This window comes from Chitinophaga varians (assembly GCF_014529945.1).
Taxonomy (GTDB): Bacteria; Bacteroidota; Bacteroidia; order Chitinophagales; family Chitinophagaceae; genus Chitinophaga; species Chitinophaga varians.
The window spans coordinates 519042-572771 of record NZ_JACVFB010000006.1; the positions used below are offsets into that span (position 1 = coordinate 519042).

Here is a 53730-nt window from a genome sequence, read left to right on the forward strand (position 1 = left end):
GCAAAAAGGATACATTTGGCGATAGTAATCATCGGCCGGAGATTGACCGGGGACCGCTCAGACAGTTGCTGTTGAATTCGTTGGAACCTGGTACCGTTGTCTGGGACAGCCACATCCTGTCGATTGAGAAAACACAGGGTGTCTGGAAACTGGTTTTTCAAAATGGAAATACCGCTACGGCAGATTTGATCATCGGCGCAGATGGCGCCAATTCTAAGATCAGGCCTTTTGTGACAACTATCAAACCTTACTGGACGGGTATTACCATGCTGGAAGGAGCATTGAAAGACGGCGCTAAAACGGCTCCTGTTATCCATGAATTGCTAAAGGGCGGGAAGTTGTTTGGTTATGGGAAAGAAAAAACACTGATCGTTAGCTCGAAAGAGGACGGTAGTTTAGGATTTGCCGCCAGTTTCAAATCCGGTGAGCACTGGGCAAAAGAAAGCGGTATTGATTTTAAAGATCATCAGCAGGTGCTGGCGTGGTTCAAAAAAGAATTCTCCGGATGGAGTCCTGTTTGGTGGGAACTCTTCGAAAGTCCGGACACTATTTTCATTCCACGGCCACAATATTGCATGCCGCTGGACCAGCAATGGGAGGCAAACGCTGATATCACCTTACTGGGAGATGCGGCCCACTGGATGCCACCTTTTGCAGGAGAGGGCGTGAATATGGCCATGCTGGATGCGCTGCAACTCAGCGAGGCGCTTACCAATCCCGTATTGAACGACACCCGGCAGGCAATTGCCAGCTATGAAAAGCAGCTGTTTGCCCGGTTTGCTAAGATAGGTCAGGCCACTTTGTTCAATACGGAATGGATGCATCAGCCCAATGCTTTGCAGGATATGTTGGCCATGTTCAGCAAAAACAAATTTAAGCAGGGTTTATTTATCATCCGGTATGTCATCAAAACCAGCATTATCCCGGCTGTTAGGAGAGTCTTCAGGCTACCACCTTCTCAGGAAGCCTTTAGTTAAAAACAGTCCTTCCGCTTGGCGCCCCGGCCTCTTTTAAGTATGCTAGCGCGGTTTTCTTTGTCAACGTAGTGCTGAAAATATTTTTTTTCGGTTCCATATTTTTATATACCTTAAGTTGTCGTTCAGATAAATAGAAAGGAATGCTATCTATATTAAAGACACAATAGTTGGGCCCTCATTGTTACTGTACATTCATCTCCTCAAAATAACCGATAACCGCTTACCCATCAGATATCTTCTGACGCAATCATTTTATGTAATGTGAAATAATCCATTTGTTGCCGTTGTAATGCTCCGGTGAGCAGAGCGGAGAACGCTTGTGCTGTCTATCCGTATGCAGCAGCTATGGCAACGAATCGGATCAACCCTTCTCACCCTCAATGAATGACCATGAAAAAATATGTTTTCCTAATGGCGGTATTGTTTGCAGGTGCTGCGAGCATATTGTTGATGCGAAGAAAGCCGGCCGCGGCGGAAGATGCCAAGGTTATCAGTCAGGTATTTCCCATCACCATCTCTTCCGAAGTGCCTCACGATGTTTCCGGCGCAGCCACGCCACAAAATCTCTGTGCCTTTGCCTGGGATGAGTTTTTTGCGCTGAACTGGAAAGCTGATTATGAACAATTCGGTACAAGGGGAACGGCGGATAAGAGGTGGCGGTATGAAACCGATAAGAACCCGTATCCCTCGCTGTTCGTTTGGGAAACCTACAAGCACAGAACGGAACTAAGGCCGGCGACCAATGTGATGAACAAATTCGATAGTGTGCCCTACTACAGTTATTACAATTGGACGCAGCCACTCAGAGGTACCGACACCACGGTATTTAACAACCTGGATGAAAACAATGAAATAGGCTCCTGTGTTGTGTTTGGGCAATCTATTATCAGCGACAGGCAATATCAGGTGTTGTATCAGGCAAAGGTGAATCGTGATGAGTATAACTATATCCGCACAAATTTTAGTACCAAAGAAAAGCTCTACCAGGGTAATATCAATAATAAAGACAGTATTCATGCGGATTCGGCTTATTTTAAAGGCTCCACTTCTACCTGCGAAAGCGATACTTTCTCCGCAATAGGAAAAGGGGCAGGAAGGGTGATTTGCCTGCCCTGTGGAAATAATCAGCGGGCCACTGAAGGCGCTATTGAAGTGAAGACAGCCTGGCGCAGACTTAGACCCAATGAAGACAGTACCAGGTATGTTATGCGTACGGTGCTTACCTACGAGACGGTCAATGGCGCGCTCAGGGCCGTTAATCGACGTTATGCACTGATTGGTATACACATTATCCATAAAACCGTCACCTTCCCGAATTTTGTGTTCGCTACTTTCGAGCAGGTGGATGTACAAAACAGCCTGGCCGGCAGGGGACACATTACCGACATGGGCTATATAAGACTGGACCGCGACGGGAATCCGACGGGCCCTTTCGTCAGGAACTATCCCCGCTATCACCCTATACCACTGATCGTGCAGAACTCCACGACTGCGGCGCACAATTTAATACTGCAGAGAAACCCCAAATCAATATGGCAATATTACCGGCTGGTGGGCGTGCAGGCCGCCACCACCAATGATTCTACCAGCTTTAGCTATTTCCTGGCCAATTATGTGATAGAATCGGATGACACGCTGGCCAAATTCAGAGGCAGTTCTATAGACCATCCTCTGGATAATAAGGTAAATGTCATTTATGGCGGCAAAGGCTATGTGATGGGTGGGTGCCAGGGGTGTCATGGCGCATCTCAGGTAAGACTAGGAACGGACTGCTCTTTCCTGCTGGATACGGTAGATAAACCGGTGCATCATCCGGATACAGGCATTACCAGTTCCAGGTTGCAGCGATATTTACATGCATTCCGGCATGTCCGGGAGGCGCAAAAATAAATAACGGATAATTCTATATTGTATGCTAAGAACTTCGTGAGACGTTGGCAAAAAGTCGAAAGAGGAAGCAGATGGCGGCTAATGGTAACTGATTGTCGTGTATTGGTAAGGCCTGTTCCTGAGCAATCCGGATCTTTGCATAAAAAAGAATGGAAACTATAGTGAGCAGCTTTTTCGATGCAATGGCCAAAAGAAATCTCGATGAAATTCTACCTTTATTTGCAGATCATGTAGACTGGTACATCCCCGGAAATGAGACGCTGGCACCATGGCTGGGAAGGCGTTCCACCAAAGCAGATGTGACCGCGTTTTATACCATGTTATGGCAGCATACCACGCCTATATCAGGGGAAATCTTCCATTCCATGACGCAGGGGAACGTGACCTTAACCTCCGGCCGGTTTAGGGTGAAAATGCTGCAGACGGACCGGATATACGAATCTTTGTTTTTTACAGAGATCACTGTGGAGAATAACCTGATCACAAAATATCGTTTGCTGGAAGAAGGGTATGGGTTGGTGGTAGCGCTGGAGGAGCGTTAGGAATACTGGTACACATATTGGGGCCGTTATGCTAAAAGGCAGTCATGACAGCAAAGACAGACATCACCGTATACATCGATAATAAGCCCTACCGTTTTCATATTACAGTAGATGAAGAAAGTGAATCGACCACTTATAAGGTAGACCCCGATGTGGATACTGGTAGCCAGGACCAGGCATTTATTCCTTCACACCTGGAGTTTAATGCTGATGGCGTGGTCACGCTCAAAGAAAGGCTGAAAACGGTTGAGCAGGAGCAGATTGCTCGTTTGATATGGCAAGAGATTTTGGATAAGATGAATCCAGGGGGCTAAGTATAACACATAGATTTCAGGAATCGATTAAAATATTTCCTGTTTCGACTGGCGCAGAATAAAAACGCGGGGGCCTAATATTTATATCAGGCTCAGACGCAGGTATAAAATCGGCAGGTTACCAACCTGCCGATCATGCGTAGTCTAATGAATGGCATTACTACTATTTCAGTAGGTTTTCTTTGGCCCATTGCTCAATGCCTGTTGTTGAAATTCCTTTTTGAGCATTGAATGTACCTGACATGGGCCAGGTGACACCCGGGTGAGTGAACACCAGCCGATAACGGTTGAAAATATTTTCAGGTTCTTGTTGCAGATTTTCTTTTAATTCAGGAATGCTCCAGCGCACACGGTGAAATTTAGTACGATACAATTTTTCCATTTTATCCGCTATTTCCTCAAATGTGACGGTATCTCCGGCTACAAAAATAACCTGGTCCAATAACTCCGGTGTTTGAAACAGGATAGCCGTAGTCAGTGCTCCAATATCTTCACAAGACGTAAGCGTGAGAGAATGTTGCCAGTCGCCCAAGGCATGGATGACCTTATTTTGCAGGCTGATCACCCCGAAATCTTCCCGGAATATAAAACTGGTGATCATGCCGGTTGATATAATAATCCAGTGTGTTTTATTTTGAGAACGTAGTAACTGACGAACATCCAATTGTTCATCAAATACAGGTTGTGCACTCCCTTTTCCTATTTTATCATAATCGACTCCAAATTGCCAGGGAATATACCTTCTTACGCCTGCTTCCAGCACCGCTTCGGTAATTTTTACCTGCATACCTGCGCCTATTGAAAATCCGCTGCAACAAATTACGGTGTCATATTTTCTGAATATAGAAGCCAGGTCCGCTTTGCTGTCTTTTACTAAATCAGCCGCTTCAATGGTAACGTTTTTATAATTTTCATGTTGACTTACTTCGTCCATTCCAATCCTTGATCGTTGTATCAAAACTCCCATTGTAAAAGAATGAGTTTGCTGGTAAGTCAGTAAACTATTCAGCATTGCCTGGCCCAGTTCGCCGGTTCCGATAACTAAAAATGATTTTTCCATTTTGTATTAATTTAAGACGAAGGCAAAGCTAGGCGGAATGCACTTTTACAGGGGTGCAAAATAGCGTTGAAAAGGTGCAAAAAAAAGTTACTTGCCTCTATAGGTTAACGGTGTCATTCCGGTATTTTTCTTATAGAAATTGAGAAAGTGAGAGGTCTCCTGAAAGCTGAGGCACCAGGCAATTTCTTTCATGGAGTAAGCGGAATGTCGTAACATAATATTGGCCTCTGATATGATTCGCTCGTGAATGAGCTCCTGTGTTGTTTTGCCAATACTACCCTTCAGATTTATATTTAGTTTGTCAACCGTTATATTTAATAATCCGGCAAAATAGGAAGGTGATTTTCCCTGTAGCGGCATGGATGGGTTTATTTCAGAAAATTCATCATCCAATAGCGTTAAGAAGCGTTCACTGATGCTGTCTGAAGGTGTATTGCCGGAACCTATGTTCGTCCCTGTTTTTTGGACGTAATGGATGATATCAAAAATCCTGTTTAAAATTAATTGCTCTTTGAAAGGATAAAGCGAATGGCATTCATTTTTTATTTCATTGACTATTTTATGAATGTCCTCGTATTGGTTATCGTTTAGCTTTTTTACATGTATATTATTTCCTTTAAAAACCGGCCAGTTATGATAAGATAAACGGTTCGTTCCCTTTAGAAAACGCTCGGTAAAAACACAGTATTCACCATCAAATTCAGGGTCAGCAGTTGAAAAGCTACATCTGGTCGCGGGGGACATAAAGAGTATATTCCTGCCGTCCACCTGGAATGTATGATCATGGGAACTATAGGTTGCTTTCCCGGTAATAAGGGCGATTTTATAAAGCGGTTTTCGCTGTAGTTTTTTACAGGACTCAGGATCTTTTTGCAGGTCCTGCCATTGTAAGACATTAAAATGCCCCAGAAAGTCGCTGGCTTCCAGCGTTCTGTTATTAACATACTTGTCATAAAATTCCTGTAGAGCTGTGCTTGACATGGTTATTCAAAGTTACATATTTACAGGTAACCGGATGAAAGGAATAATCTGAAACAGGATTAGTCCGCTAAGCCACGTAGGAGAATAAAAGCCGTTGGGGGAGTCAGAAAGGCCTAAAAACAAGAAAAGATTGGAGAAATCTCCGACCTTTTCTTGTTTGTGTGGTGTACGGGTGCACATTGGGGGATGTGTGCCTGTAAGACATTATTGCAGTTTATCAAAATACCATTTATCATTCGAGCCCCCTGAAGGCGGCCATTGGATTAATTCTGCGCCATCCCAGCCAGCATCTCCGGAAACATTGATGACTTTTCCGCTTGCACGGTTGACCAGATAATAGCGCCCTGCTCCCACATGATTTATCCACCATTGTTGATGTAACGAGCCATTCCATGTGTACTGTACAATTCTGGCGCCGTCAGCGAGAGATGCGCCTTCAACTGATACCACCTTTCCGCTCCCCACGTTTGTGATTTTATAATTACCATCTCCCAGGTGGGTGACCTGCCACTTTTGCGCACCGCCACCGTCCCATTGTGATTGCTGAATAACTGCTCCTTCTGCCTGTGAGCTGCCTCGCACGTCCATAGGTTTTCCGGTGCTGGTCACACTAATGCGGTATATGCCATCTGCAATGGGAGCATCTACTCCGGTCAGCGAGGATTTCCCAGTAGCGGTTTCGCCAGCAGTGGGCTTGTCCTCCAATATGGATTCCAGATTTTCCCGCTGACAGGAAATCAAAAGTATGTGAGCAAATGCATAAGCGAAATATAAAGAGAGCTTGTTGCGTATTTTCATTCCCGGATATTTTTAATGTTTATACTGTAATTTGTAAGAATGTTCGGTTAGTCTGCCAATCTGGTTATCTCCCAAATGTTATTGTTGTTATAAGTGCCTGGCCACTGGATTAAAGGCGCTCCGTCCCAGCCTGCATCACCTTCTACATTAATCACTTTACCACTCAGCCGGTTACGGATAAAATAATGTGTATTTACGATAAAGGGGGATTCCGTTGCCAGTATAAATTCCCATTGCTGGTTCAGATCATCAGTATAAGGATACTGTAATATTCTCGCGCCATCGTTTAATGGCGCATCACCAACTGTTACCGCTTTACCGCTATGCAGCGCAGTAATTTTATAGTAACCGTTGGTCAATTTGGTGGCCCGCCAGCGTTGTGCATTGCCCCCATCCCAGGCCGACTGTTGTATTTGAGCGCCATCCAGCGTTGAACTACCTCTCACATCCATCGCCCTTGTGCTACTTTTCGATATAATTTTGTAAACCCCATCACCGGTAAAACTACCGACGACGGTGGTCTTCGCAGTAACCGGTACGTCGCTGTCTGACTGTTTGGTTTGTTCGGACCGTGGATAATCTGATATCGCTGCGTCTTTTTGACATGCCGCAGTCATTAGTAAAGAGATGAACAATGCCGGAGCATAAAACTGGTTTCGTAACTTCATAATGTATGTTATTTTGAGTAATAAAACAGGGTAAGTCTGCCTCTCCCCTAATCGACAGCTGCCAAAAGAGCAATTGTATCCATGCGGCTTTTCTACCGGCAAAACCAATAGGTGACTACTTAAAAATCCTGTAAGCGAGATTGACTTACCAGAAAGGCAAATGATACTAAGGGTCTATAGTTATTTTGGAATCCGGGTTACTACAATACGTACGATGTTTTTTTAGGCGTGTTGATTAGTTTGGTAAAGAGGTAAGCAAATCAACAGAAATTATGTTTAGTGAACAAATCTTTTTGCAACTCGATATTTTTATCAATGGACTGTTGTAATGAGTAAAGAGAAGCGATAAAAGACCGTTTAAAACGACACTTGACTAAATCAAAAAAGGCTTGTAAGCATCAACTTACAAGCCTTTTCTTTTTACGTGCCCAGAACTGGATTCGAACCAGCACACCCTTGCAGGCGCTGCGACCTGAACACAGTGCGTCTACCAATTTCGCCATCTGGGCAACTGATATTGTGATCAGGGGTTGCAAAGGTAAGCATTGATTTCAATTCACCAAATTTTTTTTAAAATATTTGCTTACTTACTGGTAAGTAAGTATTTTGCAGGCGCATTTAAGGCAGGATTGATATGACGGTCATGAAAGATAAAATAGTGTCGCTGGCGGATAAACTGATCCGCATAAAAGGATTCAATGCCTTCAGTTATAAAGACATTGCGGATCCGCTGGCGGTAAAAAATGCAGCGGTGCATTATCACTTCCCATCGAAGGCCGACCTGGGCATTGCGGTGGTGAAGGAAGAGATGGACCGCTTTCAGCACAACGTGCAGCGGTGGCAGGAGCTGCCGGAAGACGAACAGCTCGCCCATTTGTTCGACGTATTCCGCAGACATTGTTATGCGGGCAACGTTTGCCTCATGGGATCGCTGGCGCCTGATTACGAAACACTGACACCGCCTATGCAGGATAAAATCAACGACATGGCGGAAGCGATCGTGGAATGGGTGACGGCCGTACTGGAAAATGGCCGCAACAACAAACGCTTCCACTTCAAAGGCTCAGCGGGCGACAGGGCCCTGCTGGTCATCTCCAATCTTCAATCTTCCCTGCTGCTGGCCAGGGTCATGGGCCCTGAAACATTTGACAGGATCAGCCGGCAACTACTGGAAGACTTACGTTCATAAAATCACATACTATGAGAAGAGTTGTTATCACCGGTATGGGGGCAGTCACTCCTTTGGGAAACAATGTGGCCTCCTTCTGGAACAACCTGGTAGCCGGCACCAGCGGTGCTGCCACCATTACCCGCTTCGATGCCTCCCGCTTCCGGACAAAATTTGCCTGTGAACTGAAAGGCTATGACCCCGCTGCGGCGCTGGACAAGGCGGAAATACGCAAGACCGACCCCTTCACACAATATGCCCTCTCCGCCGCGGCGGAAGCCATCAGTGACGCGGGCATCGATTTCTCCGCCATGGACCCTTTTGATACCGGCGTGATCTGGGGCTCCGGCCAGGGCGGCATGCAGACGTTCGAGGAACAGGTGACGGAATATGTAACCGGCGATTACAACCCGCGCTTCAGTCCCTACTTTGTGCCGCGCCTGATCACCAATATGGCTTCGGGCATGATCTCCATCAAATACGGTCTGATGGGCATCAACTACACCACGGTTTCTGCCTGCGCTACTTCTAATACGGCCATCATGGACGCGCTCAACTATATCCGCCTCGGCAAAGCTAAAGTGATGATCACCGGCGGCTCTGAAGCGCCTATCACGCCGGCATCTGTAGGCGGTTTCTGTGCCATGAAAGCGATGTCTGTCAGAAATGATGACCCTGCGGCGGCTTCGCGGCCTTTTGATATGGACCGCGACGGCTTCGTGATGGGCGAAGGTGCAGCTGCGTTGGTGCTGGAAGAATACGAACATGCTAAGGCCCGTGGCGCCCATATCTACGCGGAAGTAGCCGGTGCCGCCATGACGGCGGACGCCTATCATATGACTGCCACGCACCCGGAAGGCCTTGGCGCCTTCCAGGCCATGAAAAGCGCGTTGCAGGAAGCAGAACTGAACCCGGAGCAGGTAGACTATCTCAATGCGCACGCTACTTCCACGCCGGTGGGCGACCTCAGCGAAATAGCGGCGATTACGCGGCTGTTTGGCGCTACGCCTCACCATCTGCATATCAGCGCTACCAAATCCATGACAGGGCACCTGCTGGGCGCGGCAGGGGCTATTGAAGCCATCGCCTGCATCAAAAGCATCACCGACAGCGTGATACCACCTACCATCAACACCACCACGCTGGACCCTGCCATCCCGGCGGGACTGCAGATTGTATTAAAAACAGCGGTGGAAAAAGATGTGAAAGTAGCTGTCAGCAACACTTTCGGCTTCGGCGGCCACAATGGTATCGTGGTGTTCAGAAAAATATAGGTAAAACTGTATCTTGTGCGTTGATCATTTCCAAACTATCAACCTGAAATTATCAACCGAACAATGAAGCCAGTTTTTTTATGTATGCTCATGTGGGTCTGTTGCCAGCAGTTAACTGCGCAACAGGCCTGCCCTGTTATTCCGCTGCCGGCACAGTCTTCCCGGGCCAACGGTGATATGATACTCAACGATGAAGTGGTGATCGCGCTCAGAGGCCACGATGAAGACCACGGCATGTACCGGCTGGACGATTATCTCCGCAAGGAACTGAGACGCCGGTTTAATATCAGGGATGCGGAGAAAAGCAAATCGGGCAGGGCGACGATGATCACCCTGGAACGCAGCAAAACAGGGGATAACCCCAATGGTTATACGCTTCGGATGAACAAGGCCGACGCTGTCATCTCCGCAGGGAGTCCGGAAGGTATTTTTAACGGTATCAACACGTTACTGCAACTGGTGGAAATGACCGCTCCTACCGGCACTATCCGGCAGGTGCCCCGCTGGAACATCACAGATGCGCCCCGTTACGCCTGGCGCGGCTTTATGCTCGATGAATCCCGCTTTTTCTTTGGTAAGGAGAAAGTGAAATCTATCCTCGACTGGATGGCTTTCTATAAACTGAACCGCTTTCACTGGCACCTGACAGACGCGCCAGGCTGGCGGCTGGAAATAAAAAAATACCCGCTGCTCACGACTGTTGGCGGCATCGGCAATCATACCGACCCTAAAGCTCCGGCTGCTTTCTATACCCAGGAGGATATCCGCGAAATCGTGGTGTATGCAAAGGAACGTTTCATCGAGGTGATCCCGGAAATAGATATGCCAGGCCATGCCAGCGCGGCCAACAGGGCCTATCCTGCCTTCGACGGCGGCGGTACGGAGAAATACCCCTCTTTTACTTTTAATCCCGGCAAAGAAGGTACTTATCAATACCTGGCGGATATCCTGAAAGAAACAAAGAGCCTCTTTCTTTCCGGCATGATCCACCTCGGCGGTGATGAGGTGTCTTTCGGCAACAAGGCATGGGACACCGATACCGGCGTGATCAGCCTGATGAAAGCCAAAGGTTTTGTCAATCGCAAACAGGTGGAAGATTATTTCTTTCAGCGTATGGCCGATACCGTATTCAGCCTGCGCAACAAGGTAATGGCCTGGGATGAAATTGCCACGGCCAGCCTGCCGGCCAACAAAACCATCGTATGCTGGTGGCGCCAGGAAAAACCAGAGAACCTGAAAATGGCGCTGGACAAAGGCTACGACGTAGTGATTTGCCCACGCCTGCCTTTTTATTTCGACTTTGTACAGGACAGCACGCATAAAATAGGCCGCAGGTGGAAAGTAGGGGAGTACAATAACCTGAGAACGGTGTATGATTTTTCAGTAGCCTCACTTCCCGCGGTACACGGACACGAAAAGCAGGTGCTCGGCGTACAGGCATGCCTGTGGTCAGAGACCATCTCCAATCCAAAACGACTAGATTTCCTGCTGTTCCCCCGCATCACAGCGTTTGCAGAAGCTGCCTGGACGCAGCCGGCCACCAGGAATTTTGATCAATACCTCGAACGACTGAAGCCGCAGATGGCGCTGTTTGAAAAGGCCCACCTTTATTACTACGACTACTTTGCGCCGTCACGCCATGTGGAGACAGGCAAACCAACGGACCAGAAAAATTTTATCGATTAAGGCTATTTGCCTTTGTCCAGCGCCATTTTCAGTGCCAGTCCCGCGAAGACGCTGCCCATCACCCATCTCTGGGCGCGTACCCAGCTGGGATTGGTGCTGAACCAGCGCGTTACCCGCGCAGCGGAAAAGATGATCAGGCTGTTGACCGTGAAGCTGATCATCAGCTGAATAAACCCGAGCGTAAGGCTCTGCGTAAGTACAGGACCGTATTCCGGTTTGATGAACTGGGGAAAAAGTGACAGGTAAAATACCGCGATTTTGGGATTCAGGATGCTGGTAAACAACCCCATGCTAAACAAACGAAGGGGCGTATCGTTTTTGAGTTGACCGGTATGCTCAAATACTGCCCGCCCACCGGGCTTTAACGCCTGCCATGCCATATACAGCAGATACATCACACCAATGGCCTTCAGAGTAGTATAAGCGTAAGGGATGGCCATCAGGATGCTGGTGAGGCCAAAAGAAACCAGCGTGATATGGAACAGTAATCCGGCAGCAACACCCAGTAACGAAATCATGGCGGCTTTTCTGCCCTGTGTTACCGAGCGGGTAACGAGGTAAATCATGTTCGGGCCCGGCGTGAGCACCATTATCAAAGCGGCGAAGGCAAAAAGTAACAGCATGGCACAAAGAATTTACTGACTCTCCTGATATGCGAAAGACCTGTAAAAGTAGTGTTTTGTCCGAACAAATCCAGTTACTTCATCTTCGCATACCGGGAGCTTCAGTTCTTCTTTATCGACATCAGACGTTGCATTAGCCAGCCTGGCTTCTTAATCCGGCAATTATGAAAGGCGGCCATCTGCCATTGGTCTTCATTGTTTTTGATCCACAGGGTGGTGTTGATGGACTGGCGGCTTTGCGGTGCTTTTTTCTGCCAGCGGAAGCGGATAGCGCCCCGGGCAATCACCACTGCCGTACGGTCGTTCAGGAACCGCATCTGGTCGATCTCACCTTCCAGTTTGGCGCCGCGGAACATAAAATTGCTCATCAGCTGTTCGTGGGAAGTGATGTATTCTTCCCGTCCCTTCAGGTGCATGCCGTTGAAAGTAATGTAGTCGCAGTCTTCCGTAAGATGGGTGGCGGCGCCTCTGAAATCCAGCGTTTCAAACGACCGGTAAATTTCATCATTGACCTGTCGGATAGCTTTCATTTCATTTACTTTGTTCATAGTACCTGTTTTTGATGATACAAAACTAGGTAAGCCGATGGCGCGGGAACAGGCTTTTTCAGTTGAAGGCATCGCCCCTTCGGTGAAAGCAGGATTTTTATCGGTAAACGGAAAGCTATTGTTTTTTAGCCGTCACCTGACGTACGATTTCCGGTAAATTAGGGGTCAGGCCGGGCAATTTTATCTTGTAACGGAACAGGCCATTATAGCTGTCAGCTTCTTTTAGCAGCTCATGCCCGGTTTTGCTGATCCAGAAAGATTGCTCATAGGGCCAGCCTTGCGGAGTGGTGCCGCCGGTATGGAGTATCCAGCAGTCCACCTGCCGATTGTCCAGCGTGGTCAGTGTTTCACTGCCGGTAACGGTGTATTTTACATAGGCCGGCGGATCGAGGCCTGCATCATAAAACAGGATGTAGAATGTTTTGCCGGCGGCCAGTGGCAACATTTCAAATGTTTCAATATCCAGGTGCCAGTTGTAATTTGGACTGTTGAAGTCAAGCGTGTAGCCGGCGGCTTTGTTATCAGCTACAGAATCGGCGCCTTTAATGCCGGTAGCTGACCAGTTATAGGCTTTTTTTCCGGTGGCAGCAACTTCGGAGTGGTACAACGGAGAGAAGTCTTTTTCACTATTGATGGAATAGAAGCTTCTGAAGTAGTTGCTGTCCGTGTTGTACCAACTTTGTTTAACTTCAATCACTGGTTGATGATCGTGCTGGCGCTTACTAATTTCACGCATCCAGAGCGAGAAGGAGAGCATTTTAGGTTTGTCGGGAAACTGAAAGTATACAAGATACTGCCGTAGCCCGGGCTGCAGCCAGCGGGTATTCAGGGCATGATGCCGGGGGCTGATCGTGTCTGCCTGTGCAGACGCCTGTTGCAGGGCAAACAGCAGGATAAACAGCAGCCATAAAGAACGGCGGGAGGAGAACATTGTCATAACAGGATGTACATTTGTTGATATAACAAATGTTGATCATCCGCGTAAGCGGATCAACTTAATTCAATCATCACCTGGATAAATTCAACTGATGGCCTACATCTGCAGTATGATCTGATTGATTAAAAAAGAAGGGGTAATGGTTGAGCAAAACAGGGCAACCATTGAAATAAACGGGTAACAGACCAGCTGTTCTGGTACCTTTGAACAACAGTTGTTTAACCTTTATTTTCAGCCATGGGAATTTTAAAAGCAATGCCGGCCACGGTACGGCTGCAATGGGGCTTATGGATATTGCTCCTCCTGCTGCTGTTTTTTACGTTGCTGCCGGAAGACGGCATCATGCAGTCGGGCGCCTATGCCTTGCTGAACACCGCTTTTTATGCGCTGGTGGTATATGGCAATATCAGTTTTTTGTATCCCCGGTTGTTTTTGAAAAACAGAAAGCTGCTGTATGTCATCCTGGCGCTGGTGGGCCTGCTGGCAGTGGGGGTGTTCCGGACTTACAGCATGATGTGGCTGTACAATACTTTTTTTAACATGAAGCCGGACCCTGCACCGGTAACTACCCAGATTATTGTACGTAATCTATCCGGTTTGCTGACAATCTTTCTGCTGAGCTTCATTCTACGGATTTTTATTGCCTATTTTGTGTTGAAACGTAAGGCAGAAGAAATGCAGCAGCAACATACACAAACAGAGCTGGAGTTGCTGAAGTCGCAGGTACAGCCGCATTTCCTGTTTAATACGCTGAATAACATTTATTATGAAGCCTTTAGGGAAGCGCCTCATACTGCTTCACTGATAGAAAGGTTGTCAGAGATCATGCGGTATTTTGTGGATGAAAGTCCGAAGGACAAAGTCAATTTATCTACTGAAATTAATTTCCTGGAAAACTATATAGCGTTGGAAAAAATACGCATCCGGCATGAAATTGGCTTAACATTCATCAAAGACATAGATGATGACCATTGTATACCGCCTATGCTGTTGATGACTTTTGTAGAGAATATTTTCAAGCATGGTATCGATAAGACCAGTACACAGAATCAGATAGCTATTACCTTGTTGTGCCGAAACAATCACCTCATTTTCAATACCCGTAATGAATTGCCCGGACACCCGGTAACCGCCGGTCAGCGGGGATCAGGGATAGACAACCTGCGAAAACGCCTGGTGTTGTTGTATGGGGATAAATTTGAACTAAAGATTGACAGATCAGATAACCATTTTAACGCCTCCTTAACCGTTCCCTTATGAGTTTGAATTGCCTGATCGTGGATGATGAGCCCAATGCCGTGAAACTGCTGGAATTACATATCCGGCAGACGACCAACTGGCATATAGTGGGCGTATGTTACAATGCGCTGGAAGCGCTGGAGTGTTTAAAGCATCACAAAGCAGATGTGGTGTTCCTGGATATCAATATGCCACGCCTCAACGGTATGGAGCTGGCTGGTTTGTTGCCCAGCCATGTCAAAATAGTGTTTACCACCGCCTATTCTGAATATGCTGCGGCCAGCTATAATTTTCAGACACTGGACTATCTGCTGAAACCTATTACGCTGACGCGTTTCCTGGCGGCCCGTCAGAAGGTGGAAGCTGCCTTCCGCCTCTCCGCACCGGCGGATAAAGCGGAAGAGCAGGACCAGCAGGATTACTTCTTCGTGAAGTCAGGTAAAACGTTGCAGCGTATCCGGCTGCAGGACCTGCTGTATTTTGAAGGAGAAAAAGAATATGTGCGGGTAGTCACCAGCAAAGAAGAAGTATTGGTGTACAAACGGCTCAAAGAGATTGCCGAGCAGCTCGGTCCGCCCTTTATCCGTGTACATAATTCCTATATCGTTAATACCAGCCAGATAGAGCGGATACTGGATAATCATATTCATATCGCTGATAAGCGTATTCCGCTAAGCGAAAAGTTCCGTCCTGATTTTATGGCGTTGATACAACAACGTTTCCTATAAGCTCAGTTCCATCTGGATATTGGCGCGTTCGTACGGCGATTTTCTGGCGGCCACTTTCTGAAAGCCCATCTTGTGATACAGGCTGATGGCAGGTTTTAGTATCGTGTTGCTTTCGAGGTATAGTTTGGAAGCACCCAGTTCACGCGCTTTTTCAATGCATGCTTTGCCCAGTAACCAGCCAATGCTTTTGCCTTGTGCACGGGGAGACACGGCCATTTTAGCCAGTTCAAAATCATAGTCAGGATCTTTCATGGGAATCAATGCACAAACACCCACCGGTTCATCGTTGTAAAGTGCCACGAAAATATGACCGCCTTTTTTAAGGATATGTCCTTCCGGGTCGTCCAGGGCTTTGTAGTCAGAAGCCTCCATTTTAAAGTATTTGGAAATCCATTCTTCGTTGAGGTCATGAAATGCCTGCTGGTATGCCGGTTGATAAGGCACTACTTTCACCTGGCTGCTCTCGCGTAATTTTTGCTGCTCCTGTACCCGGCGCAACAGTGATTTCTGTTCCAGCAGAAATTCCCATTCTTCCATGGCTTTCCAGAGGTCATGTTTTGTCTGGGCCGACAGTTCCTCGATGGCATTGTTCACGTCGATATATTGCGCCGCAATTTTTTCATTGACCTCCATGCCTTTGGCAGAAAGGCCTGCCACCGTTTTGCGCCCGTCTGTTTTGTCTTTTTTCTCTTTGATGAATCCCTTTTGCACCATTTCCCGCACGATCTTACTCACCGATACATGGGAATGCCCTATCTCCCGGGCGATCTCCGTGATCGTTTTGTTTTCCCCGCGCGACAATGCGTAAAACACCGGGAACCATTTAGGCTGCATGTCGATGCCGTACATGCCGTATACTTGGGCCGCATCTTCCGTTATTTTATCGGTCAGCAGCCGTAACCTGCTGCCAATGGCCATTTTACCGATGGTATCGAAAAAGCTCATTTTACATTCAGTTGTTTGTTATCTGGTTTCGTAACCAGTTACGTAAATGTAGCATCGAATTTTGAATTGACCAAAAAAATGTGGGAGCTTACCGGAGCAACGCGGGCAACAGATATTGCTGCAGGATGGTATTTATCTGCGGATGGGCATAGGGGAGGTTATAGGCCTCCGCGGTGATCACGATCACCAGCGGCGTATTACGGAACACCAGGATATAGTTGCCACCATTGCCGGAGCAGTAGTAAGCTTCATAGTCTCTGCCATTGACACGGAAAGTTTTGTTCCAGAACAGGTAGCCATAATATTCGTTTTGCCGGCCGGGGATGGTCCTGTGCCGGGTAAAGGATTGTTGCACCCAGTAAGCGGGCAGCAACTGTTTGCCTTCCCAGCGGCCCTGCTGCTGGTAAAGCAGTCCGAATTTGGCAAAGTCGAGCGTGTTCATACGGATACCACCCGCCGTGCTGACAACGCCCTGCGGCGTATACTGCCACTGATAATGCGTGATACCCAAAGGTCGGAAGAGCTGCCGGTCTGCATATTGTTCCAGTCCACCCGGCACGCGTTGATGTAATATATCGCCCAGCACCACTACGCCTGCGGTGAAATAATGCCATTCCCCTGGTTGGCGGCTATGCTTGAAAGGAAGGTCCAGCGCAAACTTCACCCAGTTGTCGGTCGGGTACATGTTTTCTTCGTTGCCGGGCGACTGATCGTCATTGTCATCGCCATCGAAGCGGCTGCTCATAGTGAGCAGCGCCTTCAGCGGGGTCTTTGCTTTATCGGCCGAATAGTTGTTGAATGAAGAAAGGTTATAAAAGTCTGACAGTGGCTGGTCTGCACTTTTCAGATAGCCGTCGCGCAGGGCCATGCCAGTGAGGGCGCTGGCAAAGGACTTCCCGACAGAACGTACATCATGTGTAGAATCCCGGCCGGAACCGTTGAAATACGCTTCGATGATCAGTTGACCGTTGCTGACTACCGCCATACTGGTGATTTTCTGAAACACGCCTGCTTCAATATTTCCTTTCAACAGTTTGACCATATTACGGTCAAAGTCGCCATGGGAAACAGGCAGGCCGTTATAAGGCGCGGGTGTGTTTAACGGGACCTTCGTTGTGTCAATGGCCGGTTTCCTGTTGACGATCAGTGGCAGCTCGCCGCTGGCCATCAAAGCGCCGGTTTTTATGCCCTTCACCGGATCATTGACATAGGGTCTTATTTCCATGCGCAACAAATGCGGGCCTTCCGTGAGGGCGCTGTCGCCGCCATTGTTCATAAACCGCATCCAGTAATATTCGCTCCACATGGCGAATGCCCCTTGGTGGTGGATCAATGGTTTGCTGAGAATGGTATCATGAATTTTCGATTGGGCAGAAGGGGCGCCGGGGTTGAGATTGCTCTGGTAACACAGGCGTTTGTCTACGTATAGGCTGAACTGATAGTTGCCTTGCTGAAGTAACGTTTCCTGTTTAGTTTCAGGCATCAGTGCCTGCAGATAACGTACCAGCGGGCTGTCGAGGCTGACCGTGAAAAACAGGTCGCTTTTGGGCGTCAGGGTGTAAGGTGTGGTGATGGCCGTTGCCGGAGCTGCCTGACTGGTGAAGATGATCTTCCCGGGTGTTTGGGAAAGAGCCGGGAAATAAGTGATCAGGGATAAAACGAACAGGAAGTATCGCATAGATGCAATTTTAAGTTGAAGCTTATCCGGATACGATGAGACAGCTAAAATAAGAGATGTTCAGCGTATGGGAAAGTAATTGCAGCGATTAATCTATGATGATAAGTTAGCGATTACCGGTGCGTTTAACCTATATTTTAACGTTTATCCTTTGTTACGGTGGATCTGACAAATATAAAAGCCATGATGCTCCCCAGCCATCCCAGTACCCCACACATGGCCATTATTTTACCGTAGGTCTGGATAAAATGCTGATGATAGATATGTGTGATCTGTATCTGCTGGTTACGTGGAAGGCCAGCCGGAACGGCCGCATTGCCCAGGTTGGCTGTCTGCGCCATGATGGCGGATTTTTGCGCTGCTGTCAGGGGGAGGTGTTCCAGCGAAGGTTGTATAGACCCGGAGAAGAACAGCACGGCCAGTGCGCCGAAAACAGCCACGGCAAATACACCGGCAATTCTGGTAATGGCATTGTTGACACCGGAGGCGGTGCCGGAAAGCTGGCTGCCCACGCATCCCATGACGGTAGCGGTAAGCGGCGCAACGGTGAGCGTCATGCCCATCCCCAGCACAAAAATGCCGGGAAAAAAAGTTGTCCAATAGGAGGAAGGTCCGTTTGTTTGCTGCACGAGTGATAACAATATCATGCCGGTGCCCGCAAGAAAGGGACCGATGATCAGAAACCACCGCGGCCCGTATTTGTCGGCCAGCGTGCCTGCCAACCGGGCCAGCAACACCATCAGTAGTGTGAAAGGAAGAAATGATAGTCCGGATTCCAGCTGGCTGTAGCCTTGTACCTGCACCATGTTCAGCGACATAAACAACATACTGCCACTCAGCCCGGCATACAGGAAAAAGGTGAGCAGGTTGGTGCCGGTGAAGGTGCGGTTGTTAAAGAGATAAAGCGGCAGCATCGGGTGTTGGCTGCGCCGCTCGGTGATGATAAAAGCCACCAATAGTAACAGTCCCACGATGATGCTGCCATAAGCCGGGAGGCTGCCGAAGCCGGATACCGGCACGCGCAGGAAGCCAAATGTCAGCAGCGCCAGTCCGCATACGATGAGCACCGCGCCGGGATAGTCCTGTGCTGGCGCATCGGCGGGCACTTCCTGTTCGGCCACTTTCCACCACAGGCATAAAAGGGTAATCACGCCGATGGGTATATTGATGAAGAAGATATACCGCCACAGGCCGGCATCGGCGAGTGCGCCGCCCAGGACCGGTCCGCCGATGGTCACCAGCGTGGTCACCGACGACCAGGTACCGATGGCTTTGCCTCTTTCTGCTTCATCAATCGCCGAAGAGATAAGCGACAGGCTGCCGGGGATCATCAGCGCGCCGCCGATGCCCTGTATCATCCGGAAAATGATCAGCATGGTGACGGTGCCCGACAGTCCGCAGGCGGCGGAACCAGCGATGAAAATAAGGATGCCGATCATAAAAATGCGGCGCCGCCCCAGCCGGTCGCCCAGTGTGCCGCCCAACAGTATGAGGGCCGCCAGCATCAGCATATAGGCGTTTAATACCCAGAAGAGATCGGTGCCCGACGCATGCAGGCTACGCTGGAGGGAAGGCAGGGCCACGTTCAGCGCGGTGCCGTCGATGAAAGCCATGGCTGAAGCCAGAATGGAGGAGGTGACTACCCACCTGCCGGCAGCGCTGCGGAGTGATACGGTCGACATCATGACAGCCTGTTTTGCTTTGCATAACGTCCTCACACTGCAAAATGTTCCGTAAAAACACCTTAACGGATTTTTAACAACCTGCACGGTAGGGGGAAAAGACTTCGGGACGCGTCACTTTAGTGAACACAACGAATTTTATGAGGTACTGTATCCGCTATCATCACTTCGAGGCAGCTATTGTTGCCTGTCTGCTTACCATGGCCAGACCTGCGATGGCGCAACAGCAACTGTTGCCCGACCAGAACCCCCGTTATCAGGAAAGTATGGCGCTGTATCTGATCCACGAAGATTCATTGACAGCCCGTGAAGGAGAGACCGTGCAGAAAACCTATAAGGCGTATCAGTTTATGGAAGCCAAAAGAGAGTGGCGGGAACAAAAGCGGCAGGCCCGCCTGGAACGCCGCGCCCGCGGCTGGGATACATGGGGCTATCCGGGATACACCTACGGATACGGCTATCCGGGATATAACATCGGATATGGCTATCCTGCCTACGGATTCGGTCACTACCGGCATCATTACGGCCGCTCCTCTTTCGACTGGCACGATCTGGCGGCAGTTACCACACTGGCCATGGGCGCCTACTGGCTTTTCCGTTAGTAAAATCATCGTTTAAAAAATTTCAACCTGATGTTTAAAATGAATGCTCCCGCATTGATCGGGATACTTATGTCCGCTGCTGTAATACAAGGATGCGCTCCCCGCAAGGTGACGAGGGTAGACGAGAAACAACAGATCGATATCAGCGGTCGCTGGAATAATACTGACTCCCGGCTTACGGCAGAAGAAATGATCGCCAGCGCCCTCGGTGAAAACTGGTTGTCCGAATTCACCCAACAACATGGTGGTAAAAAGCCGGTCGTGATCGTAGGCATGGTCACCAATAAAAGCCATGAACACATCGATGCTGAAACTTTCGTCAAAGACATGGAACGTACTTTTGTGACCACCCAGAAAGTAAGGCTGGTACAGGGCGGCGCGAAAAGAGAAGAGCTGCGCGGTGAAAGGGCAGATCAACAAAAAAATGCGTCTGTGTCTACCATGAAAAAATGGGGGCTGGAAGTGGGAGCAGATTATATACTTCAGGGTAGCATCAACTCTATCGTAGATTCACATAAAAGGCAAATGGTAGTGTATTATCAGGTAGACCTGGAACTGACCGACCTGCAAAGCAACGAAGTAAAATGGATTGGCAATAAGAAGATTGCCAAATATGTGAAGAATTAGAACCTACATACTCGTTACCACTGTGGTGACCGTGCGCCGGTTGTCTGTGTTGCCGGCGCACATTTTTATCTCAAAAGCGTATCATGTTTATCTCTGTTCGTCAGTGGAAGCGGTGGCTGCCGCTGGCATTGGCTGTGCCCTTCTTTTTTTCATGCCGTACGTATAACCATGCGGTAGCGCCCTATTATCAGGCGGTATCGCAGGGCCGCTTCGCGGAAGCTTCCACTGAGCTGGACAAAGCACGCTTTTTCCGCTATGGCCGTAACAAGCTGCTGTTTAACATGGAAAAAGGGAAAACAGCATTCTTGCAGGGACGCTACCACGAAAGTAACCTGTACTTCAACGCAGCAGATTCCATCCTGTCGGGCTACCGCGGCAGCAGATTGCTGGACCAGGCCAAGGGGCTCGTCATCAATCCTGCCATGCAGATTTACCAGGGAGAAGACTTTGAACGATTACTGATCCACTATTATAAATCCATCAACTACCTGAAGCTGCACCAGCTGGAAGATGCCGAGGTAGAGGCGCGCCGTATTTCACTGGGCACCTACGCCCTCAACGACCGGAAAAAAAACAACGATAAAAAATACAGCAACGACGCTTTTTCCCTGATTGTGCAGGGCATCGTCTATGAAAGTGCCGGCGATGTGAACAATGCTTTTATCTCCTATCGCAATGCTGCCGATATTTTCCTGAAGGCGCCCGACAGACGTTATTATGGCGTGGATCTACCGGCACAGCTGCAGGTAGACCTGCTGCGTACGGCCGATCAGCTGGGCTTTCAGCAGGAAGTGCAATATTATGAACAACAATTTGGTCGTGTGTACCAGCGCCCCGCCGACAGCGACGGCGGCGCCGTACTGGTGATCTGGGAAAACGGACTGGCGCCGGTAAAAGCAGAAAGCAATTTCTTCTTTACCCTCACCGAAAGAGGACCGGGCAATTTTGTCTTTACAGATCCCAATACACAGGTCATCATCCCTTTCGATTTCAACCTTTTCCCGCACGACTCCTGCCATCGCCTGCGGCGACACCTGGAAGCCTTCCGGGTGGCCTTCCCCAGCTATGTGGAACAACCACTGTATTACACCACCGCCGACATCCAGCGCGACAGCACCTTCTCTACCACACTGGAAAAAGTGGAAGACGTGAACCAGCTGGCCTTCCGCACCTTACAGGAGCGCTTCCTGAAAGAAATGGGACTGGCGCTCACCCGGCTGGCCATCAAAAAACTGGCAGAATATGAGATCCGGAAAAATGATGAAGTAGCCGGTGAACTGTTTAATTTGCTCTCCACCTTAGCTGAAAAGGCCGACACCCGCAACTGGCAAAGCCTGCCCCATTCTATCTATTACTCACGCATCCCCCTTAAAAAAGGAGAAAATAAAATCACGCTTACGCTCAAAGGGAAAGACAACACCCAGCAGAAAGTGGAATTCAATATTGTAGGAAATGGCCGTCTGCAAACGTTGCATTACGCCTCCTTATTGAAATCATGAAATTTGGCTACATTAGCTGCCAGAAATCATCCTAATTTTCATGAGCGTAACCCATGTATACGATCGTAAGGCGTGGAATGCCTTGCCCCGCACGGAAGCCGAAGCTATTTTACAACAGTTGATATCCACACAGTTTCCGGAGTTTACCATCAAACGTTTTGAGACCTTCGAAAAATTCGGTCAGCATACTTTCACCGCTGTCCTCGACCATGACGGGACAGAATTTGTTTTTGTGCCCGGCGATACTGTTGTGCTGGGCCTTGATACCTGGCATATGGCTGCCGTGAATCAAAAGAATATAGCGGAGATGTTTGATAATAATATCGGGGAGATGGAGAACTATATCCGCGAGCGGCTGTCGCCGGTGCGCACCGCGACTATCGGCCCTATGCTCGTAGAACGGACCTATCGCGCCACCGGATACTTCCCCGTGGAATTAACCGACGAACGCCTCACCTCGGACGAGTATTTTGAAAAAACATTCGAAGAAGTAAAAGCCTCTCCCCGCGAACACTGGAACTACACCGTGAATGACTCTTTCCGCCTGATAAAAGACGGTGACCATATTCAGGCATGGCTGTATGCACCCGCTTCCCGGGAAGAACTGACACAGGAAATACAGGACGCCGGATTCCGGCTGCCCACAGAAGATGAATGGGAATACCTCTGTGGTGGCGGCTCCCGAACGCTATACCCATGGGGCGATTCCATGGATTACGATAAAAACTATCTCTATTTCAAAAGAGAAGGCAACGACGAAGAAGATTATCTCGATAGCCCCAATCACTTCGGACTGGTGATCGCCAACAATCCTTACCGCTCTGAAGTGATGATGGACAGCGAATGGTTCCTCAAAGGCGGCGATGGCGGCTGTAACCTCTGTGGCGGTGGTGGGCTGGACCTCGGGTATCTAAGTGTTGGTACGTATTTCCGTGACCCCGGCATCTTTGATGAATATATGAATTATGATGAGGAGATCACCGGTGATTATACGGTGGTGAGAAGGATAAAAAGAATACAGTAAGTGAGGGAGACAAACTCAGGAATGATTCCAGTTAGAGGAGAAGGCTGAGAGTGGTATTGCCGCCTCCTGGTGTCAGGCTTTTTGCATTTTTTGTTTCAACACACGTTCTGTGGCTGCGCTCATCGCGTCAATTTCAGATTTAGTGATATTGGACAATATTACCATAGCCGCGTTATATCTGCTTCTAAAACTGGCTTTTTTAGCCTTGGAAGCGGTGGTAGACTCTGAGTGTTTGTTTTTAGATAATGTAGTCATAGTACTAAATTAAGACATTTTGAGCTTTTTGGTACATTTTTGCTGGGTTGGAGTTTCCGGAGAGATCTGTGTGTAAAAATGGTTTATTGGCAGGAACATCTGTATTAATGATTCCGAATGTGTCAATATAATCTTGTTTGGCATTTTTTAGCTTGAAATAGGTTAATGCCGGATTGTTACTGAAAACATCGAATATAAGCGTTAATGGGACATACCTGTTAGAGGAAAGGTAGCGATTTAAAGCCCTTACTGTGGATTTTTCTTTGGGCAGATATACTAGCGTTAAATGCACGTTGTATTTCAGTTTCTTTAAATTTATACAGTATGGAATGATATCTTGAGGTTCTGCTCCAATTTTAGGAACCACTATGTTATATTTTTCTCTCACAGCTAATTCGTATAATGAAGTAAAAGAAGGGTCGCCTTTATCGCCGAAAACAATAATGGAAGATTCTGCATTCACCAATGATGCCCCCCATGGATATAGTGTGTACTCAGGTAATTTACGTTTTGCTAAATCTGAATCCAGAACGATAGCCCCTTTTGTTTTTGCTATTTGAGCTGCTATGCCAGACTTTCCAGATGCAGGAAGCCCAATCAGCAGGTATGCCTGTTTCTTTCTGAATGTTTTTTTAGGCATTGCGCCACCATTGCCTAAGCATACTTTATCATCATTTCTTAGAAGCTGTTTGGAAAAGAGTTCCCGAACGATTTGATTACGCAAGGCTAGTCTTTGGTGTTGATCTGTATACTTTTTAACTCGATAGTGAGCGGAGAATGAAGTAGGGTTTTCCAGGCCGTCCAATACACCCTTTTCACAAACACTAATTCTGGCTGGTACATTGTCTGGTAAGGTTGATGTGTCCAAACCTAAGGGACCAGTAAGAAAGTCGTCGATTTGTTGTTGGGTGTTCAGAAAGCGGGCAAACTTATTACTCATGCTAAACCTGGATTGTAATAGTGTTTTTGAAAAGAGTCGCAAAAGTAATAGTAAGAAAGATTGTACTGATACCTAAGCTGCATTTTCAAAGGTTAATCATCAGCTAATATAAAATGATTTGGAATCCAATTATCTCATTGGCCTGCGGTCAATAACACCGCTATCTTCACCGCGATAAACCCTGCATCCTTTTGCTGCGCTATCACTTCTTCTATACTTTCCCGCGTAATTCCCTGCCGCTGCGCTACTGTCAGCAACGTTACGCAAGTGGCAATGGTCTCCGGTTCTATCGGGTTGATGGTGCCTTCGAGGCTGCGCCAACGCCGTGTGTCTTTACTGAGCAGCCGCGGACGTGTATGCATCCGCGTGAGTAACGGCTTCCAGGCGGTGGGCAGGTCGGTGGCCTGTGTGGCTTCTTCTGTGGCATCGAAGGCTTCCATATATAGACGGATAGGGACCTGTAACTTTCCTACCGGCTCCTGATAAGCGGTGATGTCGACGGGCACCTCTTTATAATAGCTGCACAACAACTGATAAAATTGAAGGTCGGGTGTGGGGGAGGCGCCTACTTCTATATCGGGCGACTGATGACTGCAAATTGCCGCAATGATGCCGTAGGTATCTGCGGCACGGATGAAGTAAGCCGTGGCCCGGGAAAACCAGTCCCTGGCGGTATCCTGGTCATAGAGCATAGTGTAGCCGGCAGCTTTCATGTAACTGCCGGCGATGGTGGGGTAGTCGTCAGACTGCCCCTCATCGAGGTAGGTGGCGTAGCTGCTGTAGGCATTGGCCAGCGTGGCCAGCACTTCCCTGTCGAGCTGAAGTATGGAAGAAAAATCGGTCATCACCCTGCAACTTACAATTTTATCACATGGTATGCACAATCAGGCCTATATGGGTGAAGAAGTTGAGCGCCCCGAAAAGCAGCCAGGCCGTACCGGTGAGCATCAGGAAAACATACGTTGCTTTATGTACACCGGTCAGGGTAGCCGGGGCGTGTATCCATTGCCGTAAGGCGGGGGGTGTCAGCAAGGCTGACAAGCCGGTCAGTGCATATAGCAGAGAGATAAAGGTGGCTTCCAGCATGGGATAGTCCGCAAAATTGCCGGATATCGGTTCTTCTTTTGGTGCGGCGAAAAGCTGAAAGGTAACGCCTGCGAAGCCGATGGCTATGAGCGCAAGGCCGATGCCATACAGCAGGAATCTCCATTCGTACAGGTCTTTAGAGATGTCGGACAATGAAAAACCTCCCTGATGCTGGTATTGCCGAAAATAAAATGACAGTCCCAACAGCAATACGCCCAGGGTAAGACTGGGTTCTCCGAAAATGATATTATCAAATGGGAAGTATTTGGCCATCGGCCAGGTCAGCGTCATGTGCAGGCCGGTACAAAATAAGATGGTCCCTAACATACCGAAATTGATACAGATGCCCAGTGGCCTGATTTCCTGGTTTTCGTATAGCCGTTTGCAGAGGCGGGCGATGGACAGTAATGCTGCGCCCGCGGCCACCGCCATCACAGTATTGTAGGTGGGCATCTGTGTCCAGTCGATGATGAGTTTGGGTTCCATGGTATCATTTTTATCAGGAAGCGCTCCCTGCCTCCCTCATAAAAAATGATTATGGCTTCTTTTTGTTCATTTTTTTAAAAGAAAACCCTTCCCGGCGGGGAAGGGTTTTTATCTATCAGGATAAGGTGTGTTGATTAATGCGCTGTAGCCGCCGGTTCCGGCGCCAGTTGCCTGAACCGTGCCTGGAAGAACCGCAGGTATTTGGGTTCCATCGTGAAGGCAAGGCCTGGTATGTTGAACCTGTTTTCATGGGCTTCTATGATGGCATCGGCCACCACGTCCATATGGGAGAGGGTATACACCCTTCTGGGGATGGCCAGGCGCACCAGTTCCAGCGATGGGTAGTGGTGATCACCGGTTTCTTTGTCGCGGCCGGCAGACACGATGCCTCTTTCCACCGTCCGTACCCCACCGGCTTCGTACAGGGCTACTGTCAGCGCCTGTGCGGGGAAACTGGTTTGTGGCAGATGTGGTAGAAATGCGCGTGCGTTGAGAAATACGCCATGTGTGCCGATAGGGTTCAATACCGGGATACCCGCTTCTTTCAGCAGGTTGCCCAGATAGTGCACCTGGTATACGCGGGCCGCAATATGGGCTTCGCCCACAGATTCGGTGATGCCGATGGCCATGGCTTCCATGTCGCGCCCGGCGAGGCCGCCATAGGTATGCATCCCTTCGTATACGATCACCAGATTTTTAGCTTCTTCATACAGCCCTTCGTCGTTCAGGGCGAGGAAGCCGCCGATATTTACCAGCGCGTCTTTTTTGCCGCTCATGACGGCGCCGTCTGTCAGGGAACAGATTTCTTTTACAATAGCGGCGACGGTGCTGTCTGCATAACCCGGCTCATGTTGTTGTATCATAAAAGCATTTTCCGCTACGCGGGCCATGTCGTGTATGATACGGATGCCGTGCTGCTGCGTGAGTTGCCGCACCTGTTTCATGTTTGCCAGCGATATGGGTTGCCCGCCGGCCATGTTCACGGTGGTGGCTAAACTGAGATAGGCAATATTGGCTGCGCCTGCCTTCCGGATGATGGCATCCAGCTTTTGGAGGTCTATGTTTCCCTTGAATGGAAAATCGGAATCGGGGTCATGGGCTTCATCGGTGATCACATCGATGAAATTGCCGCCTGCCAGTTCCTGGTGCAGCCGGGTGGTGGTGAAGTACATATTACCGGGAACATACATACCGGGCTTTATCAGCAAACGGGCAATCAGGTGTTCTGCACCTCTGCCCTGATGCGTCGGCACTACGTACTTGTACCCGTAATATTCCTGTACCACAGCTTCCAGGTGGTAGAAGTTGCGGCTGCCGGAATAGGCTTCATCGCCCATCATCATGCCAGCCCATTGACGGTCGCTCATGGCGCTGGTGCCGCTGTCGGTCAACAGATCGATGTACACGTCTTCGGATTTCAGCTGGAAGGTGTTAAATCCGGCGTCTTCAATCAGCTTTTTGCGTTCTTCACGGGAGGTTTTCCGGAGCGGTTCTACCATTTTGATTTTGTAGGGTTCTGCCCAGTGCGATTTTTTCATAAGATTGTTGGTGTGGGTTTAGATCTATATCGTTGAAAATAAAGACTATCGCTGCAGTGAGGGCGACAGGGAGTATGGTTAAATTTAAGATACACCATTATCTTTTAAAAAACTATCCTATGCGCACTGATTTATCCGGCTTACATGCCACTCCTGAACATACCGGCAACATTCTTCGCCATATCACCAATCACTGGGTTTCCTGTTGTGTATATACTGCTGCCAGGCTGAACATAGCGGAAATACTTGCGTCCGGCCCGCTGGACGTCGCTACGCTGGCGGCGGAAACCGGAACACATGCACCCTCGCTTCATCGCATGCTGAAGCTGCTGGCGGCCAACGGGGTTTTTGAAGAACAGACACCGGGCATATTTGCCAATACGCCTGATGCTGTTGCGCTGATCGGTAATATTGAAGGCAGCATGAAAGCCTTTCTGCTGGCAGAACTGGGCGAATTTTATACGCCATGGGGCAACTTAATAGACAGTGTCAGGTCCGGAAAAACGGCATTTGACGAGTATTACGGAGAGAATCTCTGGGAGTTTTACAAAAAGAACGCCGATGAAGGGCAGAATTTTATGAAGGCCATGACAGCGGTGACCAGCTTTCTGAGTCCTGCTATTCTGGATAAATATGATTTTTCTGCCTTCAAAACGATCATCGATGTGGGTGGTAGCAATGGCTCGCTGCTGACCGCCATCCTGAGGCGGACGCCGGGAGCGTCCGGAATTGTATTCGATGTGCCTTATGTAGTGGAACAAACAGCTGCATTGCTGGCCGCCGATCCACAGCTTCGCCATCGCAGTTCGGCTGTCAGCGGTAATTTCTTTGAGCAGGTACCTCCCGGCGCAGACGCCTATCTGTTGAAAATGATTATTCATGACTGGGATGATGAAGACTCCGTGCGCATCCTGAGCGTTGTCAGCAAGGCTATGAAACCGGATAGTAAAATCCTGATCGTAGACGGTGTGGTCCCGGAAGGCAACACGCTTCATGGCGCAAAATTCATGGATGTGAACATGCTGGTGGTAACAGGCGGAAAAGAAAGAACGGTAGCGGAATTTGATGAACTGTTCCGTCGTTCCGGATTGCGGCTCACACGGGTGATCGATCTGGATATCACGGAGGTAAGCATTGTGGAAGGAGAAAAAGTATAGGCGTGAGCGGGAGAAACACTGAAAAAGGCGTACTTTCAGGCGATGAACGAATCGTTGCCTATAGCTGTGGAAAAGAAGAAGAGAACTACTTTGAAAAATGTCCTGAAAGGGATACTGGCGCTTGTATTGGTCATTATATTCTTGACGATACATACCTTGCAATGGGTGATTTGTGGTTTTACGTTTATATCGTTTATATTTCCTTTGGCATTGTTTCTGTTCGCAGGCATCCCCCTCGCATGGTGGGCAGCCCGAAAATGCCGCAAGTGGCTCACCCGTTTTTTTGATGGCAACGATGTTACTTCTTTTCATGTGTTAATCATGCTGGTGCTGTTATCATGGATTCCGCCTGCCCTATTGCTGAGTACTAATTTCTTTTTCCCTGTCGGCGCCGCGGTAAAAGAGACGCTACCAGTGGTGAAACAGGGGACGAGCCGGGATGACAGCGGTTTCTACTACTGGGTAAAAATAGAGAAGCATGGCCTCAGAAAAAGGATCGTCGAAAAAGAGGACCTGGTCACACCACCGGTTGACAGTGTAATAATGGACATCAGAAAAGGCTACCTGGGATTCGAGTTTTTTGAACATCCCGATTTTATACAGCGTTCCGCAAAAAAATAATTGTACTGGTGATTATTTCCTTTGACCTGGATGATACTTTAATACCCGGAATGAAACAGTTTCCGGTAGAACAGAAATCAATATGGCAGCGGATTGTCAGCCGCGAATGTATAAGAGAAGGCACTGTCCGGCTGATGAAACGGCTGCGGCAGGACCACCACCGCTTGTATGTGTACACCACCTCCTACAGATCGCCGGCTTATGTAAGAAGACTGTTTCTCAGCTATGGTGTCAGACTCGATAAGGTCATCAATAAAAGTCTTCATGATAAAATGCTGGGTAAAACAGCTGGCAGCATTTCAAAATATCCGCCGGCATTTAACATTGATGTACATATCGATGATTCCCCCGGAGTGGCTATCGAAGGAACGCGGCACCAGTTCAACACTATTATTGTGGCTGAACGCGATAACGATTGGACGGCAACAGTATTAAAACAGATAGCCAGTTTCCAAACACTGTAGGTGTCGTTTTGTAGCTCGCTAGATAATTATAGTGACACGTGGAGATCGGGGAATTAATGCGCTGATTTAGCAGTTTTATGATTAACTTTAGCCACCTTAATTTTTTTCCTTAAAAATTGAAAACCTATGCTCTTCGGCATGAAGAAAGTCTTATCGTGGTTAGCTGATATTAATCAGAGATTGCATACAGTTAATCAAAGGTCATTCTCAACAGACCTTTCCACTACCGCTCAGCTGTTTTTACAGGCGAAAGCGCTAAATCATATCAATTCCGCGAACAAAGCGCAGATATTTAACGACATTCAACTTGCCGAGTATAAAGTGTTTTCCCAATGGAATGATGATGGCATTATTCAATTTCTGGTAGAGCAGCTAAATATTCCGAATAAAGTATTTATTGAATTCGGTGTTGAGAATTATACAGAGGCCAATACCCGGTTTCTGTTGATGAACAATAACTGGAGCGGGTTGATCCTCGATGGCTCCGCTTCCAACATCGAACATGTAAAACGACAGGAGTTTTACTGGAAATATGAACTGACGGCCGTACATTCATTTGTGACGGCGGAGAATATCAATCGTACCATTAAAGAAAATGGTTTTGCCGGAGAAATTGGATTGCTGCATATCGACGTGGATGGAAACGATTACTGGATCTGGAAGGCCATTGATACCGTAAATCCTGTGATTGTTATCATGGAGTACAACAGCGTATTTGGTGATGAGATGCCCTGGGTAACGCCTTACAAAGATTCCTTCTACCGCACGGATGCGCATTACAGTAATCTTTACTTCGGTGCTTCCATTACCTCTCTGGTAGATTTGGGCGAAGAAAAAGGATATACTTTTATCGGTAGTAATAGCCACGGCAACAACGCTTACTTTGTCAGAAACGATCATGCCGGTGCATTCAGGAAATTATCGGCGAAGGAAGGGTATGTAGTGTCTAAATTCCGTGAAAGCCGTGATGAAAAAGGGGAGCTGACTTATCTCACCGGTCATGACAGATTAAAGTTACTTCATGGCATGGACATCTATAATACGCGCAGTAATAAAGTAGAAAATATCCGCTAGGTATATACAAAAGGTTGTAAGTTTTACCTTACAACCTTTTGTGTAACTGCTTATATCTCGATGATTTTCGGCGTATGGTGCGTAAGCGTCAGAAAATCATTCATGATCCAGTCTCTGCTGATCTTCATATAACTCGTGGTGGTGCCGTCGCTGCAACCATACCACGTTTCTGAAAGTACGTCCTTATCAATCACGACCTGCACTTTGTTGTCTTTGTCGAGCATCACGCCGAAGATAGTGGTAGCTCCCACGGTGGTGCCCAGCATGTTGTCCAATAGCGCTACCGGTGCAAATGATACCCGGGATATACCCATTACACGGCTTAAATCTTTCGTGATAAAAGGTTTGTCGGCCGTGGTGACGAACAGGTAGAAATTAGTCTGCTGGCGGTTGCACAGAAACAGTGTCTTCACTGTTTTCATGTTCAGCGCCCGGTCGATCAGGATACAGTCTTCCATGGAAATGGCGTCGTCATTGTCTACCCGCTCAAACGGCACCTGTTTTTCCTGCAACAGCGTATACACCATTTCCTGCAACGGCGTCTTAAATACGGCCGGCGGTGTATGCTTTACTTCACTGATATAAAACATGATTCAGCTTTCTTTTTTTGTCTTTAACGATTTATAATAGTTCATCGCCGATATAGCGGCCAGCATCACGATAATGCCCGCTATCTGTACGGGGCTGACGGCTTCGTCCAGAACAAGATAGGCACATAAAACGGCAACCGGAAATTCTATGGTCATCAGGATGGCACTGGTGCTGGCCCCGATTTTAGGAATGCCGGCGGCAAAAAGCGCTGTCGGGATGGTGGTCCCTACTACGGCCAGGAATACGGCCCATAACAGGAACGCCTCGCTGAAATGATTGTCTGCCACGATCGTCTGCGCATTGATGATGAAAATGGCCAATGTGGAACCGACCATGATCAGCGTGCTTTTCGACTGCCATTTCACGCCTTTGCCTACCCGGCTGTTGGCTACAATATACACCGCATAAGTGAAAGAGGAGGCCAACGCCAGCGCTATTCCCTTCCAGGAGAACGACAAGGCGCCTGCCTGCAGCAGATTACCTGCCATCACCGTTCCCACCAGGATGAAGAGAATCGTTACCAGCTCCGGTTTACCCGGCCGCTGCCGGAAAATTAGCCATTCCAGCAATAAACTGAACCAGGTGAACTGCATCAGGATCACGATGGCCAGCGAGGCGGAGATATAGCTTACTGACTGGTAATACAGGAAGTTCGTCAGTCCGATGGTGCCCCCTACGATCAGCAGCGATAACAGCTCTTTGCCGGTGAGCCTCCTCCCGCCGGCTTTTCCGGTGGTCAGTAACAGTACAGCCCCCAGCAGCACGGCCGACGAGAGCGATAAGGAGAACGATACCTCTGCGGCATGATAGCCCGATGCATAGGATAGTTTTACGAACGAAGACATCGTTCCATACATGATCCCGCCTAAAAGGACCATGAACGAATATTTAAAATTTTTCATTTCAAGATTGTCTGAATAAAAACAAATAATAACCATCAACTAAGTTGAGGCTAAACAACCCTGAATACTGACATTAAAACATATAAAAATCTGTTCCTGTCGCAGACAGGAATATTGATGTAGAATCCGGTTATTCAGCCTTAGGCTACCGGCGGAGGCGTATTGGAAGAGAAACGGTGCTGCATAGTATATATCTGTATCTGGTAAAGATAATAAAAATAAGCCGGTAGTTATACCCCCGTCAGGTAATAATTCCATAGCAGGGCGATGCCGTTGTGCAACAGATGTACCAGCATGGTGGTAACAAAAGCAGGCCTGTTTTGGTCTTTGGAGCGGCTATAACTGTAGGCCAGCACAATGCCAGGGACATACATCGCCAGGACATAACCACTGGAATAAGTGTGGCCGAAAGCAAAAAATAACGCTGCGGTAATGATATAGACGTGTTGGAACCACTGTTGTAATCGATCTCTGAAGATGCTGACGACCGCGTAGGGAAGGGCCTGACAAATTAAAGTTTCCAGTGGAGGCGCCAATAGTATGGCCAGACAGAAACGTTCTATCAAACTTTTAGGCATGCGTTGGCCCATATCGCCGTTGATGTCCTGTTGCATAACAGAGAACAAAGCCGAGATCAACAGGGTATATAGTATACTGATAAAAGCGGAGATGATGATTAACCGGAAATCGATTCTGCCTCTGGGCATCGGGTTAGCGTCCATTTTTTATGGGTATAGGTTTTAATGCGGCAAGTTAAACAAAGACGAGTTAATAATCCCTTAATATTCCACTGTTATTTTTGCGCTCGTCCAAACTGAGTTACCTGATGGAAGACGCCACGCAGATTCCAATACTGTTGCACGACTGGCTGGCCGGAAATGACCTGCAATTCAAACCACTCTTTGAATATTATTTCCCCCGGCTGAAGCGCTATACCATGAACTATACCGAAGATGCTGCCATCAGCGAGGAGCTTGCCATGAATGTGATGCTGAAAGTATGGCAGCAGAAATCCAGGATCGCCACCCTGAATGATTTTAATAGTTATCTTTTTACCATGATGCGGCACGAAACCGTTAGCATGTTGCGTCGTAAAAAGACCGTGATGACACTCAGTGCCCGCGAAGAAGAGGCGCCTGCCACCGAAAATATTACCGAAACGCTCGGCTACCGCGAATTGCTGTCCCGCTACCGGGCCTGCCTCGATAAGCTTCCTCCCCGCCGGCGCGAAGCGTTTATCCTTAACCGGGAGCGCGGCATGAGTTATGCGGAAATAGCCGAACGACTGAACGTTTCCATCTTTACAGTGCAGAACCATATAGCTGCCTCGCTGAAGTTCATCAGGAGAGAACTGCATGACTACGCCGATTTCCTCCTGTTGGCAGCGGCGATGTTCCTGCCAATGTTAACTGAATATTAATTCCATCGTCCCCAATAGTTTGACCGGCCATCGATCGTCGTCCTTATGGATGAATCGATCACTATGGCAGATTTTCAACCGGACAGCCTCCTGCTGACCAGCTACTTTGAAGGTAAAATTTCCGATCCCGCTGTGAAGGCGGACATCGAAGCCTATATCGGCAGCGGTAAAGACGCTGCGTTTATACAGGCATGTATGGAAGCCGCCTGGAACAATACCAGCGATGCCGCCTCCGATGAAGCCGCAGATGGCGATTGGCGGCGGTTCCGCCGACTGGCCGGTATCAGCGTCCCACACCGGAAAATGTATCCGCAGCTGGCGGCAGCAGCCACCTTGTTATTGCTCGTTGCGGTGGCGGGCTGGCTATTTTTAAAACCGAAACGGCAGGAAGTCGCGCACGCGTGGAAAACCGTTACCGCAGCGCCCGGAGCGCCTCATCAGCTGCAATTGCCCGATGGCTCTCAGGTGACGATCTTCCCCGGTTCATCTGTTAGCTACCATATGGAATTTAATTCACCCCTTCGGGAAGTGCGCCTCTCCGGCCGCGCTTTCTTTCAGGTTACGGGAACGGCTCAACGACCATTTTTTGTCAATACCGGAAAATACACCACACAGGTACTGGGTACCTCCTTTGAGATAGATGACCGGCACATGCTGGCCGTTACGCTGATCTCCGGAAAGGTGCGACTGCTGGGCAATCACGGCCAGCGGCTGACGGAGCTTCAACCGAATCAGCAGGCGGTGATAGATAAACAGGCTGGCAGCTTCCGGCTCACTAACGTCGAGGCGGAGGTGGTGACAGCATGGACCGCCGGCAAACTCTCCTTCGACCAGGAACAACTACATACGGTATGCGCTGATCTGCAGCAATGGTATAAAACGCCGATCCGTATCAAAAGAGAAGAACTGCTGCAAAAGCGTGTGACCGCTGAGTTCCGGCAGCTGCCGCTGTCTGCCGTGATGGAGATACTGTCGCAGACAGCCGGGTTCCGGTACCGGCAGGAAAAAGATACGATGGTGATCTACTAAAAAAGTTAAACGCCCCGGTGCAACGGGGCGCTTACCATAGCAACTGACTGGTTTATCAGCCAAGTAACCTGACATGCAGGCTTAAACCACCTGCACTAAATCAATTGTAAAATAATGAAAACATTTTTACTGCATCGGGTCCTGATGCTGTTTTTTCTCTTGTCGGTCAGTGTCCGGCTGTTGGCGCAGCAGGACCGCCCGCTGAATTTCAGCAGCAGCACGCTGACGGTAAGGCAGTTAATTCAGCAGATGAAAAGCCAGCAACAACTGCAGGTAACATTCGATGAGGAAGTCAATGCCCTGCTGTCACGCAACGTGCATGTCCGTAAAAGCACCGCTACGCTGAAAGAAGCGCTCGGCTGGCTGGCTGCCGATGTATCTATACAATGCCGCATCGTTAACAACTATGCCATCCTGAGCGTGGCGCCGCCGGCAAAAAAGCAGGACACGCCTGCCGTAGCTCCTGCCGGCGAATTGCCGCCGCCTTCCACCAAAGCACTCGGTGAAGTGGTGGTGACCGCCCTCGGCATCAAAAAAGCGGAGCGTAACGTAGGCTATTCCATCTCCCAGCTATCTTCCAAAGATGTCAGCGATGTGCCACAGCCCAACGTAATGAACAGCCTCGCGGCACGCGTGCCGGGTGTGAGCATTCGCAGCACCGGCTCCGATCCGGGTTCCAGCGTGATGGTCACCATACGCGGACAATCCTCTATCAGCAAAGACAATCAGCCATTATATGTTATTGACGGGGTGCCGGTAGCTCCCGCCATTCAGAACCCTGCACAGGCGGTAGACGGCAAACAGACCATCGACTATGGCAGCCCTATCAGTGATATCAGCGCCGATGATATTGCCAGCATCACCGTGCTGAAAGGCGCCAGCGCCGCCGCACTGTACGGCAGCCGCGCCGGCTCCGGCGTGATCCTCATCACCACCAAATCAGGCGCCGCCAAAAAGGGACTGGGCGTTAGCTTCAACTCCACCGCCATGTTCGACAAGGCCTGGATGTTCCCCGATTTTCAGAACGAATTTGGCAGCGGCGACTGGGCAGGCACAGATAATACCCTCAGCACTTCCGCGTGGGGCCCTCGACTGAATACCGGCCGCAAACTGGTGCAGTGGAACAGCCCCCTCGATGAAAACGGTAAACCCATTCCCCTGGAATGGAAAGCCTACCCCAACCGCGTAAAGGACTTCTTCCGCACCGGCCGGACAATCACCAACAACATCGCGGTATCCAAAAGCAGCGATGCGGGCAACTTCAGGATCTCCTACGCTAACATGCAGAACCAGGGCATCGTTCCCAATACCGACATGAAACGTAACAACCTGACCTTCTCCGGTACCTACCACCTCCACAAAGCCATCCACGTCAGCAGCAATATCGCCTATACGAACAGCACCAGCGATAACCGCCCCTCTGCCTATACGGAGAGCGTGACCATGCAGACCTATAAACTGGCGCCCAACGTGGATATCCACGCCTTACGCGATTACTGGGTGCCAGGCAAAGAAGGACTGCAACAGTATAACCCCTATAGCACCGACGACAATCCTTATCTTATCGCATACGAGGAAACCAACAGCTATACCCGTAACCGTATCACCGGTAACGTACAACTACAGCTGGACCTTCGCAAAGACCTGAGCCTGATGCTGCGCACAGGCCTCGACTACTACTCGCTTTCGGAAGATCAAAAACGACCATTCAGCGCTAAAAGAAATCCTAAAGGCGCTTATGTGGTGGAGAATAATCAGTTCAGGGAACAGAACAGCGACTTCCTGCTTACCTACAAACCGGAACTGGACCACCACCTTAAATTCTCTGTTGCCGTGGGCGGTAACCGGATGGACCAACAACAGCAGGCCAATCAGCAGTCGGCCGGAAGCCTTACCATGCCTGGTGTGTATAACCTCTCCAACGCCGCCGCCGGTTCTGTTATCAACAACCAGTCCAGGACACATAAACGTATCAACAGCCTCTATGGGATGAGTGAAATCAGCTATAACGATTATGTTTTCCTGAACCTCACTGCCAGAAACGACTGGAGCAGCACGCTGCCTCCCTCCAACAACTCCTATTTCTATCCTTCCGTATCTGTGAGCGCTATCCTGTCGGACATCCTGAACATCCAATGGCGGCAGCTCTCTTATCTGAAATTAAGGGGCAACTGGTCGCAGGTAGGCGCTGATACCGATCCGTACCAACTGTACAATACGGTTCCTTTCGACACCGACTGGGGCACTGTCAAACGTGCTACCATCAGTTTCAGTCAGCGCAACAGCCTGTTGAAGCCTGAAATTGCCACTTCCTATGAAGGCGGGCTGGATGTGAGTTTCTTTAAAGATCGTTTAGGCCTCAACGTTACCTGGTATAAAACCAACAACCGTAACCAGATCATCCAGGTGCCTACCACCATCGCTTCCGGCGCCAGCAATATGCTCATCAACGCCGGTAATATCCAGAACAGCGGCTGGGAGATAGGTTTGAATACTGTTCCGGTAAAAGGAAAGCTCACCTGGAAATCTGACGTCAATTTTACCCGCAACCAGAACAAAGTCATCTCCCTGACACCCGCTGTTACCAGTTATATGCTGGGTAGCACAGACGGCAGCAATATCGTTTACCTGATCAAAGAAGGTACAAAAATGGGTGACTTCTACAGCAGAAGCTGGGTGAAAGTAAAAGAGGGGCCTTATGCAGGACAGGCGCTGCTGAACAGCAACGGTCTGCAACAACAGGACCCGGAACTGGTGAAGATCGGTAACTACAACCCCGACTTTATGATGGGATTCAACAATCACTTCCACTACAAAAATGTGACGCTGAATTTCCTGATCGACTGGCGACAGGGCGGTTCATATTACTCCTATGTCGCTAAAAGCCTTATCCAGGACGGCCGTACCACCAATACCCTGCGCGGAAGAGACGCGGCGCATGGTGGCCTTAACTGGACCGATGCCAACGGCGTTAAACGCGACGATGGTATGCTCATGGAAGGTGTGGTAGACAAAGGCAACGGCACTTATAAGCCTAACGATATCATCATTGCCGCCGCCGACTACTATGATAACAAATACTGGAAGTACTACGAGAATGAAACTTACAGCGCCACTTATGTGAAGCTGAAAGAAGTGTCGCTCACTTATGCCTTCGGCCGGAATGTGATGCGCCGTATTCCTTTCCTCACCAACCTGTCGCTTTCACTGATCGGTAATAACCTGTACACCTGGACCGCAGCGGGTAACGGTTATGATCCGGAGATCACCATGAGCCTTGCTGGTCAGCGGTATCAGGGCGTAGGCCACTGGACACTGCCCGGAACAAGATCCTATGGCGCTAAACTGAGTTGCAATTTTTAATCCATAAATATCATGAAACCATATAAGATAATGACAGGTCTGTTGACCGTACTCACCTTTACCGGCTGTACGAAAGACTTTGAAGATATTAATACCAATCCTAACAATCCGGCTGTCACCCGGCCGGAATACCATCTCACGGAAGCGATCACACAAACGGCCTATGCTTATGCGGAGAATGGCTTCGCGAGAAGACCGGCAGCGCTGGGCCGATACATTACGCTGATCAGAAATAATGACTATGAGTTGTTTCGGTGGACGGCCGTGGACTGGTCGGATATCTACCAACGTGCGATGATCGTTAAAACCATGCAGCAGGAAGCCACTGAAATCAAACAGCCTGCTTATGTTGCTGCCGGGAAAGTACTGATGGCATTTAACATGGCCTACCTGACGGACCTCTACGGCGATGTGCCTTATTCAAAAGCGCTACAGTCTGTAGAAAACGGAAATATCAAACCTGCCTACGACAAACAGGAAGATATTTACAAAAGTCTGCTGGCCTTGCTGAAAGAAGCGAATGCCGACTTGAAAAATAATGGCGCCGGTATCGATACAAAGGCTGACGCCCTGTTTGCCGGTGATGCCCTGAAATGGCGTAAGCTCGCTAATTCCCTGCGCCTGCGGCTGTTGCTCCGCTGTGCTAAAAACTATGCCCCTGCCTGGACCGAGATGCAGGAGATCGTCAACAACAAAGCTGAGTATCCCATCATGGAAAGCAATGCTGATAATGCAGAAGTGCCTTACCTCGGTGTGAAAAAAGATGATAGCTGGGCTGGCGGGCCGCTGAACATGATCGACAATGATTTCCTGAAAACAAAAGCCAGCAAAGAGCTGGTGGATGCTTTGATGTCCCGGAACGACCCAAGGCTGGAACTCTGGATTGCCCCGGTGGCCAGCATGGACGGCGCTACCGTCGATAAGAACAAGTATGTGGGTATCCCGCATGCCTATACGAATCCCGGCGATTATAACGGAGGCGAATCACATCAGTCCACTTTGTCAGCTTTCTTCAGACAGAATAAGCCTACCGCCTTCAAAGCCAGCCTGATGGTATATGCAGAAGTATGTTTCATTACCGCAGAGGCGATGCAGTCCGGCAAAGTAACCATGGCCGGCAATACGGCTGAAAGCATGTATAACAACGGTATCAAATCTTCCATGGAGTATTACGGTGTGCAGGCAGAAGCGCAGCGCCGCAATTACTATGATCAGGCCATCGTGAAATACAACGGTACGCTGGAACAGCTGATTTCCCAGAAATGGCTGGCCATGACTTTCCGCGGCGCAGAAGGCTGGTTCGATTTCCGCCGTACCGGTTACCCCGCCTTTGTGGTAGGTCCGATGGCGTTCCAGAAGACTTTCCCGGTGAGGTATGCGTGGCCTATGACAGAGCAGGACGTGAACATCGATCATTATCGTGCAGCCGTTGCCGTATTTGGCGCGGATGATATCAATACAAAAATGTGGTACCTCAGATAAACAAGACAGGGATGGAAAAGAAAGCATTAGACAGACGGAATTTCCTCGGCAGTATCATGAAAGCGGGTGCGCTGCTGCCACTGGCGGGAACGCCGGTACTATCGGTCGTAGCATCGCCACTGGTGAGTGGAAGCAGTTATCCTGCCTCCGTAATGCCCGACCGGATGATTTTGAATATTACGAAAGACCCGTCTACCATGGCGGCCATTACCTGGCGTACCAATGCCGCTGCCCCGGGCTTTGTGGAATATGCAAAAGCTGACGCCCGTCCCGACTTCGCCACAAAGGCTGTCCGGGTACCAGCTACCACAACGCCGTTGCAGCAGGACTATTATCACCGCCTCACGCTGACCGGTTTGCAGCCGGACACGCTGTATACTTATCGTGCAGGCAATGAGGACGGCTGGAGCGAATGGCTGCAGTTCCGCACCGCAGCGGCTACAGGCAAACTCTCCTTCATTTACCTCGGTGATGCCCAGGTAGGTATCCGGCCGTTCTGGAGCCGTGTGATACGGAAAGCCTATGCGCAGTTGCCGGACGCGCAGCTGATCATACATGCCGGTGACCTCGTCAACCGCGCTAACAACGATGATGAATGGGGGCAATGGTTTGAGGCCGGTGGCTATATCCATGGCAGCGTACCTTCCCTGGTAACGCCGGGCAATCATGAGTATACCCATGAAGATGGACAGCCTCATTTGTCCGTTCACTGGAAGCAACAGTTTACGCTTCCGGAAAACGGTACGGGCCTCGATGCGCTGGAAGGCTCTGTATTTTATGCAGATGTGCAGGGCGTACGTTTCATCAGCCTTAATACGATGATGATGGAAGAGGCCACGTCGGAGGCCCAGCTACAGGCGCAGCAGCAGTGGCTGGAGCGTACCCTCTCTTCCAATCCGTATGCCTGGACCGTGGTGACGATGCATCATCCGGTTTTCTCTACCAAAAAGGGGCGGGTCAATGAGAAAGTGCAGGCCTGGTTTAAGCCGCTTTTCGATAAGTATAAGGTCGATATAGTATTACAGGGCCATGACCATGCCTATGGCAGGGGCATGCAGCGGATTGCGCCTTACGGTACCGCCTATGTGGTATCTGTGAGTGGGTCGAAGATGTATGAATATGAGAAGATGGAATGGGCCGATATCGTGACCGGGCATCTGCAGATGTACCACCTCGTCACAATCGATCAGCATCGGCTTGACTTTAAATCGTACCTCGCTACCGGTGAGCTGTTCGACGGTTTTATATTGGAGAAGCGTGCCGGTAAGCGCAACAAATTCAAAGAAAACAGACCTTCATGAAGACCCATACATTACTGTTGCTGGCCATGCTTTTTGCCGGCAACAGTCTCTTTGCGCAGCCGTTGGAGCGGCCCAAACTGGTGGTAGGCATTATGGTAGACCAGATGCGATGGGATTACCTGTACCGCTATTATGGCCGTTATGGTAATACCGGTTTCAAACGCCTGCTCCGCGAGGGTTTCAGCTGTGAACAGACAATGATCAATTATGTACCGTCGGTTACCGCTTGCGGACATGCCGCGGTGTATACCGGCACCGGTCCTGCGGTGAACGGGATTGTGGGCAACGACTGGTACGACAGAAAATCCGGCAAGTCCGTGTATTGCGTGTATGATAGCGCTGTTAGTACCGTCGGCGTTGGAAAGCCTGTCGCCGGAGGGATGTCGCCCCGCCATCTGATGAGCACTACTATCGGCGATGAGCTGCGTATAGCCACGGGCTTTCAGAGCAGGGTAGTGGGTATTGCGCTCAAAGACAGGGCCGCGATATTGCCTGCCGGTCAGGGTGCCAATGCAGCCTTCTGGTACGACGATGCCAACGGGCATTTCATCAGCAGCACCTGGTATATGGATAGCCTGCCTGCCTGGGCGGTAGCCTTCAATAAAGAGCAGCGTGCCGCGAAATATATCCAACAGCCGTGGAAAACGTTATATCCTGTTTCTTCCTATACCGCCAGCACGGCTGATGACAAGCACTATGAAGTACCCCTTCCCGGGGAAGATAAGCCGGTGTTCATTCATCGGTTCAACCAGGGCAAAGGCTATGACCTGCTGAAATATTCTCCGCTGGGCAATACCCTCACGCTGGATTTTGCAAAAGCCGCTATTGAGGGATATGATCTTGGCCGCGCCGCTACGGATATGCTGGCCCTCAGCTTCTCCACACCGGATATTGCCGGTCACAGCTTTGGTCCGGACGCTATTGAAATGGAAGATATGTACCTGCGGCTGGACAAAGAGCTGGGCGAATTCCTTCGTTGGCTGGACCAGCGCTACGGTAACGACTACCTCGTATTTCTTACCGCCGACCATGGCGCTATCAACTCACCGGGGTTTCTACAGGACCACCGTATGCCGGGGATGGGAGAGAAGCTGGGGCGTGCCGCTGTTTTAAACGAGGCCATCAGTAAGCAGTGGGGTATTCCCCAAGCGATACTATCAGATGCCGGTTCGCAGTTGTACCTTGATACCGCCGCTATCAGCAGGGCAGGGGTGCCGCTGGCCGGTCTGCAGCAGTTCATCAAAGCGCAGTTGAAAGCCGTTCCCGGTATAGGCGATGCCGTTAGTATCGAAGAAATACACAACGGGTATCTGCCGGCACCGTTCAACGATATGTATATTAATGGCTGGCACGCCAAACGCAGCGGGGATATCATGGTAGTGCCCGCTCCGGGCGTAAAGAACGGCAGCATCATGGGTACTACCCATGGCACGATGTATCCTTATGATACGCATATCCCCCTGATCTGGTTCGGCTGGAAGATCAGGCACGGCAGCAGTTACCGGAGTATCGGCATGACGGATATTGCCGCCACCGTATGTGCATTGCTGCATATACAGATGCCGGGCGGCACTACAGGAAAAGTGATCACGGAGATTTTTTAACGAGGCCTATATAATTTTTTCTCTAAGCGCATATTTGAATATGCCCACCGTGGATTTTACCTCCAGCTTGTCTTTCAGGTCCTGTCTTATTTTTTCAATAGACCTGGTGCTTAGGAAAAAATGATCTGCAATCTCCTTATTGCTTTTCTCTTCCCATAGCAGTTGAATGATTTTTCGTTCCCGGTCGTTGAGGTTGACATTAAACTTCTGTTGTCCATTCCTGAAATAGTTTTGTTGATTTAAATACAGCATTTCTGTATACAATTTATTCCGGTGGATAACATTGTTGGAAACGGAAGTAATAGCCTGCAGCAAGTCATCGGGATCATCGGTGTCGGAAATGCAACCGTGTATTTCTACCGGTAGCATATTAAGCAGTTGAATATCGAAAATATCTGAATAGGCCAGTATTTTCGTTTGTGGGTGGTCGTTAAGGAGGCTGATCACCTGCTCATCTGCTGTTACCGCGGACATGTCTATCAATAATACATCAACCGGGAAGTGTTTGAAGTTATTCAATAGCTCTATCACGCTGGAAGCGTTGATCACCACATTAATATTCTTCTGCTCAGAAAGATATTTCTTGAGGACTTTTCTGAATAAAGACTGTGTCAGAACAATGGCTATGTTGATAATCCTTGCTGTCATATATCAAATCATTTCTCTTTTGGGTAACGGTTCAGTTACTTTGGATACTACGGGTTAAGTGTTATATGTCAGTGTAATGCGTGCATCGTTTCCGGAGCGCATCTTTCAGGGCGGGCCGGGGCTCGGAAAGTCCACCAAATACAGCAAGATGGTTGTTGTCAAATTGGCATTTTTTTCTCTCATGGCAGATTGCTTTCGGGCAGCGTTAATTAAAATATATATCGGGGGTATTAATAGTATACCCGGGATCAAATAGGATTATATGCTATTGCGGCAGAAATGCTATCACAAAAAATAGTGGGAAGAGCATTTCTGTACAGGCATTTATAAGTTTTGGATTGCCTGGCAGGCAGAAATTTACAAGTGAATTTCTGTCATGTGGGTTATTACAGGGCGGGATAAGTCAAACAATAACATCATCGGACAGCCCCTTTTGGATAACTGTAGCTTCCAGCTGCATTACCTGGTGCCAGCGCTGAAATACTGGTGAGCCAGGAATAAAAGTGGCCTGCGATAAAATTTCAGTTTTTATGTTTATAGACGGCGTATCACGATACAAGCCTATAAACTGCTCTCAGAAAATATGTACCTCTTCGGCAACGTGGCATTTACTATTTTCGTTGATCACAGCCTTCTCGTCTGAGGGAAGACGTTAATACTTTTCTCTCCCGGAGGAGGTTTTCGTGCTCCTAATTTAATGATTATTTAGAATAAAATGTGTAACTGATCACAATGTAAATAAAAAAATCATCAAAAGATATTTGTGAAGAAAAAAGTTTCCTGTGTATAATTTGCCACAGATAGCACTTTCGTAAAAACCGAAATACAATGTAGTATTCCTCCTATACCTCGTTCAGCTTTTTGAATTTAATTTAGATATTGAGAGGAGTCCTGAGAGCACTGTGTGTTTTCTTATTTCCTCTACAACATATTTGTTTGTTAAGCTAGCTGGTAATGGTAGTTACCTTAGCGACAGCTCTGTTTCGTGTTCATCATTATTACTCAGAATATCCTGTTTTCCAGTTTTTTATGATCTAAATGCAAGCCCGATATGAATAACCTTGTGCCCGGTTGGTATTTGATTTATACAGCCCCCAAACACGAAAAAAAAGTATGTGCAAGACTTGCAGACATCAACTTCCAGTCCTTCCTGCCAACGACCAAGAAGCTGAAAATCTGGTACGACAGAAAGAAGTATATAGATGAGCCGCTGTTTCCTTCCTATGTATTTGTTTATCTGTCAGACGTACAACGCTACTATGAATGCCTGGAAGTGGACGGCGCCCTGTATTACGTGAAAAACGGCCGGCAGGCCGCCCTTGTCAGCGAGAAACTGATTCATAATCTGCGGCTCATTACAGACAGTCAGAATGATGTAGAGGTGTCTGACGAGCCATATACTGCCGGACAACAACTGGTGATCACCAATGGCCCGCTGGCCGGGCTGTCCTGCGAAGTAGTGGAGTTACAGCAAAAGCGGCAACTCGTGGTGAGGGTTGACCTGCTCCGCAGAAATATATACGTCACCGTTCCCCGGGAAAGCCTGATGACAATATAGGACCTAATTGATAATGATACCTCTTTTACCTGCGTTATGAATAGCTCAGAACTCTTTAATCTGCACTCCCTCGGATCTGTCGAAACTGTGGACCAGCTGAACAAGCGGTTTTACGGAAGATATAATTTCCCCTGGCCCCCGCTGCTGTTCCCGGTTTATCCGCCCGGTATCGCCACCGCATTCGTGAACCAGGACATTGGCGCCTGGAAAGGCGGCCGCCTGACAGAAAAGGCCAAAATATGGGTCGCCGGATGCGGCACCAATCAGGCCGTATTTACTGCACTCAAATTTCCCCACGCAGACGTATTCGCTACTGACATATCAGCGCAGTCTATCCAGGTAGCCCGGAAAAACGCGGCGCAAATGGGTATTAAAAACCTGCAGCTGGAAGAAAAAAGCCTCAATGACATCGACTATAAAGAACAGTTTGATTATATCATCTGCACCGGCGTGGTGCACCATAATGCCCATCCCGCCGCTACACTGGCCAAAATATCGGCAGCACTGAAAAAAGACGGGATACTGGAACTGATGGTGTATAATTATTACCACCGGCTGCTGACTACCGCTTCCCAGAAAGCTGTCCGCACTTTTTATGATTCAGGTACCGCCATCAATCAGGACCTCGAACTACGGCTGATTAAAAGCATCCTGCACGACTTTGACTACGAAGGCCTGATGGGAGACTTCCTCCGGTCACACCTCGATATGCACGAAGCAGAGATGGCCGACAGCCTCATACAGCCGATAGAATACAGCTACACCATTGAATCCTTCGGCAATATGGCGGATGAATGCAACCTGGAATACCTGCTCCATTGCCAGAACCAGTTCGACATCCAGAACCACGCCTACACCTGGAACCTGAAATTTACCGACCCATTACTGAAGTCACAATATTATTCCCTCCCAGACGCCCGCCGCTGGCAGATCGCCAACCTGTTGATGTGTAACGCGTCGCCCATGCTCTGGTTTTATTTCCAGCGGAAAGATGCTACCATCACCCGGAAAACAGAACAACAGGTATGTGACGAGTTCCTGGAAACAAGATTTAAGAAAAGCGCTTTCCTGATGAACCATTATGTGCTGGATCCCAACGACGATAAATACAAGTGGAAAGCTAACCCGGTGAAATACCCCGTGGCCAATGACGGGAGCGATCCGCTCATCGACCGGATCCTGGCGGCGGTCAACCCTTCCCTCACCATGAGAGAAGTGCTTGGGCAGCTGGGCGCCAAAGCCGATTTCTACGAAGTGAATAATATCAGGATAAAGCTCACCACTTCTGCTTATCCCTATCTCCTGGCCATCAGATAACACCATCCCTTCTCATACTGTCATCTCATGAAAAAAGCAGGCATTATTTTACTGGTCCTCTTTACCGGTGCATGGTTATTTATCACCAATATGCATTACCAGGGACTGAACTCGATACAGAACATCGCCGGTTATTATAACGGCATTCTGGGGCTTGAATCCACCTCGTCAGGGAAAGAGCTGTCGCTGCATAAAACCGGCGCGGAAGCCCGGATATTCATCGATACGCTCGGCATCCCGCATATCTATGGTGAAAAGGCCGAAGATGCTGCCTATGCCATTGGTTACATGCATGCGAGGGACAGGTATTTTCAGATGGAACTGACGGCACATACCGCCGCCGGTCAACTGGCGGCTATGCTCGGAGAACCCGGCATTGCATCAGACAAACACTGGCAGGTATTTGATCTTGCCGCTAAAGCAGATCACTACCTCGATAGCCTGAAAGCTACACAACCCGATCTCTATCAGTATCTCAAAGCATATGAAAGAGGTGTGAATGACTACATCAGTCAGGAACCCGCTACCAAAAGAGATCCACTCTATGCTATCTGGCACTATACGCCGCACCCCTGGAAGGCGTCCAATATATTCCTGATCCAATGGTACATGAGCTACCAACTGGCATTTTATGATGATTATATCAACCGGCAGGAGATTCTGGACAAATTACCAGACACCGTCAGACAGCTGCTGTATCCCGTGGACCCGGGCAACAAACTGGCGGCCATCACCGGTGATAAGGCTACACCCCTCGCTTCCCCCACAGAAAAAGCCGTGGTAAGTCTCTTCCACGCCAATAGCACCAACAACTATCACGCACAGGAATTTAACAGAAGCCTCGGTAGCAATAACTGGGTCATGGACAGCAGCCATACTGCTTCCGGTGAAGTATTCCTCTGCAACGACCTGCACCTTCAACTAACATCTCCCAATATTCTTTATGAGCTGCATTTTTCCTGGCCCGGTATCCAGGAATATGGCTATAGTATACCCGGCGTACCGCTGATATTAACAGGACACAACGAAAACGTTGCCTGGGGCATCACCAACGGCGGATGGGACGTGACGGAACAATATCTCCTGAAAATTAACCCGGATAAACCAGATCAGTACTGGCTGGATGGCAAATGGCAAACCATGACGGAGAAAAAAAGCGTGATCCATGTGAAAGACGGACAGGATGAAAACCATACGACCCAATATACCGTGTTTGGCCCGCTGGTGAAAAAGGATTCGCTGGCGTATGCTTTGTTGTGGCATCCGGCCCGCTCCTGTGATGCGGTGGCCGCGTTTTGGAAATTGATGCAATGCCATGACTGGAATAGCTTCCGGGAGGCGCTCCGTCACTATGATTATCCTTCGCAGAACTTTGCCTATGCAGACGTGAAAGGTAATATCGGAATGATCTGTGCAGGAAAAATGCCGCTTAAACCAGCCGGATATTCCGGCGGGCTGCTGGATGGTACGGTTGCTCCCCGTTTTCAATACATCGATTTTGATTCTTTACCGGCTGCCTATAATCCTTCCAAAGGATATTTGTTTTCTGCGAATCAGGCACCTGAAACAGGCCACCATTATTATTCTTCCCGTTGGTTTGACGATTTGTACCGGCCCGCGAGGATCAATGAGATGCTGGCCGACAATCGGAAGTTTGACCGGGAACAGGTGCGTGAAATGCAGCTGGACATAAAAGATCTGTCTGCCGATGAATTAAAAACACTGTTACAAAAATACTATCCGGATAAAAAACTCTCCGACAACTGGGAAATGATGAGAAACTGGGACGGGGTATTATCACCGGACAATAAGTCATCCGTGTTCTTCATGTTTTTCAGAAGAGCTGCCAGAATAGTGAGCAATGAGATAGCCAAAGACATCCATGTCAGATCGTCGCTGCGGTTTGATCAGTTCATGAATTTCCTGCTGGCCGACAGTAAAATGCCTTATGCCGGCGCTTCCCTTGACAGCAGGGCTTATTTTGAGAAAATAGTAAAGACGGCCGATTCACTGTTTGTGGTATTGAACAAGCCGGTGAAAGCCAATCCTTACGTTTTTCATGTACAGCAAATGACCTATCTGCCTGGCTTCCAGGTAGACGTCAATGATGTGGGTGGCAGCGACAATACCATTAATGTAAACTATGGCGCACATCCGGTGATACGTACGCTGGTGCAGATCAATGGCGGCGCCATACAATCATGGATGGTGAATGCCACCGGGCAAACCGGCCGCCTGAACGACAGGAACTATTTTCAGCAGTTTGTTTCCTGGAAGAAAAATGAGCTGCATCCAACGCAGTTCAACAAAAAGCCTGAGGCATTACAAGCCATCACTGAACGTATTCACCTGACTAACTGATCTACAAACACCCGATTATGAACTACTTCAAATATCTCCCCGTTTTATTCTTACTTTTTGTAGTGCATTATTTGGCCGGTAACTGGTGGCTCATCGCCACCTGGAGCTTGCTGGGCATTTTATCTGTTACCTGGATCAGAGAGGCAAAGTTCCCGCTGATCAATATCCTGGTAATGGAAGTCATCACCGGCCTTTTATTCTGGCTGCTTTTCTGGAACAGAGATCACTCCCTGCACAACCTGTCTGACCATGCCGGCACCTCCGCTGTATTGTTGCCGGTAGCAGCCATTGTTATCAACTCCATCACGGCCTTGCTCTGCGCGGCAGTAGCGATGATAGCCACCAGACGGATCATGATTGCCCGGAACCGGAACTGATATTTGAAGACGATATGTTTAGCCCATTTTAAGATAGCCCCAGGTAACCGGATTTTCTCTCAGCTATTCTTTATTAAAGACTATGATGTTTTACAGACCCACGGTTTCACAACGACTTATTTGGTTAGATCAGGCAAAATCGCCCGGGTCTGCAAAGTATAATATCGGAGGATATGCCTTCCTGGAAGGGCAGTTCCTCTATCATGCCTTTTACACTACCCTAAAAAAAATAATCGATAGCCAGGAAGCTTACTGCACCTTCTTTCAGGAGGTGAACTATGACCTGGTATGTGTGGTACAGGATAAACGCAGAGAGTATAATATAAAATTTATTGATTTTTCGATGGAACCGGATGCGGAAAGCGAGGCGGAGAAATGGATGCAGAACGATTTTGGTATAGCTTTCCAGGTAGAGAATAATTTTCTGTACAATTTTACCCTGCTAAAAATAAGTGAAGAGAAATATTTCTGGTATGCAAAAATACACCACCTTATCAGCGATGGATTTTCATTTAAGCTGTTGCTGAACCAGGCCGCTGAAATATACGATGCCTGCATACAATCAGGCGACCACGAAGAGGTGAACTATGCTTATAGTGAATATGCCGCTGAAGATGAAATATACTATCAGTCGCCGTCGGCGCAGGATGATAAAAAATTCTGGATGGATGAGTTTCGCGAACTTCCGGCAGAATTATTACATAAGAGAGCGGCGGGCATAAAGGCACATGAAGAAACTGCCGGCAGCGACACGCTTTATCTTTCCAGGGAGTTAAAACAAATACTGGAAGATGCCGCAGAAAGGCATCATGTTTCTGTATTCAATATTATTCTGGGCATACTACTGATATATTTCGGCCGGTCCAGAGAACAGCAGGCGGTTACATTTGGGATACCGGTGCTGAACAGGACCAGGAAACGTTATCGTTTTACCGCTGGGGTATTTATGAACCTGCTGGCGCTGAATTTCCCCCTGCAGGAAGAAGATTCTTTCGCCGCTGTGGTGAAAGCGATAAAAGACAAGATGTCGAAGGCGCTCCGGCACCAGCGCTATCAATACGGCAACCTGATCAGCGATTTGCAGATACCACATGACAGAACGTTGTTCGATATCAGGGTATCATACGAAGATTTTTCCTTTACCTCAGATTTCGGCGGTCTGAAAACCGGCGCAGTAGCACTTTCCAATCATGCAGAGATAGACAAACTGGCCATTTATCTGCGAGACTATCATGATGAAGGATTTGACGTAAGGTTTGTGTATAACAAAGCCTATTTCGATAAGGAGACGATCGGCTCCGTTAAAAACAGTATCCGGCATATGATCGCCTCACTGGCGTCTTATGAAGACCAGCCTGTGAACAGCATTGATCTGTTGGATGCTGAAGAACGGAACAAAATTATACAGCTGTCGGCAGGACCGGTGAAACACCGGCCGCAGCACAGCTTCCTGGACATGTGGAAGCAGGTGGTGGAGACGTTTCCCGAGAATATCTGCATCGCCTGTCACACGGGCAGTTACAATTACCAGGAGACAAATTACTGGGCTTCTAAAATTGCGCGTGGCCTTTTAAACAGGGATGTTAGGAGCGGAGAGCGGATAGCCCTGTTGCTGCCCCGGTCCGAGAAAATGGTGACAGGCATGCTGGGCGCCATGATGGCCGGACTGATCTATATTCCGCTGGACCCGGAATACCCCGAAGAGCGTATCCGTTACATATTGCAGCATGCCCACTGTGCCTGCCTGTTAACCTCTCAGGAGATAGGTAATCCGGGAAGCCAGGTGGAAGGAGTGAAGCGGCTTTATATTGAAGACCTGCTGAATGACAGCGCGATCACGAAGGGGGATAACAGGCATGTGGCGGTTGATGATGATCAGCCATGTTACATCATCTATACCTCCGGATCAACCGGGAAGCCCAAAGGGGTAAGCATTGCCCACCGTTCGCTGCTGGATTACGTTTGCACCTTCCAAGAGTATTTCCGACTGAAAGAAGAGGATGTCATGGTGCAATTGGCGTCTGTGAGTTTCGATACTTCTGTGGAGGAGATATTCCCTATTCTGGGCGTAGGCGGGCGCCTGAATATCTGGAAAGACCGCAAAGATATTTTTGGCCTGGCGGATTTTATCGGAGAGGAAGCCGTTACGATATTAAGCTCTAACCCGCTAACGATCAAATACCTGAATACGCTGGCCCTGCCGGAATCGCTCAGGATCGTGATCAGCGGGGGAGATGTGTTGAAAATGGATTATGTGGATAACCTGATCCGGGACGGGATTAAGGTGTTTAACACTTACGGACCTACGGAAAGTACGGTGTGTGCCACCTACTATCCGGTAACAAGAGATACCGGTGTGATGCCTATTGGTAAACCGATCACTAACCGTGAGGTGTTTATCTTAAACAGCCGTTTGCAGTTGCAGCCGCTGGGCGTAGAAGGAGAGATCTGTATCGGCGGCGCCGGTCTGGCGCTGGAATATGTGGGAGATGCGCAACAGACAGCCAGGAGCTTTGTTCCTCACGTATTGCAGGAAGGGAAGAAGATGTACCGCACTGGTGATGCCGGTATCCTGATGCCTGACGGGAATATTATTTTCAAAGGCAGGAAAGATAATCAGCTGAAATACCGGGGATACAGAATAGAGGCAGAAGAAGTGGAAAGGGTAATTATTGAAAGGGGAAAGGTGAACAACTGTGTGGTATGCGTGAGTGAGTTCCGCAACGATCCTGTGTTGATTGCTTATGTAGAAGTGGATTACCTGACAGAAGATCTTTCCTATCTGCTGAAGAAAAAAATCGCTGCATGGTTGCCATCTTATATGGTGCCGGAGGTGATTGTGGTGATGGATAGTTTTCCGATGCTGGTCAGCGGTAAGGTCGATAAAAAATCGCTGCCCGTTATCCAGCCGGAAATGTTCCGGACGGAAAAAACAGAGAAAGTAGCGCCCCAAACAGCGCTGGAGAAGCAACTATACAGCATCTGGACGGAACTATTGCCATCCGGTAGTTTTGGTACCACCGATTCTTTCTTTGATTTGGGTGGCCATAGCTTGTTGGCCATGCAGTTGCTGAATTATTATTTCCAGTCGCTGGAGGTAAAACTGTCGCTGAAAGAATTGTTTGAATGTCCTACTATCCGGCAGCAGGCAGTGTTAATAGAGGGGAAGGCCACCGAACAATATAAACGCATTGCTGCCATTGCACCTGCGGCAGACTATCCTGTATCGTATGGACAGCGCCGTCTCTGGGTGTTAAGTCAGTTTGAGAATATCTCCCGGGCTTATCACTTATCGGGCTATGCACAGCTGGAAGGACATTACGAGCCGTCCTGCCTCCAACAGGCCATACAGCATGTGATCGATCGGCATGAAATATTGCGGACCGTATTTTATGAAAATGAAGCAGGAGAACTGCGGCAGTCCGTTATTCCTGCCGGGGAACTGATGTTCAGGCTGACCGACGCCGGCACGGAGATGCCTACACTCAGCGAAGCTGCTGCCTACATCAGGGCATCATCAACGGCGGCATTTGATCTGGCTAAAGCGCCTTTGTTCCGCGCCGGATTAATACGCGTACAACCGGACCTTTATGTGTTCTACTACCATATGCACCACATCATCAGCGATGGCTGGTCGATGGAATTGCTTGCCCGTGAGGTCATGGAGGCATATGCCATTTTTGAAAAAGGGCAGCTCCCTCCTTCGCTGCCGCTGCGTATTCAGTACAAAGATTATGCAGTATGGCAACAGGATCAACTGGCAGGAGATACTTTTAAAACGATACGTGCCTACTGGCTGGAACAGATTTCCGGTGAACTGCCGGTATTAACGGTCCCCACTGCCCGTCAGCGCCCACCGGTGATGACGCAACACGGATTTGAACTGGCAGGTGTTATCCCTAAGGAAACTGTCGAGAAGCTGTTGACGTTATGCCGCCAGCATCAGGCCACGTTATTCATGGGGTTGTATAGCGTCATGAATGCCTTGTTGTACCGCTATACCGGCCAGGAAGACATTATCATGGGCAGCCCCGTTGCAGCCAGGGAAGACCGGGACCTGGAAGATCAGATCGGGTTCTATGTCAATACGCTGGCGATGCGTACCCGGTTTAGCAGAAAAGACAGCTTTTATACCTTACTGGGGAAAGTCCGGGAGGTAACGCTCGCGGCCTACAATCACCAGATGTACCCTTTCGACCGGCTGATAGAAGACTTACATCTCAGACGTGATCTTAGTCGTAATCCTGTGTTTGATATCATGTTTACGCTGCAGAACAGGTATGATAAGCGCAAGGCCATCGCGGGGTCGGTAAGTGGTGAAGCGATAGAAGAGATAGGCGCCTGCACAGTGAAGCTGGATTTGAATATTGAATTTACAGAGGATGCGGCAGGCTTGCAAATGCTTCTCCAGTTCAATACGGATATTTACAACAAGGAAGATATGGTGCGGCTGATGCAGCATTATCGGCTGCTGCTGGCGTCAATATGTGCCGATCCGGAAAGCGTGATGGAGGAGCTGGATTACTTACCTGCCGATGAAAGCAACAAGATCATCACCGTATTTAATGACACCGCTGCTAACTGGCCTGCCACTGAAACGATTGTTACGTTATTGGAGCAACAGGTGGCCCGCACGCCGGAACAAACGGCATTGGTGTGCGGAGAC

At 48.8% G+C, this 53730-nt stretch carries 47 protein-coding genes and 1 tRNA gene (1 of these 48 cut by a window edge); 28 read left to right on the plus strand and 20 right to left on the minus strand.

The genetic code is table 11. The annotated features are described in order from the left end of the window. The 4 genes from ICL55_RS28595 to ICL55_RS28610 form a co-directional block, all read left to right on the plus strand. On the plus strand, positions 1–977 hold the 3' portion of the coding sequence (locus ICL55_RS28595; protein ID WP_188104091.1) for an FAD-dependent oxidoreductase. Its footprint begins 289 nt before the window's first position; only the last 977 of its 1266 coding nucleotides appear in the window; the start codon falls outside the window, past its left edge; its stop codon occupies positions 975–977. Between the two features lie 390 nt (positions 978–1367). Beyond that, the gene (locus tag ICL55_RS28600; RefSeq protein WP_188104094.1) at positions 1368–2867 is read left to right on the plus strand and encodes a hypothetical protein; all 1500 of its coding nucleotides are present in this window, start codon (positions 1368–1370) and stop codon (positions 2865–2867) included. 149 nt (positions 2868–3016) lie between these two features. Beyond that, on the plus strand, positions 3017–3409 hold the full coding sequence (locus tag ICL55_RS28605) for a nuclear transport factor 2 family protein (RefSeq protein ID WP_188104096.1): 393 nt from the start codon (positions 3017–3019) through the stop codon (positions 3407–3409). Between the two features lie 44 nt (positions 3410–3453). After that, on the plus strand, positions 3454–3723 hold the full coding sequence (locus ICL55_RS28610) for a hypothetical protein (RefSeq protein WP_188104098.1): 270 nt from the start codon (positions 3454–3456) through the stop codon (positions 3721–3723). Positions 3724–3886: 163 nt separating this feature from the next. Here ICL55_RS28610 and ICL55_RS28615 read toward each other — a convergent pair whose 3' ends face one another. The 5 genes from ICL55_RS28615 to ICL55_RS28635 all read right to left on the minus strand — a co-directional run bounded on the left by ICL55_RS28615 (position 3887) and on the right by ICL55_RS28635 (position 7739). After that, complete coding sequence (locus ICL55_RS28615; RefSeq protein WP_188104100.1) at positions 3887–4783, minus strand: aromatic alcohol reductase; 897 nt, start codon at positions 4781–4783, stop codon at positions 3887–3889. 87 nt (positions 4784–4870) lie between these two features. After that, entirely contained in the window at positions 4871–5764 is an 894-nt protein-coding gene (locus ICL55_RS28620) for a helix-turn-helix domain-containing protein (RefSeq protein ID WP_188104102.1), read from the minus strand. Between the two features lie 204 nt (positions 5765–5968). Next, positions 5969–6562, minus strand: a complete 594-nt coding sequence (locus ICL55_RS28625; protein WP_188104104.1) for an RICIN domain-containing protein — start codon at positions 6560–6562, stop codon at positions 5969–5971. Between the two features lie 47 nt (positions 6563–6609). Continuing rightward, positions 6610–7230, minus strand: a complete 621-nt coding sequence (locus tag ICL55_RS28630) for an RICIN domain-containing protein (protein WP_188104106.1) — start codon at positions 7228–7230, stop codon at positions 6610–6612. A 425-nt stretch (positions 7231–7655) separates the two neighbouring features. Then, positions 7656–7739, minus strand: a tRNA-Leu gene (locus ICL55_RS28635). Between the two features lie 134 nt (positions 7740–7873). Between ICL55_RS28635 and ICL55_RS28640 the strand changes: the two genes are divergently transcribed. The 3 genes from ICL55_RS28640 (at position 7874) to ICL55_RS28650 (ending at position 11358) form a co-directional block, all read left to right on the plus strand. Further along, positions 7874–8419, plus strand: a complete 546-nt coding sequence (locus tag ICL55_RS28640; protein WP_188104108.1) for a TetR/AcrR family transcriptional regulator — start codon at positions 7874–7876, stop codon at positions 8417–8419. Between the two features lie 11 nt (positions 8420–8430). Next, positions 8431–9672 (plus strand): beta-ketoacyl-ACP synthase II, encoded by a 1242-nt coding sequence (gene fabF, locus ICL55_RS28645; RefSeq protein ID WP_188104111.1) that lies wholly within the window; start codon positions 8431–8433, stop codon positions 9670–9672. Between the two features lie 63 nt (positions 9673–9735). After that, positions 9736–11358, plus strand: coding sequence for a beta-N-acetylhexosaminidase (locus ICL55_RS28650; protein ID WP_188104113.1), 1623 nt, complete (start codon positions 9736–9738; stop codon positions 11356–11358). A gap of 2 nt (positions 11359–11360) precedes the next feature. Here the strand turns inward: ICL55_RS28650 and ICL55_RS28655 are convergent, their stop codons facing one another. The 3 genes from ICL55_RS28655 to ICL55_RS28665 form a co-directional block, all read right to left on the minus strand. Continuing rightward, positions 11361–11981, minus strand: a complete 621-nt coding sequence (locus ICL55_RS28655; protein ID WP_188104115.1) for a LysE family translocator — start codon at positions 11979–11981, stop codon at positions 11361–11363. Positions 11982–12082: 101 nt separating this feature from the next. Further along, entirely contained in the window at positions 12083–12529 is a 447-nt protein-coding gene (locus tag ICL55_RS28660; protein WP_188104125.1) for an SgcJ/EcaC family oxidoreductase, read from the minus strand. 115 nt (positions 12530–12644) lie between these two features. Then, positions 12645–13466, minus strand: a complete 822-nt coding sequence (locus ICL55_RS28665) for a DUF3108 domain-containing protein (RefSeq protein WP_188104127.1) — start codon at positions 13464–13466, stop codon at positions 12645–12647. Between the two features lie 237 nt (positions 13467–13703). On the opposite strand from ICL55_RS28665, the gene ICL55_RS28670 reads away from it, so the two are divergent. Both ICL55_RS28670 and ICL55_RS28675 read left to right on the plus strand, forming a co-directional pair. After that, positions 13704–14726: a sensor histidine kinase gene (locus ICL55_RS28670; protein WP_188104129.1), complete on the plus strand. Its 1023-nt coding sequence runs from the start codon at positions 13704–13706 to the stop codon at positions 14724–14726. Next, a complete protein-coding gene (locus tag ICL55_RS28675) occupies positions 14723–15433 on the plus strand; it encodes a LytR/AlgR family response regulator transcription factor (RefSeq protein WP_188104131.1) in 711 nt (236 codons plus the stop codon). The genes ICL55_RS28670 and ICL55_RS28675 overlap by 4 nt, the downstream gene beginning before the upstream one ends. Here the strand turns inward: ICL55_RS28675 and ICL55_RS28680 are convergent. The 3 genes from ICL55_RS28680 to ICL55_RS28690 form a co-directional block, all read right to left on the minus strand. Continuing rightward, positions 15428–16378, minus strand: a complete 951-nt coding sequence (locus tag ICL55_RS28680; protein ID WP_188104133.1) for a bifunctional helix-turn-helix transcriptional regulator/GNAT family N-acetyltransferase — start codon at positions 16376–16378, stop codon at positions 15428–15430. The two genes, ICL55_RS28675 and ICL55_RS28680, sit on opposite strands and share 6 nt — an antisense overlap. An 88-nt stretch (positions 16379–16466) precedes the next feature. Further along, entirely contained in the window at positions 16467–18056 is a 1590-nt protein-coding gene (locus ICL55_RS28685; protein ID WP_188104135.1) for a serine hydrolase domain-containing protein, read from the minus strand. A 137-nt stretch (positions 18057–18193) separates the two neighbouring features. Next, positions 18194–19741, minus strand: a complete 1548-nt coding sequence (locus ICL55_RS28690) for an MFS transporter (RefSeq protein WP_246496654.1) — start codon at positions 19739–19741, stop codon at positions 18194–18196. Positions 19742–19878: 137 nt separating this feature from the next. On the opposite strand from ICL55_RS28690, the gene ICL55_RS28695 reads away from it, so the two are divergent. The 4 genes from ICL55_RS28695 (at position 19879) to ICL55_RS28710 (ending at position 23490) form a co-directional block, all read left to right on the plus strand. Further along, positions 19879–20340 carry a hypothetical protein gene (locus ICL55_RS28695; protein WP_188104137.1) on the plus strand — a complete coding sequence of 154 codons (462 nt, stop codon included), beginning with the start codon at positions 19879–19881 and terminating at the stop codon, positions 20338–20340. A 30-nt stretch (positions 20341–20370) separates the two neighbouring features. Beyond that, positions 20371–20967 carry a penicillin-binding protein activator LpoB gene (locus ICL55_RS28700; RefSeq protein ID WP_246496655.1) on the plus strand — a complete coding sequence of 199 codons (597 nt, stop codon included), beginning with the start codon at positions 20371–20373 and terminating at the stop codon, positions 20965–20967. Positions 20968–21050: 83 nt separating this feature from the next. Then, on the plus strand, positions 21051–22466 hold the full coding sequence (locus ICL55_RS28705) for a COG3014 family protein (RefSeq protein WP_188104139.1): 1416 nt from the start codon (positions 21051–21053) through the stop codon (positions 22464–22466). 40 nt (positions 22467–22506) lie between these two features. Beyond that, entirely contained in the window at positions 22507–23490 is a 984-nt protein-coding gene (locus ICL55_RS28710; protein ID WP_188104149.1) for an SUMF1/EgtB/PvdO family nonheme iron enzyme, read from the plus strand. A 72-nt stretch (positions 23491–23562) separates the two neighbouring features. On the opposite strand, the gene ICL55_RS28715 is transcribed toward ICL55_RS28710, so the two are convergent. The 5 genes from ICL55_RS28715 to ICL55_RS28735 all read right to left on the minus strand — a co-directional run bounded on the left by ICL55_RS28715 (position 23563) and on the right by ICL55_RS28735 (position 27795). Then, on the minus strand, positions 23563–23745 hold the full coding sequence (locus tag ICL55_RS28715) for a hypothetical protein (RefSeq protein ID WP_188104151.1): 183 nt from the start codon (positions 23743–23745) through the stop codon (positions 23563–23565). A 4-nt stretch (positions 23746–23749) separates the two neighbouring features. Then, entirely contained in the window at positions 23750–24685 is a 936-nt protein-coding gene (locus tag ICL55_RS28720; protein WP_188104152.1) for a zeta toxin family protein, read from the minus strand. Between the two features lie 134 nt (positions 24686–24819). Then, complete coding sequence (locus ICL55_RS28725; protein ID WP_188104154.1) at positions 24820–25530, minus strand: hypothetical protein; 711 nt, start codon at positions 25528–25530, stop codon at positions 24820–24822. A 22-nt stretch (positions 25531–25552) separates the two neighbouring features. After that, positions 25553–26257 (minus strand): DUF981 family protein, encoded by a 705-nt coding sequence (locus ICL55_RS28730; RefSeq protein ID WP_223151630.1) that lies wholly within the window; start codon positions 26255–26257, stop codon positions 25553–25555. Positions 26258–26391: 134 nt separating this feature from the next. Further along, a complete protein-coding gene (locus tag ICL55_RS28735) occupies positions 26392–27795 on the minus strand; it encodes a tyrosine phenol-lyase (RefSeq protein ID WP_188104156.1) in 1404 nt (467 codons plus the stop codon). Positions 27796–27914: 119 nt separating this feature from the next. Between ICL55_RS28735 and ICL55_RS28740 the strand changes: the two genes are divergently transcribed. The 4 genes from ICL55_RS28740 (at position 27915) to ICL55_RS28755 (ending at position 31111) form a co-directional block, all read left to right on the plus strand. Then, the gene (locus ICL55_RS28740; RefSeq protein ID WP_188104158.1) at positions 27915–28952 is read left to right on the plus strand and encodes a methyltransferase; all 1038 of its coding nucleotides are present in this window, start codon (positions 27915–27917) and stop codon (positions 28950–28952) included. Positions 28953–29018: 66 nt separating this feature from the next. Beyond that, on the plus strand, positions 29019–29573 hold the full coding sequence (locus tag ICL55_RS28745) for a hypothetical protein (protein ID WP_188104161.1): 555 nt from the start codon (positions 29019–29021) through the stop codon (positions 29571–29573). A gap of 50 nt (positions 29574–29623) precedes the next feature. Next, on the plus strand, positions 29624–30037 hold the full coding sequence (locus ICL55_RS28750) for a hypothetical protein (protein WP_223151631.1): 414 nt from the start codon (positions 29624–29626) through the stop codon (positions 30035–30037). Positions 30038–30175: 138 nt separating this feature from the next. Further along, the gene (locus ICL55_RS28755) at positions 30176–31111 is read left to right on the plus strand and encodes a hypothetical protein (RefSeq protein WP_223151632.1); all 936 of its coding nucleotides are present in this window, start codon (positions 30176–30178) and stop codon (positions 31109–31111) included. A 50-nt stretch (positions 31112–31161) separates the two neighbouring features. Here ICL55_RS28755 and ICL55_RS28760 read toward each other — a convergent pair whose 3' ends face one another. The 3 genes from ICL55_RS28760 to ICL55_RS28770 form a co-directional block, all read right to left on the minus strand. Then, positions 31162–31701, minus strand: a complete 540-nt coding sequence (locus ICL55_RS28760) for a prolyl-tRNA synthetase associated domain-containing protein (RefSeq protein ID WP_188104168.1) — start codon at positions 31699–31701, stop codon at positions 31162–31164. A 3-nt stretch (positions 31702–31704) separates the two neighbouring features. Next, positions 31705–32580 carry an EamA family transporter gene (locus tag ICL55_RS28765; protein WP_246496656.1) on the minus strand — a complete coding sequence of 292 codons (876 nt, stop codon included), beginning with the start codon at positions 32578–32580 and terminating at the stop codon, positions 31705–31707. Positions 32581–32834: 254 nt separating this feature from the next. Next, positions 32835–33326: a CPBP family glutamic-type intramembrane protease gene (locus tag ICL55_RS28770; RefSeq protein ID WP_188104172.1), complete on the minus strand. Its 492-nt coding sequence runs from the start codon at positions 33324–33326 to the stop codon at positions 32835–32837. A 77-nt stretch (positions 33327–33403) separates the two neighbouring features. Here ICL55_RS28770 and ICL55_RS28775 point away from each other — a divergent pair, with 77 nt between their 5' ends. From ICL55_RS28775 to pafA, 6 genes are all read left to right on the plus strand, one after another. Beyond that, complete coding sequence (locus tag ICL55_RS28775) at positions 33404–34024, plus strand: RNA polymerase sigma-70 factor (RefSeq protein ID WP_188104173.1); 621 nt, start codon at positions 33404–33406, stop codon at positions 34022–34024. A 63-nt stretch (positions 34025–34087) separates the two neighbouring features. Next, positions 34088–35053: a FecR family protein gene (locus ICL55_RS28780; RefSeq protein WP_188104176.1), complete on the plus strand. Its 966-nt coding sequence runs from the start codon at positions 34088–34090 to the stop codon at positions 35051–35053. Between the two features lie 114 nt (positions 35054–35167). After that, a complete protein-coding gene (locus tag ICL55_RS28785; protein WP_246496658.1) occupies positions 35168–38416 on the plus strand; it encodes a SusC/RagA family TonB-linked outer membrane protein in 3249 nt (1082 codons plus the stop codon). A gap of 12 nt (positions 38417–38428) precedes the next feature. Next, positions 38429–39898 (plus strand): SusD/RagB family nutrient-binding outer membrane lipoprotein, encoded by a 1470-nt coding sequence (locus ICL55_RS28790; protein WP_188104178.1) that lies wholly within the window; start codon positions 38429–38431, stop codon positions 39896–39898. Between the two features lie 11 nt (positions 39899–39909). After that, the gene (locus ICL55_RS28795) at positions 39910–41199 is read left to right on the plus strand and encodes a purple acid phosphatase family protein (RefSeq protein ID WP_188104180.1); all 1290 of its coding nucleotides are present in this window, start codon (positions 39910–39912) and stop codon (positions 41197–41199) included. Then, a complete protein-coding gene (gene pafA / locus ICL55_RS28800; RefSeq protein ID WP_188104182.1) occupies positions 41196–42803 on the plus strand; it encodes an alkaline phosphatase PafA in 1608 nt (535 codons plus the stop codon). The genes ICL55_RS28795 and pafA overlap by 4 nt, the downstream gene beginning before the upstream one ends. A gap of 6 nt (positions 42804–42809) precedes the next feature. Here pafA and ICL55_RS28805 read toward each other — a convergent pair whose 3' ends face one another. Next, on the minus strand, positions 42810–43451 hold the full coding sequence (locus ICL55_RS28805) for a response regulator transcription factor (RefSeq protein ID WP_188104184.1): 642 nt from the start codon (positions 43449–43451) through the stop codon (positions 42810–42812). A 1051-nt stretch (positions 43452–44502) separates the two neighbouring features. Between ICL55_RS28805 and ICL55_RS28810 the strand changes: the two genes are divergently transcribed. The 5 genes from ICL55_RS28810 to ICL55_RS28830 form a co-directional block, all read left to right on the plus strand. Beyond that, positions 44503–45009 carry a UpxY family transcription antiterminator gene (locus ICL55_RS28810; protein WP_188104186.1) on the plus strand — a complete coding sequence of 169 codons (507 nt, stop codon included), beginning with the start codon at positions 44503–44505 and terminating at the stop codon, positions 45007–45009. A gap of 36 nt (positions 45010–45045) precedes the next feature. After that, complete coding sequence (locus ICL55_RS28815) at positions 45046–46326, plus strand: class I SAM-dependent methyltransferase (RefSeq protein ID WP_188104189.1); 1281 nt, start codon at positions 45046–45048, stop codon at positions 46324–46326. 27 nt (positions 46327–46353) lie between these two features. Further along, positions 46354–48687 (plus strand): penicillin acylase family protein, encoded by a 2334-nt coding sequence (locus tag ICL55_RS28820; RefSeq protein ID WP_188104191.1) that lies wholly within the window; start codon positions 46354–46356, stop codon positions 48685–48687. A 17-nt stretch (positions 48688–48704) separates the two neighbouring features. Then, on the plus strand, positions 48705–49064 hold the full coding sequence (locus tag ICL55_RS28825; RefSeq protein WP_188104194.1) for a hypothetical protein: 360 nt from the start codon (positions 48705–48707) through the stop codon (positions 49062–49064). 82 nt (positions 49065–49146) lie between these two features. Next, a partial coding sequence (locus ICL55_RS28830; RefSeq protein WP_188104197.1) for a non-ribosomal peptide synthetase occupies positions 49147–53730 on the plus strand: 4584 nt, incomplete at its 3' end.

Bases quoted from the DNA above. Each gene is read 5' to 3' on its own strand.
- ICL55_RS28600 (WP_188104094.1), top strand. From the start codon at position 1,368: ATGAAAAAATATGTTTTCCTAATGGCGGTATTGTTTGCAGGTGCTGCG.
- ICL55_RS28605 (WP_188104096.1), top strand. From the start codon at position 3,017: ATGGAAACTATAGTGAGCAGCTTTTTCGATGCAATGGCCAAAAGAAAT.
- ICL55_RS28610 (WP_188104098.1), top strand. From the start codon at position 3,454: ATGACAGCAAAGACAGACATCACCGTATACATCGATAATAAGCCCTAC.
- ICL55_RS28615 (WP_188104100.1), bottom strand. From the start codon at position 4,783: ATGGAAAAATCATTTTTAGTTATCGGAACCGGCGAACTGGGCCAGGCA.
- ICL55_RS28620 (WP_188104102.1), bottom strand. From the start codon at position 5,764: ATGTCAAGCACAGCTCTACAGGAATTTTATGACAAGTATGTTAATAAC.
- ICL55_RS28625 (WP_188104104.1), bottom strand. From the start codon at position 6,562: ATGAAAATACGCAACAAGCTCTCTTTATATTTCGCTTATGCATTTGCT.
- ICL55_RS28630 (WP_188104106.1), bottom strand. From the start codon at position 7,230: ATGAAGTTACGAAACCAGTTTTATGCTCCGGCATTGTTCATCTCTTTA.
- ICL55_RS28640 (WP_188104108.1), top strand. From the start codon at position 7,874: ATGAAAGATAAAATAGTGTCGCTGGCGGATAAACTGATCCGCATAAAA.
- fabF (WP_188104111.1), top strand. From the start codon at position 8,431: ATGAGAAGAGTTGTTATCACCGGTATGGGGGCAGTCACTCCTTTGGGA.
- ICL55_RS28650 (WP_188104113.1), top strand. From the start codon at position 9,736: ATGAAGCCAGTTTTTTTATGTATGCTCATGTGGGTCTGTTGCCAGCAG.
- ICL55_RS28655 (WP_188104115.1), bottom strand. From the start codon at position 11,981: ATGCTGTTACTTTTTGCCTTCGCCGCTTTGATAATGGTGCTCACGCCG.
- ICL55_RS28660 (WP_188104125.1), bottom strand. From the start codon at position 12,529: ATGAACAAAGTAAATGAAATGAAAGCTATCCGACAGGTCAATGATGAA.
- ICL55_RS28665 (WP_188104127.1), bottom strand. From the start codon at position 13,466: ATGACAATGTTCTCCTCCCGCCGTTCTTTATGGCTGCTGTTTATCCTG.
- ICL55_RS28670 (WP_188104129.1), top strand. From the start codon at position 13,704: ATGGGAATTTTAAAAGCAATGCCGGCCACGGTACGGCTGCAATGGGGC.
- ICL55_RS28675 (WP_188104131.1), top strand. From the start codon at position 14,723: ATGAGTTTGAATTGCCTGATCGTGGATGATGAGCCCAATGCCGTGAAA.
- ICL55_RS28680 (WP_188104133.1), bottom strand. From the start codon at position 16,378: ATGAGCTTTTTCGATACCATCGGTAAAATGGCCATTGGCAGCAGGTTA.
- ICL55_RS28685 (WP_188104135.1), bottom strand. From the start codon at position 18,056: ATGCGATACTTCCTGTTCGTTTTATCCCTGATCACTTATTTCCCGGCT.
- ICL55_RS28690 (WP_246496654.1), bottom strand. From the start codon at position 19,741: ATGATGTCGACCGTATCACTCCGCAGCGCTGCCGGCAGGTGGGTAGTC.
- ICL55_RS28695 (WP_188104137.1), top strand. From the start codon at position 19,879: ATGAGGTACTGTATCCGCTATCATCACTTCGAGGCAGCTATTGTTGCC.
- ICL55_RS28700 (WP_246496655.1), top strand. From the start codon at position 20,371: ATGTTTAAAATGAATGCTCCCGCATTGATCGGGATACTTATGTCCGCT.
- ICL55_RS28705 (WP_188104139.1), top strand. From the start codon at position 21,051: ATGTTTATCTCTGTTCGTCAGTGGAAGCGGTGGCTGCCGCTGGCATTG.
- ICL55_RS28710 (WP_188104149.1), top strand. From the start codon at position 22,507: ATGAGCGTAACCCATGTATACGATCGTAAGGCGTGGAATGCCTTGCCC.
- ICL55_RS28715 (WP_188104151.1), bottom strand. From the start codon at position 23,745: ATGACTACATTATCTAAAAACAAACACTCAGAGTCTACCACCGCTTCC.
- ICL55_RS28720 (WP_188104152.1), bottom strand. From the start codon at position 24,685: ATGAGTAATAAGTTTGCCCGCTTTCTGAACACCCAACAACAAATCGAC.
- ICL55_RS28725 (WP_188104154.1), bottom strand. From the start codon at position 25,530: ATGACCGATTTTTCTTCCATACTTCAGCTCGACAGGGAAGTGCTGGCC.
- ICL55_RS28730 (WP_223151630.1), bottom strand. From the start codon at position 26,257: ATGGAACCCAAACTCATCATCGACTGGACACAGATGCCCACCTACAAT.
- ICL55_RS28735 (WP_188104156.1), bottom strand. From the start codon at position 27,795: ATGAAAAAATCGCACTGGGCAGAACCCTACAAAATCAAAATGGTAGAA.
- ICL55_RS28740 (WP_188104158.1), top strand. From the start codon at position 27,915: ATGCGCACTGATTTATCCGGCTTACATGCCACTCCTGAACATACCGGC.
- ICL55_RS28750 (WP_223151631.1), top strand. From the start codon at position 29,624: ATGAAACAGTTTCCGGTAGAACAGAAATCAATATGGCAGCGGATTGTC.
- ICL55_RS28755 (WP_223151632.1), top strand. From the start codon at position 30,176: ATGAAGAAAGTCTTATCGTGGTTAGCTGATATTAATCAGAGATTGCAT.
- ICL55_RS28760 (WP_188104168.1), bottom strand. From the start codon at position 31,701: ATGTTTTATATCAGTGAAGTAAAGCATACACCGCCGGCCGTATTTAAG.
- ICL55_RS28765 (WP_246496656.1), bottom strand. From the start codon at position 32,580: ATGGTCCTTTTAGGCGGGATCATGTATGGAACGATGTCTTCGTTCGTA.
- ICL55_RS28770 (WP_188104172.1), bottom strand. From the start codon at position 33,326: ATGGACGCTAACCCGATGCCCAGAGGCAGAATCGATTTCCGGTTAATC.
- ICL55_RS28780 (WP_188104176.1), top strand. From the start codon at position 34,088: ATGGCAGATTTTCAACCGGACAGCCTCCTGCTGACCAGCTACTTTGAA.
- ICL55_RS28785 (WP_246496658.1), top strand. From the start codon at position 35,168: ATGAAAACATTTTTACTGCATCGGGTCCTGATGCTGTTTTTTCTCTTG.
- ICL55_RS28790 (WP_188104178.1), top strand. From the start codon at position 38,429: ATGAAACCATATAAGATAATGACAGGTCTGTTGACCGTACTCACCTTT.
- ICL55_RS28795 (WP_188104180.1), top strand. From the start codon at position 39,910: ATGGAAAAGAAAGCATTAGACAGACGGAATTTCCTCGGCAGTATCATG.
- pafA (WP_188104182.1), top strand. From the start codon at position 41,196: ATGAAGACCCATACATTACTGTTGCTGGCCATGCTTTTTGCCGGCAAC.
- ICL55_RS28805 (WP_188104184.1), bottom strand. From the start codon at position 43,451: ATGACAGCAAGGATTATCAACATAGCCATTGTTCTGACACAGTCTTTA.
- ICL55_RS28810 (WP_188104186.1), top strand. From the start codon at position 44,503: ATGAATAACCTTGTGCCCGGTTGGTATTTGATTTATACAGCCCCCAAA.
- ICL55_RS28815 (WP_188104189.1), top strand. From the start codon at position 45,046: ATGAATAGCTCAGAACTCTTTAATCTGCACTCCCTCGGATCTGTCGAA.
- ICL55_RS28820 (WP_188104191.1), top strand. From the start codon at position 46,354: ATGAAAAAAGCAGGCATTATTTTACTGGTCCTCTTTACCGGTGCATGG.
- ICL55_RS28825 (WP_188104194.1), top strand. From the start codon at position 48,705: ATGAACTACTTCAAATATCTCCCCGTTTTATTCTTACTTTTTGTAGTG.